Origin of the sequence: Streptomyces sp. NPDC052043, assembly GCF_044548235.1 — a bacterium.
GTDB lineage: Bacteria > Actinomycetota > Actinomycetes > Streptomycetales > Streptomycetaceae > Streptomyces.
In genome coordinates, this window is the sequence record NZ_JBIUBT010000016.1 from 131,293 (window position 1) to 185,923 (window position 54,631).

The 54,631-nt window shown below is 71.5% G+C and carries 49 protein-coding genes and 1 pseudogene; 21 read left to right on the forward strand and 29 right to left on the reverse strand.

Annotation, left to right across the window (positions count from 1 at the left end):
• Positions 1-146: 146 nt before the first annotated feature.
• From paaE to paaN, 10 genes are all read right to left on the reverse strand, one after another.
• A complete protein-coding gene (gene paaE / locus ACIHCX_RS32295) occupies positions 147-1,268 on the reverse strand; it encodes a 1,2-phenylacetyl-CoA epoxidase subunit PaaE (protein ID WP_400035819.1) in 1,122 nt (373 codons plus the stop codon).
• A complete protein-coding gene (gene paaD, locus ACIHCX_RS32300; RefSeq protein ID WP_400035821.1) occupies positions 1,268-1,780 on the reverse strand; it encodes a 1,2-phenylacetyl-CoA epoxidase subunit PaaD in 513 nt (170 codons plus the stop codon). Before paaD ends, paaE begins: the two co-directional genes overlap by 1 nt.
• A complete protein-coding gene (paaC, locus tag ACIHCX_RS32305) occupies positions 1,774-2,640 on the reverse strand; it encodes a 1,2-phenylacetyl-CoA epoxidase subunit PaaC (protein ID WP_400035823.1) in 867 nt (288 codons plus the stop codon). Before paaC ends, paaD begins: the two co-directional genes overlap by 7 nt.
• 13 nt (positions 2,641-2,653) lie before the next feature.
• Positions 2,654-2,956, reverse strand: a complete 303-nt coding sequence (gene paaB, locus ACIHCX_RS32310) for a 1,2-phenylacetyl-CoA epoxidase subunit PaaB (protein ID WP_225080350.1) — start codon at positions 2,954-2,956, stop codon at positions 2,654-2,656.
• Positions 2,953-3,966 (reverse strand): 1,2-phenylacetyl-CoA epoxidase subunit PaaA, encoded by a 1,014-nt coding sequence (gene paaA, locus ACIHCX_RS32315; RefSeq protein WP_400035826.1) that lies wholly within the window; start codon positions 3,964-3,966, stop codon positions 2,953-2,955. Before paaA ends, paaB begins: the two co-directional genes overlap by 4 nt.
• A gap of 106 nt (positions 3,967-4,072) precedes the next feature.
• Positions 4,073-4,948 carry an enoyl-CoA hydratase/isomerase family protein gene (locus tag ACIHCX_RS32320; protein WP_400035828.1) on the reverse strand — a complete coding sequence of 292 codons (876 nt, stop codon included), beginning with the start codon at positions 4,946-4,948 and terminating at the stop codon, positions 4,073-4,075.
• Positions 4,939-5,799, reverse strand: coding sequence for a 3-hydroxyacyl-CoA dehydrogenase family protein (locus ACIHCX_RS32325; protein ID WP_400035830.1), 861 nt, complete (start codon positions 5,797-5,799; stop codon positions 4,939-4,941). The genes ACIHCX_RS32320 and ACIHCX_RS32325 overlap by 10 nt, the downstream gene beginning before the upstream one ends.
• On the reverse strand, positions 5,796-6,548 hold the full coding sequence (locus tag ACIHCX_RS32330; RefSeq protein WP_400035832.1) for an enoyl-CoA hydratase/isomerase family protein: 753 nt from the start codon (positions 6,546-6,548) through the stop codon (positions 5,796-5,798). Before ACIHCX_RS32330 ends, ACIHCX_RS32325 begins: the two co-directional genes overlap by 4 nt.
• Positions 6,545-7,768 (reverse strand): thiolase family protein, encoded by a 1,224-nt coding sequence (locus tag ACIHCX_RS32335; protein WP_400035834.1) that lies wholly within the window; start codon positions 7,766-7,768, stop codon positions 6,545-6,547. Before ACIHCX_RS32335 ends, ACIHCX_RS32330 begins: the two co-directional genes overlap by 4 nt.
• Positions 7,761-9,473: a phenylacetic acid degradation protein PaaN gene (paaN, locus tag ACIHCX_RS32340; protein WP_400035836.1), complete on the reverse strand. Its 1,713-nt coding sequence runs from the start codon at positions 9,471-9,473 to the stop codon at positions 7,761-7,763. The genes ACIHCX_RS32335 and paaN overlap by 8 nt, the downstream gene beginning before the upstream one ends.
• A gap of 95 nt (positions 9,474-9,568) precedes the next feature.
• On the opposite strand from paaN, the gene paaI reads away from it, so the two are divergent.
• Positions 9,569-10,054, forward strand: a complete 486-nt coding sequence (gene paaI, locus ACIHCX_RS32345; RefSeq protein ID WP_400035838.1) for a hydroxyphenylacetyl-CoA thioesterase PaaI — start codon at positions 9,569-9,571, stop codon at positions 10,052-10,054.
• A complete protein-coding gene (paaK, locus tag ACIHCX_RS32350; RefSeq protein WP_400035840.1) occupies positions 10,051-11,397 on the forward strand; it encodes a phenylacetate--CoA ligase PaaK in 1,347 nt (448 codons plus the stop codon). Before paaI ends, paaK begins: the two co-directional genes overlap by 4 nt.
• Before the next feature lie 225 nt (positions 11,398-11,622).
• Here paaK and ACIHCX_RS32355 read toward each other — a convergent pair whose 3' ends face one another.
• The gene (locus ACIHCX_RS32355; protein WP_400035842.1) at positions 11,623-12,174 is read right to left on the reverse strand and encodes a CGNR zinc finger domain-containing protein; all 552 of its coding nucleotides are present in this window, start codon (positions 12,172-12,174) and stop codon (positions 11,623-11,625) included.
• Between the two features lie 77 nt (positions 12,175-12,251).
• Between ACIHCX_RS32355 and ACIHCX_RS32360 the strand changes: the two genes are divergently transcribed.
• Together ACIHCX_RS32360 and ACIHCX_RS32365 are read left to right on the forward strand one after the other, a co-directional pair.
• Complete coding sequence (locus ACIHCX_RS32360; RefSeq protein WP_400035844.1) at positions 12,252-13,451, forward strand: MFS transporter; 1,200 nt, start codon at positions 12,252-12,254, stop codon at positions 13,449-13,451.
• 123 nt (positions 13,452-13,574) lie between these two features.
• On the forward strand, positions 13,575-14,090 hold the full coding sequence (locus ACIHCX_RS32365; RefSeq protein WP_400035846.1) for a GNAT family N-acetyltransferase: 516 nt from the start codon (positions 13,575-13,577) through the stop codon (positions 14,088-14,090).
• A gap of 85 nt (positions 14,091-14,175) precedes the next feature.
• Here ACIHCX_RS32365 and dacB read toward each other — a convergent pair whose 3' ends face one another.
• Both dacB and ACIHCX_RS32375 read right to left on the reverse strand, forming a co-directional pair.
• Positions 14,176-15,762, reverse strand: coding sequence for a D-alanyl-D-alanine carboxypeptidase/D-alanyl-D-alanine-endopeptidase (gene dacB / locus ACIHCX_RS32370; protein WP_400035848.1), 1,587 nt, complete (start codon positions 15,760-15,762; stop codon positions 14,176-14,178).
• A gap of 63 nt (positions 15,763-15,825) precedes the next feature.
• The gene (locus ACIHCX_RS32375) at positions 15,826-16,023 is read right to left on the reverse strand and encodes an antitoxin (protein ID WP_400035850.1); all 198 of its coding nucleotides are present in this window, start codon (positions 16,021-16,023) and stop codon (positions 15,826-15,828) included.
• Positions 16,024-16,267: 244 nt separating this feature from the next.
• Between ACIHCX_RS32375 and ACIHCX_RS32380 the strand changes: the two genes are divergently transcribed.
• Positions 16,268-16,894, forward strand: a complete 627-nt coding sequence (locus ACIHCX_RS32380; protein ID WP_400035852.1) for a DoxX family protein — start codon at positions 16,268-16,270, stop codon at positions 16,892-16,894.
• A 108-nt stretch (positions 16,895-17,002) separates the two neighbouring features.
• Positions 17,003-17,887: a neutral zinc metallopeptidase gene (locus tag ACIHCX_RS32385; RefSeq protein WP_400035854.1), complete on the forward strand. Its 885-nt coding sequence runs from the start codon at positions 17,003-17,005 to the stop codon at positions 17,885-17,887.
• Positions 17,888-17,957: 70 nt separating this feature from the next.
• On the opposite strand, the gene ACIHCX_RS32390 is transcribed toward ACIHCX_RS32385, so the two are convergent.
• Entirely contained in the window at positions 17,958-19,304 is a 1,347-nt protein-coding gene (locus ACIHCX_RS32390; protein WP_400035856.1) for an alpha/beta hydrolase, read from the reverse strand.
• 462 nt (positions 19,305-19,766) lie between these two features.
• On the opposite strand from ACIHCX_RS32390, the gene ACIHCX_RS32395 reads away from it, so the two are divergent.
• The 3 genes from ACIHCX_RS32395 (at position 19,767) to ACIHCX_RS32405 (ending at position 23,221) form a co-directional block, all read left to right on the forward strand.
• A complete protein-coding gene (locus ACIHCX_RS32395) occupies positions 19,767-21,500 on the forward strand; it encodes a PHP domain-containing protein (RefSeq protein WP_400035858.1) in 1,734 nt (577 codons plus the stop codon).
• The gene (locus tag ACIHCX_RS32400; protein ID WP_400035860.1) at positions 21,497-22,132 is read left to right on the forward strand and encodes a hypothetical protein; all 636 of its coding nucleotides are present in this window, start codon (positions 21,497-21,499) and stop codon (positions 22,130-22,132) included. Before ACIHCX_RS32395 ends, ACIHCX_RS32400 begins: the two co-directional genes overlap by 4 nt.
• 132 nt (positions 22,133-22,264) lie before the next feature.
• Positions 22,265-23,221 (forward strand): LysR family transcriptional regulator, encoded by a 957-nt coding sequence (locus ACIHCX_RS32405; RefSeq protein WP_400035862.1) that lies wholly within the window; start codon positions 22,265-22,267, stop codon positions 23,219-23,221.
• 123 nt (positions 23,222-23,344) lie between these two features.
• Here the strand turns inward: ACIHCX_RS32405 and ACIHCX_RS32410 are convergent, their stop codons facing one another.
• The 3 genes from ACIHCX_RS32410 to ACIHCX_RS32420 form a co-directional block, all read right to left on the reverse strand.
• Positions 23,345-24,613: an MFS transporter gene (locus tag ACIHCX_RS32410; protein WP_400035864.1), complete on the reverse strand. Its 1,269-nt coding sequence runs from the start codon at positions 24,611-24,613 to the stop codon at positions 23,345-23,347.
• Entirely contained in the window at positions 24,610-25,230 is a 621-nt protein-coding gene (locus tag ACIHCX_RS32415; protein ID WP_400035924.1) for an isochorismatase family protein, read from the reverse strand. The genes ACIHCX_RS32410 and ACIHCX_RS32415 overlap by 4 nt, the downstream gene beginning before the upstream one ends.
• Before the next feature lie 159 nt (positions 25,231-25,389).
• On the reverse strand, positions 25,390-26,595 hold the full coding sequence (locus ACIHCX_RS32420; RefSeq protein WP_400035866.1) for a cytochrome P450: 1,206 nt from the start codon (positions 26,593-26,595) through the stop codon (positions 25,390-25,392).
• 380 nt (positions 26,596-26,975) lie between these two features.
• Between ACIHCX_RS32420 and ACIHCX_RS32425 the strand changes: the two genes are divergently transcribed.
• From ACIHCX_RS32425 to ACIHCX_RS32435, 3 genes are all read left to right on the forward strand, one after another.
• The gene (locus ACIHCX_RS32425; protein ID WP_400035869.1) at positions 26,976-27,692 is read left to right on the forward strand and encodes a GntR family transcriptional regulator; all 717 of its coding nucleotides are present in this window, start codon (positions 26,976-26,978) and stop codon (positions 27,690-27,692) included.
• Between the two features lie 62 nt (positions 27,693-27,754).
• Entirely contained in the window at positions 27,755-28,762 is a 1,008-nt protein-coding gene (locus ACIHCX_RS32430) for a 1-aminocyclopropane-1-carboxylate deaminase (protein WP_400035871.1), read from the forward strand.
• 246 nt (positions 28,763-29,008) lie between these two features.
• Positions 29,009-30,472 carry a dihydrolipoyl dehydrogenase family protein gene (locus ACIHCX_RS32435; RefSeq protein ID WP_400035873.1) on the forward strand — a complete coding sequence of 488 codons (1,464 nt, stop codon included), beginning with the start codon at positions 29,009-29,011 and terminating at the stop codon, positions 30,470-30,472.
• A 1-nt stretch (position 30,473) separates the two neighbouring features.
• On the opposite strand, the gene ACIHCX_RS32440 is transcribed toward ACIHCX_RS32435, so the two are convergent.
• From ACIHCX_RS32440 to oxc, 5 genes are all read right to left on the reverse strand, one after another.
• Positions 30,474-30,671 (reverse strand): hypothetical protein, encoded by a 198-nt coding sequence (locus ACIHCX_RS32440; RefSeq protein WP_400035875.1) that lies wholly within the window; start codon positions 30,669-30,671, stop codon positions 30,474-30,476.
• A gap of 100 nt (positions 30,672-30,771) precedes the next feature.
• Positions 30,772-31,899: a CapA family protein gene (locus ACIHCX_RS32445; protein WP_400035877.1), complete on the reverse strand. Its 1,128-nt coding sequence runs from the start codon at positions 31,897-31,899 to the stop codon at positions 30,772-30,774.
• A 128-nt stretch (positions 31,900-32,027) separates the two neighbouring features.
• On the reverse strand, positions 32,028-32,261 hold the full coding sequence (locus ACIHCX_RS32450) for a hypothetical protein (RefSeq protein ID WP_400035879.1): 234 nt from the start codon (positions 32,259-32,261) through the stop codon (positions 32,028-32,030).
• A gap of 382 nt (positions 32,262-32,643) precedes the next feature.
• Positions 32,644-33,546: an aminoglycoside phosphotransferase family protein gene (locus ACIHCX_RS32455; RefSeq protein ID WP_400035880.1), complete on the reverse strand. Its 903-nt coding sequence runs from the start codon at positions 33,544-33,546 to the stop codon at positions 32,644-32,646.
• Between the two features lie 150 nt (positions 33,547-33,696).
• Positions 33,697-35,433, reverse strand: coding sequence for an oxalyl-CoA decarboxylase (gene oxc, locus ACIHCX_RS32460; protein ID WP_400035882.1), 1,737 nt, complete (start codon positions 35,431-35,433; stop codon positions 33,697-33,699).
• Between the two features lie 283 nt (positions 35,434-35,716).
• On the opposite strand from oxc, the gene ACIHCX_RS32465 reads away from it, so the two are divergent.
• Entirely contained in the window at positions 35,717-36,085 is a 369-nt protein-coding gene (locus tag ACIHCX_RS32465; protein WP_400035884.1) for a hypothetical protein, read from the forward strand.
• Between the two features lie 52 nt (positions 36,086-36,137).
• Here ACIHCX_RS32465 and ACIHCX_RS32470 read toward each other — a convergent pair whose 3' ends face one another.
• The 3 genes and pseudogenes from ACIHCX_RS32470 to ACIHCX_RS32480 all read right to left on the reverse strand — a co-directional run.
• On the reverse strand, positions 36,138-38,000 hold the full coding sequence (locus tag ACIHCX_RS32470; RefSeq protein WP_400035886.1) for a hypothetical protein: 1,863 nt from the start codon (positions 37,998-38,000) through the stop codon (positions 36,138-36,140).
• Positions 37,985-38,791 (reverse strand): ABC transporter ATP-binding protein, encoded by an 807-nt coding sequence (locus ACIHCX_RS32475; protein ID WP_400035926.1) that lies wholly within the window; start codon positions 38,789-38,791, stop codon positions 37,985-37,987. Before ACIHCX_RS32475 ends, ACIHCX_RS32470 begins: the two co-directional genes overlap by 16 nt.
• A gap of 85 nt (positions 38,792-38,876) precedes the next feature.
• A pseudogene (locus tag ACIHCX_RS32480) lies at positions 38,877-39,215 on the reverse strand (winged helix-turn-helix transcriptional regulator); the annotation flags it as partial.
• Here ACIHCX_RS32480 and ACIHCX_RS32485 point away from each other — a divergent pair.
• Positions 39,117-40,751, forward strand: coding sequence for a DHA2 family efflux MFS transporter permease subunit (locus ACIHCX_RS32485; protein WP_400035888.1), 1,635 nt, complete (start codon positions 39,117-39,119; stop codon positions 40,749-40,751). The pseudogene ACIHCX_RS32480 and the gene ACIHCX_RS32485 overlap by 99 nt on opposite strands.
• Here ACIHCX_RS32485 and ACIHCX_RS32490 read toward each other — a convergent pair.
• Positions 40,722-41,300 (reverse strand): flavodoxin family protein, encoded by a 579-nt coding sequence (locus ACIHCX_RS32490; protein ID WP_400035891.1) that lies wholly within the window; start codon positions 41,298-41,300, stop codon positions 40,722-40,724. The genes ACIHCX_RS32485 and ACIHCX_RS32490 overlap by 30 nt on opposite strands.
• 247 nt (positions 41,301-41,547) lie before the next feature.
• On the opposite strand from ACIHCX_RS32490, the gene ACIHCX_RS32495 reads away from it, so the two are divergent.
• Positions 41,548-42,231 carry a GntR family transcriptional regulator gene (locus tag ACIHCX_RS32495; protein ID WP_400035893.1) on the forward strand — a complete coding sequence of 228 codons (684 nt, stop codon included), beginning with the start codon at positions 41,548-41,550 and terminating at the stop codon, positions 42,229-42,231.
• 154 nt (positions 42,232-42,385) lie between these two features.
• On the opposite strand, the gene ACIHCX_RS32500 is transcribed toward ACIHCX_RS32495, so the two are convergent.
• Both ACIHCX_RS32500 and frc read right to left on the reverse strand, forming a co-directional pair.
• The gene (locus ACIHCX_RS32500; protein WP_400035895.1) at positions 42,386-44,542 is read right to left on the reverse strand and encodes an acetate--CoA ligase family protein; all 2,157 of its coding nucleotides are present in this window, start codon (positions 44,540-44,542) and stop codon (positions 42,386-42,388) included.
• 3 nt (positions 44,543-44,545) lie between these two features.
• On the reverse strand, positions 44,546-45,775 hold the full coding sequence (gene frc / locus ACIHCX_RS32505; protein WP_400035897.1) for a formyl-CoA transferase: 1,230 nt from the start codon (positions 45,773-45,775) through the stop codon (positions 44,546-44,548).
• Positions 45,776-46,006: 231 nt separating this feature from the next.
• Here frc and ACIHCX_RS32510 point away from each other — a divergent pair, with 231 nt between their 5' ends.
• The 5 genes from ACIHCX_RS32510 (at position 46,007) to ACIHCX_RS32530 (ending at position 52,176) form a co-directional block, all read left to right on the forward strand.
• Entirely contained in the window at positions 46,007-46,759 is a 753-nt protein-coding gene (locus ACIHCX_RS32510) for an acyl-CoA dehydrogenase family protein (RefSeq protein WP_400035899.1), read from the forward strand.
• Positions 46,760-47,044: 285 nt separating this feature from the next.
• Complete coding sequence (locus ACIHCX_RS32515; RefSeq protein ID WP_400035901.1) at positions 47,045-47,515, forward strand: formate dehydrogenase subunit gamma; 471 nt, start codon at positions 47,045-47,047, stop codon at positions 47,513-47,515.
• Positions 47,512-49,125, forward strand: coding sequence for a formate dehydrogenase beta subunit (locus ACIHCX_RS32520; RefSeq protein ID WP_400035903.1), 1,614 nt, complete (start codon positions 47,512-47,514; stop codon positions 49,123-49,125). The genes ACIHCX_RS32515 and ACIHCX_RS32520 overlap by 4 nt, the downstream gene beginning before the upstream one ends.
• Entirely contained in the window at positions 49,122-51,938 is a 2,817-nt protein-coding gene (gene fdhF / locus ACIHCX_RS32525; protein WP_400035905.1) for a formate dehydrogenase subunit alpha, read from the forward strand. The genes ACIHCX_RS32520 and fdhF overlap by 4 nt, the downstream gene beginning before the upstream one ends.
• A 31-nt stretch (positions 51,939-51,969) precedes the next feature.
• Complete coding sequence (locus ACIHCX_RS32530) at positions 51,970-52,176, forward strand: formate dehydrogenase subunit delta (RefSeq protein WP_400035907.1); 207 nt, start codon at positions 51,970-51,972, stop codon at positions 52,174-52,176.
• A 108-nt stretch (positions 52,177-52,284) separates the two neighbouring features.
• Here the strand turns inward: ACIHCX_RS32530 and ACIHCX_RS32535 are convergent, their stop codons facing one another.
• The gene (locus ACIHCX_RS32535) at positions 52,285-53,301 is read right to left on the reverse strand and encodes a 2-dehydropantoate 2-reductase (protein ID WP_400035909.1); all 1,017 of its coding nucleotides are present in this window, start codon (positions 53,299-53,301) and stop codon (positions 52,285-52,287) included.
• Positions 53,302-53,498: 197 nt separating this feature from the next.
• Between ACIHCX_RS32535 and sucC the strand changes: the two genes are divergently transcribed.
• Positions 53,499-54,631, forward strand: a 1,133-nt coding sequence (sucC, locus tag ACIHCX_RS32540) for an ADP-forming succinate--CoA ligase subunit beta (RefSeq protein ID WP_400035911.1), incomplete at its 3' end; no start/stop codon positions are given.

Below are 54,631 nucleotides of genomic sequence, written 5' to 3' on the forward strand. Positions count from 1 at the left end.
CCAACCCCCCTCCTTCGGTGTCCCGGGAGTTCTGACGGGCGCCCTCCGGACGTGGCCGGCGCTGCGTGCGGGGGGCGCCGCCGGCCCCGCCCCCCCCACCGCCGCCGGGGGCGGGGCCGCACGCACCGGGCAGGCGGCTGCGCGCGTCAGCTGTCGAAGTCGACCGTCAGCGACTCGGACACGGGGAACGACTGGCAGGTCAGCACGTACCCGGCGTCCACCTCGGAGGGCTCCAGCGCGTAGTTGCGGCGCATGTCGGCCTCGCCGTCGGTGACCAGGGCGCGGCAGGTGCCGCACACGCCGCCCTTGCAGGCGAAGGGCAGGTCCGGACGCACCCGCGTCGCCCCGTCCAGGATCGTCGTCTCGCGGGAGAGCGGGGACGTGGTGGAGCGGCCGTCGAGCGTGATGGTGACCTGGCTGACCGGGCCGTCGCCGGTGGCGTCCTCCTCGTGGCGGACGGCGCGGATCGGCTCGTCGTCGGCGAAGAACAGTTCCTGGTGGACGCGGTCCGCCGGGACCCCGAGGTCCCCGAGCAGCTTCTGCGCGTCCCGGACCATGCCGTGCGGGCCGCACAGCCACCAGTGGTCCGCGCTCTTCACGTCGACGAGCCCGTCGATGAGCGCGGCCAGGCGCTCGGCGTCCAGACGCCCCGACAGGAGTTCGGCCTCGCGCGGCTCGCGGGACAGGACGTGCCCGAGCTGGAAGCGGGTGGGGTAGAGGTCCTTCAGGTCGGCGAGTTCGTCGGCGAACATCACCGTGTCGGTACGGCGGTTGCCGTAGAAGAGGGTGACCCGGGAGCGGGAGTCGGCGGCCAGGACGGACTCGGCGATGGACAGCATCGGGGTGATGCCGGAGCCGGCGGCGATCAGGACGTGGTGGCCCGGTTCGGCGAGGTCGGGGGTGAAGGCGCCGGTGGGGGCCATCACCTCGATAATGTCGCCGGGGCGGACCTCGTCGACCAGCCAGGAGGAGAACAGGCCGCCGGGCACCACCCGCACACCGATGCGCGGGCGGGCACCGACGGGGGAACAGATGGAGTACGACCGGCGCTCGTCGCGCCCGTCGACCTCGCGGCGCAGCGTGAGCGACTGGCCCGGACGGTAGGCGAACTCCTGCGCCAGCTCCTCGGGCACGTCGAAACTGACGGCGGCCGCGTCCGCGCACAGCGGCTGCACCGCGGCGACCCGCAGCGGGTGGAAGGCCGGACGGCGGCGCCGCCGCGCGGGGGCGGCGGACGCGTCGGTCTCCGTCGTGGTGGTCGGGGCCATCAGATCTCCTTGACGTACTCGAACGGCTCAAGACAGCTGCGGCAGCGCCACAGTGCCTTGCAGGAGGTGGCGGCGAAGCGGGACGTCTCCTCGGTGTCCGACGAACCGCAGCGGGGGCACGCCACCGTGCGCCGGGTGGGGGACAGCTCCAGCGGCACGGGGCCGCCGGCCCGCCGGGGCGCGCTGCCGGGCGGTGCGATGCCCGCCTCGGTGAGCTTGCGCCGGCCCTCCGCGGTGATCCAGTCCGTCGTCCACGGGGGGTCGAGGACCGTGCGGATCTCCACCTGCGTGAATCCGGCCGTACGCAGCCGCGCGGCCACGTCGGCGCGCATCTCCGCCATCGCGGGACAGCCGGAGTAGGTGGGGGTCAGCCCGGCCACGACCGTGCCGTCCGGCCGGAGCTCGACGGTGCGCAGCACGCCGAGGTCGGCCAGGGTGAGCATGGGCAGCTCCGGGTCCGGGACCTGCTCGGCCACGTGCCGCGCGCGCCGCTCGTCCAGTGCGCTCACCATGTCGCCTCCGGGTGCGCGCGGGCCAGGCTCTGCAGCTCCTCCAGCAGGGGGGCCAGATGCTCGGTGTGGTCGCCCTCCCTGCCCTGACCGGGCAGGGCCTCGGCCTCGGGCAGCTCAAGACCGGCGGCGTCGAGAACCTGCCGCAGTACCGCGGTCGTCTCCTCCCGCACGTCCGCCGGGTCGACGCCGAAGCCCGGCCGGGGCTCGAAGAGTTCGGCCGTGTACGGGCCGACGGCGGCCAGCGCCGCCCGCATCCGCCGGTGGGACTCCTCCGTGCCGTCACCCAGGCGCACCACCCAGTCCGCCGCGAACTGCCGGTGGTAGGCGAGCTCGTTGACGCCCTTGGCCGCGATCGCCCTCAGGACCGGGTCCTGCGTGGTGGCGGCGAGCCGCTGGAAGACGGCCAGGCGCCAGCAGGACAGGACCAGCAGCCGGGTGACGGAGAACGCGAAGTCGCCGTTGGGGAGTTCAGCGAGCCGAACGTTGCGGAAGTCCTCCGCGCCACGGAAGTAGGCGTAGGCGTCCTCTCCCCGGCCGCTGCCGTCGACCTGGCCGGCGCGCGCGTACAACAGCCGTGCCTGGCCGAGCAGGTCGAGGCCGATGTTGGCCAGGGCGACCTCCTCCTCCAGCTCCGGGGCCAGAGTGCACCACTCGGCCAGACGCTGCGCCCCGACCAGGGCGTCGTCCCCGAGGGCGAGGCAGTACGCGGCCAGCTCGGCGGGCTCGACCGTGTCCGGCACGGTGGTGTCGACGCCGTGCAGCGGGTCCTCGAATCCGGTGCCGAAGGCCCAGCGGGCGTCCGACTCCCCGTGGTCCGCGGCCAGGGACAGGTAGACGTGGTCGTCGGTGACGTCGCTCATGTCCGTCCTGCTCCTAGATGTGGGGGACATCGTCGGGGATGTCGTAGAACGTGGGGTGGCGGTAGACCTTGTCGGCGCTGGGTGCGAAGAACGGGTCCTTCTCGTCGCGGGTGGAGGCGGCTATGTGCTCCGAGCGCACCACCCAGATGCTCACGCCCTCGTTGCGCCGGGTGTACAGGTCGCGGGCGTGGCTGAGCGCCATGGCGTCGTCGGCGGCGTGCAGCGAGCCGACGTGTACGTGGTTCAGGCCGCGCTTGCCGCGGACGAACACCTCGTACAGCGGCCAGCTGTCCTTCGTACCCTCGGTGTTGCTCATGCCGCCGTTCCTTCCTCGTTGTTCCGGGCGTCGCGGGTGTCCCCGGACCGGGCGGCCTGCTTGGCCGCGTGCGCGGACGCCGCCTCACGCACCCAGGCGCCGTCCTCGTGCGCGGCCTTGCGCCGTGCCACGCGCTGCTCGTTGCACGGCCCGTCGCCGCTGATCACGCGCTTGAGCTCGGACCAGTCGGGGGTGCCGAAGTCGTGCCGGCCGCGCTCCTCGTTCCAGCGCAGCTCGGGGTCGGGCAGGGTGACGCCCAGCTTCTCGGCCTGCGGGACCGTCATGTCGACGAACCGCTGGCGCAGTTCGTCGTTGCTGTGCCGCTTGATCTTCCAGGCCATCGAGGCGGCGGAGTTGGGGGAGTCGCCGTCGGGCGGGCCGAACATCATCAGGGACGGCCACCACCAGCGGTTCACCGCGTCCTGCACCATCTCGCGCTGGGCGCCGGTGCCGCGCATCATCGTCATCAGCAGCTCGTAGCCCTGCCGCTGGTGGAACGACTCCTCCTTGCAGATCCGCACCATGGAGCGGGCGTAGGGGCCGTACGAGCTGCGGCACAGCGGCACCTGGTTGCAGATCGCCGCGCCGTCGACGAACCAGCCGATCACGCCGACGTCCGCGAAGGTCGGCGTCGGGTAGTTGAAGATCGACGAGTACTTCTGCCGGCCCTCGATGAGGCGGTCGGTGAGGTCCGCGCGGTCGGCGCCCAGGGTCTCGGCCGCCGAGTACAGGTACAGGCCGTGCCCGGCCTCGTCCTGGACCTTCGCGAAGAGGATGGCCTTGCGGCGCAGCGAGGGGGCCCTGGTGATCCACTCACCCTCGGGTTGCATCCCGATGATCTCCGAGTGGGCGTGCTGCGCGATCTGCCGGATCAGCGTCCTGCGGTAGCCCTCGGGCATCCAGTCCCGGGGCTCGATCCGCTGGTCCTTGGCGATCGTCGCGTCGAACTGCTCCTGGAGCCGTTGCTCCGCGCTGTCGCCGCTCGACACTGCGCCGTGTGACGTGGTCATCGATACCAGCTTCCCTACCGACCATTCGTTCGGGTAATAGTCTGTCGAATTTTTCCGGCCCCGGCAACCCCTGGATCCCGGTGACCCTTTACTCACTGGTCCCTGCTCAGCGGCCCTCGAAGGACGGCTTCTCCTTGGCGAGGAAGGACCGCACGGCGCCGCGGTGGTCGTCGGTGGCGCCCAGACGCTCCTGGGCCGCCGCCTCCCGCTCCAGGACCGCGCTCAGCCCCGCCCCGGCCGCCGCCTCCCGCAGCAACGCCTTGACCTCGCCGTACGCGGCGGTGGGCCCGGCCGCCAGCCGCCTGGCCAGCGCCAGAGCCTCGGCCGCCGCCTGCCCGTCGGGCACGACCCGGTGCACCAGCCCCGTCAGCTGGGCGTCCCCGGCGTCGAGGCGGTCGCCGAGCAGCATGAGGGCGGCGGCGCGCGACGGTCCGACCGCCTGGGCCAGCGACAGACTCAGACCGCTGTCGGCGGCCAGGCCGATCCCGGTGAACGCGGTCGAGAACCGCGCGCCCTGTGACGCCACCCGCACATCGGCGCACAGCGCGAGACCCAGTCCGGCCCCGACGCACGCGCCCTCGAGCGCCACGACCACCGGCTGGGGCAGTGCGTGCAGCGCCTCCACCAGCGGGTTGTACTCGGCGCGCACCACGGCGAACGCCGCCGCCGGGCCGTGTTCGAGGGCCTCGGCGTGCTCCTTGAGGTCCTGTCCGACGCAGAAGTTCCGGCCCTGGGCGGTCAGCAGCACCGCGCGGACCGGCTCGCCGTTCCCGTCACCGTCACCGTCACCGTCACCGTCACCAGCACTGGCACCGGCCACCCGGCGGACGGCGGCCAGCAGCCCGGACCGCAGCGCCGCGTCGAGCGCGTTGCCCGCGGCCGGCCTGCGCAGTTCGACGATCGCGACGCCGTCCTCGACGCGGTAGCCGACACTCTGCCCCGCCGCGTCGGGCGTGGCCGCTTCCGGCGGCGTCACTGCCATGTGTAGAACCCCTGTCCCGACTTGCGGCCCAGTTCGCCCCGGGCGACCTTGTCGCGCAGCAGCTGCGGCGGGGCGAACCGCTCCCCGAGCGTGGCGTGCAGGTACTCGGCGATGGCCAGGCGGACGTCGAGCCCGACCAGGTCGGTCAGGCGCAGCGGCCCCATCGGGTGCTTGTAGCCGAGGCTCATCGCGTCGTCGATCGCCTCCGGCTCCGCCACCCCCTCCTCGACCATGCGGATCGCCTCCAGGCCGAGCGCCAGGCCGAGACGGCTGCTGGCGAAGCCGGGGGAGTCCTTGACGACGACGTCCTTCTTGCCCAGCGCGTGGGTCCAGTCCAGGGCGGCCCGTACGACCTCGGGCGAGGTGTCCGGTGCCACGACGATCTCGACCAGTTCGGAGGCGGGCACGGGGTTGAAGAAGTGCATGCCCAGGAAGCGGCCCGGCGCCTTCAGCGCCGCCGCCAGTTCGGTGACCGACAGGGAGCTGGTGTTGGTGGCCAGCACGGTCGTGTCGTCCACCGCCGCCTCGGCCGCGGCGAGCAGCCCGGCCTTCAGCGCCGCGTTCTCGGGCACGGCCTCGACGACCAGCTCGGTGCCCGGAGCCAGCCCGTCCACGGACTCCACGGTCGTGACCCGGGCGAGCACCTGCTCGGCGGGCTCGGCCAGCCGGCCGCGCTCGGCGGCCCGCCGCAGCCCGGTGGCGACCCGGTCCACGGCCGCGGCCGCGGCCTGCGCGCCGCTCTCCACGACGGTCACCGACGAGCCGGCGGCCGCGAACGACTGCGCGATGCCGGCCCCCATTCGGCCGCCGCCGATCACACCGACGACGGCGGGCACGCTCGCACTGCTCATGCCTTGCTCCTCTTCTTCTCCAGAAAACGCGTCATGCGGTCCTGCTTGTCCTGACCCTCGAAGAGCACGGCCTGCGCCAGGTCGTCGGCGACCGGGTGCGCGCCCGGCGCGTCGACGACGAGCTTCGTCAGACGCAGCGCGGTGGCCGAGGACCGCGCCATGCGGTCCAGCAGCGCGTGCGCCTCGTCCAGCAGATCCTCCGCGGGCACGACGTCGATGACCAGACCCGCGGCCAGGGCCGCCCGCGCGTCCAGGTTCCGCCCGGCCAGCAGCACCTGCTTGGCGACCGACTCGCCGACCAGCTCCGGAAGCCGCCAGCACGCCCCGGCCGCCGCCAGGATGCCGAGCCCCGGCTCCGGATTGCCGAAGACGGCGTCGGGTCCCGCGATACGGATGTCGCAGGCGTAGGACAGCTCGGCCCCGCCGCCCAGCGCCCAGCCGTCGACGGCGGCCACGGTCGGCATGGGCAGCCTGCGCACCCGTTCGAACAGGCGGCTGTTGATCCCCTGAAGCGCCTCGTCCCGGCCCCGCCGCAGCAGCTCCGCGATGTCGGCGCCGCCCGCGAACACGTTGCCGTGGCCGGTGAGCAGCAGCAGCTTCGGATCGTCCTCCAGCAGGTCGCAGACCGCGTGCAGTTCACGGATCATGAGCCCGCTGATCGCGTTGCGCGCCTCGGGGCGGTGCAGGGTCACCACGACCCGGTCCGCACGCTCCTCGACGAGCAGCGTCTCGAAGGCGTCCGCGCTCATACCCGCTCCACCAGCATCGCCACGCCCTGGCCCACGCCCACGCACAGCGTCGCCAGGCCCCGGCGGGTGTCCTCGCGCTCCAGGCGGCCGAGCAGCGTGAGCAGGATGCGGGCGCCCGAGCAGCCCAGCGGGTGGCCGAGCGCGATGGCGCCGCCGTCCGCGTTGACCCTGTCCTCGTCGAGCTTGAGCCGGCGTACGACGGCCAGCGCCTGCGCGGCGAACGCCTCGTTGAGCTCGACGGCGTCCAGGTCTGCGGTCTGCCAGCCGGCGCGGTCCAGCGCCTTCTGCGTGGCGGGAACCGGGCCGAGGCCCATGAGGTGGGGCTGCACCCCGGCCGAGGCGGAGGTGACGACGCGGGCGCGCGGGGTGAGCCCGTACCGGTCGACGGCCGCCGCGCTCGCCACGACCAGGGCCGCCGCCCCGTCGGACAGCGGGGAGGCCGAGCCCGCGGTGACGATGCCGTCCGTGCGGAAGATGGTGCGCAGGGAGCCCAGCTTCTCCAGCGTCGTCGACGGGCGCGGTCCCTCGTCGCGCTCCACCAGGCCGTCCTTCACCGGGACCGGGACGATCTCGCGGTCGAAGTGCCCGGCCTCCTGCGCGGCGACGGCCCGCTGGTGGCTGCGCAGCGCGAAGGCGTCGGAGTCGGCGCGGGTGATGCCGTCGAGGGCGGCGACCTCCTCGGCCGTCTCGCCCATCGACAAGGTCGTTTTCACCGTGTCCGGACCCGCCCCGGCGGGCACCGCGCGGTCGGCGGCCGCGAAGCGCGGGTTGGTGAAGCGCCAGCCCAGGGACGTGTCGTGCACCTCGCCCGGCTTGGCCCACGGGGTGCCCGGCTTCGCCATGACCCACGGGGCCCGGGTCATCGACTCCACGCCGCCCGCCACGACCAGGTCGGCCTCACCGGACCGGATCGCCTGGGCCGCCGAGGCGACCGCGGTCAGGCCCGAGGCGCACAGCCGGTTGACGGTGTAGCCGGGCACGGTGTGCGGGAGCCCGGCGAGCAGCACGGCCATGCGCGCCACGTCGCGGTTGTCCTCACCGGCCTGGTTGGCGGCGCCCAGGATCACCTCGTCCACGGCCTCGGCCGGGATCGCGGCACGGCGGACGGCCTCACCGACCACCAGCGCCGCCAGGTCGTCGGGCCGTACGGAGGCCAGGGCGCCGCCGTAGCGGCCCTGCGGGGTGCGGGCCCCGTCGATCAGATAGACCTCGTCAGGCATGGGTGCTCTCCTCGGTGGCGACGGGGCGGCGCGACTGGAGCGTCGCGAAGCGGCCGGTGACGAACGCGGGGTCGGACAGGGTGGCGCTGGCCGCGGGGTTGGCGGCACTGCCGTGGAAGTCGCTGAACGCGGCGGACTGGTTGACGAAGACCTGGCCGGTGAGGTTCTCCGACAGGTGCACCCCGGCGTCCAGGGCCGCCGACTCGGCGGCGGCGAGGACCTCCTCGCTCGTGGAGTGCACGGCGGCGGTCAGTGCGCCGTGGGCGCGTACCGTCTCACGGAAGATCCGCAGGCTGTGCTCGGTGGAGTCAGTGGCGATGACGAACGAGACGGGCCCGAACCACTCGCGGGTGTACGTCTCCTCGTCCGCCTCCGCGTCCAGGCGCGCCACCAGCGGCGTACGGACGGTGGCCTTCGGGTGGTCGGGGTGCTCCACCGGCTGCGAGGCGTGCACCGTGGTGCCCACCGCTGCCGCCTTCTCCAGCCGGTCCAGCACGCCGTCGTTGACGATGGCGCCCAGCGTGCCGGCCGCTCGGGCCGGGTCGCCGAGCAGCTTGTCCAGCGCGGCCCCCAGATCGGCGGCGAACTCGTCGGCGCTCCTGACACCCTGGTCGGTGGCGATGCCGGCGCGGGGGATCAGCAGGTTCTGCGGGGTGGTGCACATCTGCCCGCTGTACAGGGACAGCGAGAACGCGAGGTTGCCCAGCAGCCCCCGGTAGTCGTCGGTGGAGTCCAGGACGACCGTGTTCAGACCCGCCTTCTCGGTGTACACGGCGGCCTGGCGGGCGTTGGTCTCCAGCCAGTCGCCGAACTCCGTGGAGCCGGTGAAGTCGATGAGGCGCACGTCCGGGTGGAGCGCGAGGAAGCCCGCGGTCCGCTCCCCGGGTTCCTCGGCGGCCAGGACCACGAGATCGGGGTGGAAGCCGGCCTCGCTCAGGACCTCGCGGGCGGTGCGCACGGTGAGCGCCAGCGGCAGCACGGCGCCCGGGTGCGGCTTGACGACCACGGGGTTGCCGGTGACCAGGCTGGCGAACAGGCCCGGATAGCCGTTCCAGGTGGGGAAGGTGTTGCAGGCGATCAGCAGTGAGACACCGCGTCCGACCGGTGTGAACTTCTTGTCCATCACCAGCGCCCCGCCCTTGCGCTGGGGCTTGGTCCAGCGCGCCGAGCGCGGGTGCCGCTTCTGCTCCGCCCAGGCGTAGGCGACGGCCTCCAGGCCGCGGTCCTGCGCGTGCGGGCCGCCCGCCTGGAACGCCATGACGAAGGCCTGTCCGGTGGTGTGCTGCACGGCGTGCGCGTTCTCGAAGCTCGCGGCGTTCAGCCGGGCCAGGATCTCGACGGCGACGCCGGCGCGTACATCGGGGTCCGCCTCGCGCCACGGGCCCGTGGCGGCCTTGGCGGCGGCCACCGCCTCCTCGGGCGCGACGCGGGGGTAGCTGATGTCGAGCGCAAAGCCGTAGGGGGAGGTCTCGGCGGCCCGCACGGTCCCCTCACCGGGGTGCCCGGGCAGCTCGAACGGCTTGCCCAGCTGGTCCCGGAAGGCGGCCTCACCGAGCTTCGGTGCCTCCTCGCCGTACACCGACTTGCTGGGCGACTCCGGGTACGGAGTCCAGTGGTCACGGCTCCCGGTGGCCGCGACCGCCGTCTCCAGCAGTTCTCGGTGGCGGGCGAAGAAGTCGACGGGCTCGGGAGTGGTGTGGGGCATGCGGTCCACCTCTTGACAGGCAGTGGTGATGCTTGATTACTTGGCTTTGCCGACGCTAACCGAATGTTCGGTCGGTACACAAGGTGGTGAAAAACGTGACGCAGGCCACGGACGTGGATCGCGGTCCGGTGGAGACGATGTTCGCCGCGGACCTGGCTTCCCGGAATCTCGGCATCGAACTGACGCACCACGGCGAGGGGATCGCCGAGGTGCGGATGACCGTGACGCCGGCGATGGTCAACGGGCACGGGATCGCCCACGGCGGCTTTCTCTTCCTGCTCGCCGACACGGCGTTCGCCTGCGCCTGCAACAGTCACGGCCCCGTGACGGTCGCGGCAGCGGCCGACATCGTCTTCGTCGCCCCCGCCCATGAGGGCGACGTCCTTGTGGCGACCGCCTGCGAGCGCACCCGGTACGGCCGCAGTGGGATCTACGACGTGAGCGTCCGGCGCATCGACGACAGCCCGCGCGAAGCGCGGTCCGCCGAGGACGGTGGCGGGAGTCGGGAGGGCGAGGTGATCGCGGAGTTCCGCGGGCGCAGCCGCAGCCTACGAAGCGAGAAGACGAAGGAGTCGCAATGAGCAGCGAAGTCACGGCCCCGGTGGGACAGGGGCCCCGGCTGGGACAGCCCCTTCCGGACGAGCTGCTGGACAGCGGCGAGCGCCTGACCCGCGACGAGCTCCGTGAGCTGCAGCTCAGCCGTCTGAAGGCGACGCTGCGGCACGCCTACGACAACGTCGAGCTGTACCGCAGGAAGTTCGACGAGGCCGGCGTGACGCCCGACGACTGCCGTTCCCTCGAGGACCTGGCCCGCTTCCCCTTCACGACCAAGGCCGACCTGCGCGACACCTACCCCTTCGGGATGTTCGCCGTCCCCATGTCCGAGGTCCGGCGCATCCACGCCTCCAGTGGCACCACCGGCCGCCCGACCGTGGTCGGCTACACCGACAACGACCTGTCGACCTGGGCCGACCTCATCGCCCGCTCCATCCGCGCGGCGGGTGGCCGGCGCGGCCACAAGGTCCACGTCTCCTACGGCTACGGCCTGTTCACCGGCGGCCTCGGCGCGCACTACGGAGCCGAGCGGGCCGGTTGCACCGTGATCCCCGCGTCCGGCGGCATGACCGCGCGCCAGGTGCAGATCATCCGGGACTTCGAGCCCGAGATCATCATGGTCACGCCCTCCTACATGCTGACCCTGCTCGACGAGTTCGAGCGGCAGGGCGTGGACCCGCGCACCAGTTCCCTGAAGGTCGGCATCTTCGGCGCCGAGCCCTGGACGGAGGCGATGCGCCGCGAGATCGAGGAGCGCATGGACATCCACGCCGTCGACATCTACGGCCTGTCGGAGGTCATGGGTCCGGGTGTGGCGCAGGAGTGCGTGGAGACCAAGGACGGACTGCACGTCTGGGAGGACCACTTCTGTCCCGAGGTCGTCGACCCGATCACCGGTGACGTGCTGCCCGACGGCGAGAGCGGCGAACTGGTCTTCACCTCGCTGACGAAGGAAGCCCTGCCGATCATCCGCTACCGCACGCGTGACCTCACCCGCCTGCTGCCCGGCACCGCACGCCCGGCCTTCCGCCGCATCGAGAAGATCACCGGCCGCAGCGACGACATGATCATCCTGCGGGGTGTGAACGTCTTCCCGAGCCAGATCGAGGAGGTCGTGCTGCGCGTGCCCGACGTCGCCCCGCACTTCCAGATCCAGCTGACCCAGCGTGGCCGCATGGACCACATGACGGTCCACATCGAGGCCCGCCCCGGCGTCGGCCCGGAGCAGCGCGAGACGGCCGCCAGGGCGATCACCAAGGGCGTGAAGGACTCGGTCGGCATCAGCGTCGAGGTGCGCGTGGTCGAGCCGGAGAGCCTGGAGCGCTCGGTGGGCAAGATCCGCCGGGTCCGTGATCTGCGCAAGGGGTGAGCACCGGCCCTGACCGCGGCGGGCCGGTCCTCACCGGTCGCGGCGTGACGGTCGAGGCGCCAGGTCCGGCCCGAGGCGGGCGCCCGCGGGTGTGCCCAGGACGGTGTCGTGCGGGGCGACGGTCCGGGCCAGTCCGAAGCCGGTGCCGCGGGCGGGCGTGCACAGCAGCAGTCCGTCAGTAGTCCGTTGCCCCCGCAATGCCGAACGTGCCGGTGCGGGGACCGCTCACGTGTCGTCGCTCGCGCGCCGTGCACGGAACGCCGCTGCCTTGACCCGGTTCTGGCAGGCCGTCGAGCAGAACTGGCGCCCGGCGTTGCGGGAGATGTCCACATAGACCCGGTCGCAGCGCGGTGCTGCGCAGACCCCGAGGCGCCCGGCACAGTCCCCGCCGAGGGCCATGGCGAGGCCGGTGGCGCAGCCGGCGCTCCAACCGACGGCATAGGAATCGTCGGCGCCGTGGAAGTGAACCTGCCACGGTTCTCCGGGAGCCCGGTCGAGTTGGGGGCGGGCGCCGGTCTCACGCAGCAGCGCGTTGAGGGTGGGGGCCGCATCGTCGAGGTTGTCGGCGGCCACGGCCTCGAACACGGTACGCAGGGCGCGGGCGGTGTCGGCCAAGCGGTCGGCCTCGCCGAGTTCCAGGTCCGTCCCGGCGGACAGCGCCACGCGAACCGCGCCGACCCGCTCGGCGCCCTCGGGGGCGACGTAGGGACGACCGCGCGCCTCGCCGTCGGTCAGTGCGTTGACGAGCGCCACCGAAGCGTCAAGCAGGGCCCTCATGTGACTGTCGAAAAGCACTTGACCAGTTACCTTTCCCTTGCCTACGGTACCCGTCACTGACATTACACACTTCACCAGTGACGGGAGGTGCCGTGCTGCGCCCGGAACCGCTGCCCCGCACCGTCCGCCTGCTGCTGCTCGCCCGGGTCGTGAACCAACTCGGGGCCTTTTCGCTTCCCTTCCTCACCGCGCTGATCTGCACCGATTATGGGGCGAGCCTGACCACCGCCGGGCTGGTCAGCGCCGTCTTCGGGCTCGCGACGATCCCCTCGCGACTGGCCGGGGGAGGGCTGGCCGACCGGATCGGCCCGCGTACGACCATCGTGCTCGGGCTCTGCGGATGCGCCGTGGCTCAGCTGGCGATCGCGGCCTCCTCGTCGCTCACCTGCGCGGTCGCCGGGGCGGTGCTGCTCGGGCTGGCCTTCGAGCTCTACGAGCCGCCGAGCCAGGCGATCATCGGCGGGTCCGTGCCCGAGCCGCAACGGGTGCGCGCGTTCAGCTTGTTCAGCGCCGCACTCGCGGCGGGCGGCATGGGCGCCGGACTGCTCGCCGCCCTGCTGGGGCGCTGGGACCTGCGCTGGCTCTTCGTCAGCGACGCCGCGAGCTGCCTGGCCTGTGCGCTGCTGATCGGTTTGGCCCTTCCCCGTGACCGTCCGGCTCCGCCCGCAGTGAAACAGGACGACACCGCCGTGCGACCGTTGCGGGACCGGAGGCTGCTGGGCGTTCTGGCCACCGGAACCGCCTACGCCCTGATCAATCAGCAGACCGTGATGACCCTGCCGCTCGCGCTTGCGCGGCAGGGCCTGCCCGCCGCCGACGCGGGGCTGTTGTTCACCGCCGCCGCGGCCACCACCGTGCTCGCCCAGCCGTTGATCCGGCTTCCCTGGACGAGCCGGCTCACGACGCCCGCCGCGCTCGCCCTCGCCCATCTCCTCCTGGCCGCAGGGCTGGCCGGCTACGCCCTCTCCCGCACCCTGCCGACGCTGCTCGCCTCGGCGGTTGTGTGGAGTCTCGGCGACCTCCTGGTCATGGGTCGCGTCTACGCGCTCGTCACCGACCTCGCGCCGCCCGGCGGAAGCGGCCGCTACCTGGCCGTCTTCGGTACCAGCTGGGGTGTCGCCGCGACGCTCGCTCCCCTCCTCGGTACCCAGCTGCTGGCCGGCGCGGGAACGACCACGCTGTGGTCCACGATGGCCGCGCTCTGCCTGCTGCTCGCCGCGCTCCACCTCCGGGTGACGCCGCAGTCACCCAGTTCCTGTCTCGTCCCGGCTCCCTGACAGAAACGCGGGAGATGATCAGCCAGATGCCGGCCGATCGGGCCAAACGGTGCTGGGAAGGCGTTTCGGCGTAGGTGAAAGTGGTTTGCCGACCTGGATGCCGCGTGGGTAGCGTCGCCGCCCGTGACCCCAACTCTGCGTACCGAGCGGCTGCTGCTGGAGCCGTACGTCTCTGAGGACGAAGAGGACTTCGTCGCTCTGTTCCAGGACACCAGGGTGTCGCAGTGGATGGGTGACGGCCCTGCTTCCGAAGCAGCGGACCGGGCCCTGTTCGGGCGGATCTTCACGAAGGTCTACGCCCGGGAACTGTTCGATGTCTGGGCTGTCCGTCGGGGCGGACGCCTGGTCGGGCATGCCGAGATCAAGCCGACCGACGTCGTCGCAGGCTACGAGATCATCTACGCTCTGGCCCCGGCGGCATGGGGGTTTGGCCTGGGGACCGAGGTGGCAGAGGCGATCGTCGCCCATGGCTTCGACACCCTCGGGCTGACCGAGGTTTACGCCACCGTGGCCGCACCGAACAAGGCCTCGCTGGCCCTGCTGGACAGAATCGGTTTCGAGCATGTCCGGGACATCACAGAGGACGACGGCAGCACCACCCGCGTGTTGGCTCGTCAGCTGACCGCGAGCGAGCCGTGATGAGCGACCCGGCGCGGCACGTGCTGAGCTCCGGCCCCGCTCGGCGCGGACTGCCCGGCAGTCCGCGCGAGCGCCCAGGGGTGTCTCAGCACTGCACCGGTTTGCGCCACGAGCACTCCAGGTCCCCGTTGCGCTCCGTGCTCCGGAGGGCCTTCGGCCGCACCGTCAGCGCCCGGTTCTCGTCGGACGAGGCGAGGGTGACCACGATGGCGTCCTCGATGCCCTCGACGGAGCCGACGAGATAGTTGTTGAGGACGACGCTGTAGACCAGTTCGCGTCCGCCCGCGTCGATGACGTATCCCGACAGGGCCGACACGCCCGTCAACGACCCCGTCTTGCCGCGTGCGTTGAGCGCGGCCGGCGTGCCGCACAGACGCGAGCGCAACGTACCGCCGACGAAGCGGTCCGGGTCACAGGCCACCGGGAGGGCCCGGTACCAGTCGGCGTACCAGGGCTCGGTGCGCACCGACAGGAGCAGCTTGGCGAGCTGGTCCGCGGGGACGCTGTCCATCCGGGACAGCCCGGAACCGTCGACCTGGCGCAGCGTGCCCGGGTCGACGCCGACGCGCTTCAGGTAGCCGCTGATGCCGGCGAGGCCGGCATCCCAGGTGCCGCGCCCGGATGTCTCGTAGCCGATCGCCTTGGTCAGTGCCTCGGCGTGCATGTTGTTGGACAGCTTCAGGAACGGGATCAGCAGCTCCTTGAGGGGCATGGACTCGTGTGTGGCGAGCCTGTGCGCGCCCCTGGGGGTCGCCTCGCCGAGCCGGGTCGCCCCGGTGACGCGCACACCGTGCGCGGCCAGCGCGTCGCGGAAGACGTCCGCGGCGTAGCCGGTGGGCTCCCAGACGCTGACCCACTCCTTGGCGGCGGCGCCGCCGACAGGCAGGGTGCCGCTGATGGTGACGGTGTTGGTGCCGTGCTGCCGCTCGACGGTGAGGTCGCTCGGGCCGCCCCGGTCGACGGTGGTCGCGCGCACGTCGAGGTGGACGTAGTGATTGGCCGGGGTGACGGTGGCCCGCGGCCGGTCGCCGGGCTTGTCTCCCGGCTCCACCTGCACGATGACCGTGCCGGTGTCGTAGTCGGTGTCGGGCGCGACGCTCAGTGCGGAGGTCTGCGCCGAGTAGTACGAGGATTCGTCGTCGGAGGCCCAGGAGCGGCCGAGCCGTTGGTCGTCGAAGCGGGTGTCGTCGGCGACCAGGCTCCCGGTGACGCGCCGCACCCCCGAGTCGGCGAGCGCGGCGGCGAGCCGGTCGTAGTCCTCGGCGAGCAGGGTCGGATCGCCGGTGCCGCGCAGATACAGGTCGCCGTTGAGCACAGAGCCGTGCCGGGCACCGGTCGACAGGACGTCGGTGGTGAAGCGGTGGCCGGGACCGAGCAGCGCCATGGCCGCGGCCGAGGTGAGCAACTTGGTGTTGGAGGCGGGCATGAGCCGCCCGCTCGGCAGATGCTGGTAAAGGACCGCGCCGGTCTTCGCGTCGGCGACGACGACGCTCGCGGCGCCGCCGTCCATGCGGGCGTCGCCGAGGATCGTGTCGATGGCCTCCGGCAGCCCGGTCCGGTCACCGTCCGCGCTCGCGGGCGAGCTCCAGCTGAACGTCGCCGCGGCCACGGCGGCGACGGCGGGCCAGATCCAGTGGCGCATACGGGTGGTGCGTCTCACGGGTCTCCTCATGCCACAGGAGCATCCCGGATCCCGGGCGACGGCAACAGACCCCCGCGGGTGCGGCCCGGGGGCTCAGTCCTTGTGCTTGCCCATTTTGCCCACGGCGTCCTGTGCCTTGTCGACGACGGTGTCGATCGTGCCGCTGTGCTTGCCGCCGGTCTTGCCGTCGATGAAGTCGCCCACCTTCTCCAGGCCGTCGGAGATCTTGTCACCGTGGGCTTCGGCGATGCCCTCGACCTTGCCCTTCAGGCTCTTCAGCTGGTCGAACATGCGCGTGCCACTCCTCTACGGGGCTGTAGTAGTCGGGCTCCATGATCTCATGACGCGGGCCCGGCACCTCGTCGTGAGGTACCGGGGCGACAGGGGCGCGGGACCAGATGCACGACCGCACCCGCTGCGGAAGGATCGGTACTGGGGTGAACACACGTGCTGCGCGCGCGGCTCACCCGACCGGTGCTCGGCGCGTCCGAGCTGGGGGTAACGCCCGTTCCGGCGTTCCTACTGGAGCACTCCCATGTTGACGAACCGCATTCTATTCCGTCCCTCCCGTGGCACGGAACCGGTGGGGCAGCAGGCCGCCGCGGTCACGGTGACCGTCGCCGACTGCGGTCTGCTGCTCATCAGGCTCACCTTCGGGCTGCTGATGGCCGGGCACGGCGCGCAGAAAGTGTTCGGGCTCTTCGGGGGGCGCGGCCTGACCGCGACGGGGCAGGGGTTCGCCGCTCTTGGCTACCGCCCGGGACGGCTGTTCGCCGCGATCGGCGGTCTGTCGGAGTTCCTGGGCGGCCTCGGTCTCGCCTGCGGGCTGCTGATCCCGCTCGCGGCCGCCGCCCTGATCGGAGTCATGATCAACGCGATGGCGACCGTCACCGGCGCCCACGGTCTGTGGGAGGCGGAGGGCGGTGTGGAGTACAACGTGTGCATCGCCGTCGTCGCCCTCGGGATCGCCGCCCTCGGCCCGGGCCGGCTGGCTGTCGACCGGTTCTTCCGATGGGGCTCGGGTGGCTGGAGGGAGGCGGCCGTCGCCCTGGGCCTGGGCGGCGCGGCCGCCGCGATCACGCTCAGTCTCTTACCCGCGGCGCCGGGACCGGCCGAAGACCCGCGCGGTTCGCGGAACCGGCGCGGGTCCTGGGCCGGCTGAGCGCCGTGGACCGACGACCGGTGGGGCGTCATCGCCCGCCCTGACACGACCAGTCCACGTCACCGGGCAGAATGGGGTGATCACCAACTCCCGGGAGACGAACGGCCCATGGAATTCCGCGATGACGTGGATCTTGATGCTTCTCAGGTCGAGGACATCGGCAGCAGCGGCGGGGGCCTTCCGGGAGGCGGGCTCACCATCGGCGGCGGCGTCATCGGCGTCGTCGTGGTGGTCGTCGCACTGCTCCTGGGCGTCAACCCGGCGGGGCTCCTGAGCGGCAGCGGCTCGAACGCCGCCACGCGGCAGCAGGGAGAGGACCTGGTCGCGAAGTGCCAGAAGGGCAGCGACGCCAACCAGTCGGAGAAATGCCGTGTGGTGGGCGTGGTCAACAGCATCCAGCGCTACTGGCAGGGCGCTCTCCCCGAGCACTACCAGCAGTCCTACACCAAGGCCGGAACCGACCTGGTCTCCGGCACGTGGAACACGGGGTGCGGCCGGGCCGGCTCCGCCATGGGCCCGTTCTACTGCCCGGCCGACCACCGCGTCTATCTCGACCTCGGTTTCTTCCGTGAACTGGAGGACAGGTTCGGCGCCAAGGGCGGCCCCTTCGCGCAGGCGTACGTCATCGGCCACGAGTACGGGCATCACGTACAGAACCTGCTGGGCACCATGAACCGCGTCGGCCGGGACCGCACGGGAGCCGACAGCGGCTCGGTCCGGCTGGAGCTCCAGGCCGACTGCTACGCCGGGGTCTGGACCGAGAACGCCGTCACCACCGGCTTCTTCGAGAAGCCGTTCACCGACTCCGACATCCGCGAAGCCCTCGGCGCCGCGGAGGCCGTCGGCGACGACCGCATCCAGGAACGCACCCAGGGCCGCGTCGACCCGGAGGGATGGACCCACGGCAGCTCGCAGCAGCGAGTCCACTGGTTCACCGTCGGGTACACCACGGGCTCCCCGGCCCAGTGCGACACCTTCTCCGGCGCCATCTGACGACGCGAAGGCGAAGGCCCCGGCCGGGTTTCCCCGCCCGGGGCCTTCGCCGTACGTACGGGCATCGCCGTCAGCGCCGGTCCAGCAGGAACGCGAACACCGCCTGGCGGCCCCTGTCGTCGGCCGCCCGGCTCTGCACCGAGTGCGCCGCACCCGGCACCACCACGACCTGGGCCCGCGGCGTCAGCCTCTTCTGGTCGTGGAGCCATTCCAGCGGGGTCGACAGGTCCCGGTCACCGCCGAGCAGCAGGACCGGCACGCCCGGCAGCCTGCGGTGCTCCGGCGGCAGCGGCGGCACCGGCGTGCGCGGCCAGTGCAGACAGCTCAGCATCGAACCGAGGCCGGTCGCCGTGGCGGAGTCGAAGGGGCCGTAGTCGGCCGGTGTCAGCTCCGCACCGGCCTTCCCCAGCGCCTCCCGGCGTCCGGCTGACGGAGCGTCCGCCCTGCCCCAGGGGTAACGCCCGTCCAGGCACAGCGTGGCGGCGTGCAGCCCCTGGCTGAGCTCCTCGGCGCTCGCCGCGCTTCCCTCCCGCACGCCCGCGATCAGGCCCCGCAGCGGTCCGGGGTCGCCGTTCGCCGCCGAGTGCAGCGCGTCGATCATCGCCGTGTAGTCCGGGTCCACGAACTCCCAGGTGGTCAGGGCGTCCATCACGTCGACGCCGTTGCCGTACCGGGTGACCACCTCGGCCAGGTCGGCCGCCGGGTCCGTGGTGCAGCCCGTCGCCCGGCAGGCCGCCGCCAGCACGCGCGGCGCGGCGCGCAGGGCGGCGCGGTCCATCGGGTCGTAACCGGTCTGCGGCACCACCGAGTCCAGGACCAGCCGGGCCACGTGCTGCGGATGGGCCAGGGCGTACCGTTCCGCGGTGTACGTGCCGTACGACACGCCGTCGAGCGTCATCGTGCGCACGCCCAGGGCCCGGCGCAGCAGGTCCAGGTCCGCGACCGTGTCACCGGTGCTGTAGAAGCGGCGGTTGGCGCCGACGGCGGCGGCGCAGTCCGTCACCGCCCGGGCCGTGGGCGGGGTCAGGTCGGACGAACCCATCTCCTGCTGCAACCGCGGGCACCGCAACGCGGCGTCGCCGGTGCCGCGTTGGTCGATCATGACGAGCCGGTAGTCCTTCAGGACCGGCGTCAGCTTCTCGCGCAGCTGCCCGACGAACGGCACGCCCGGCTGGCCCGGACCGCCGGTCAGGAAGAGCAGCACCCCCTTGGGAGCGTTGACGTTGTCCGCCATCGCGACCTTCAGGCCCAGCCGGCCCGGCACACCGCCGCTGTGGTCGAGCGGGACGGTCAGGGTGGCGCAGGTGAAACCCTTCAGCCCCGAGCAGGCCGCGGCGCCGGAAAGTCCCCCGTTCCGCCCGGCCGGCGCCGCGTCCGACCGGTCCTGTGCCGCGGACGTGCACGTCCCCGACAGCATCAGCAGGCTGACGGCGGCCAGTACGGCCGCACCCCGCCTCCCGGGTCTCCCGTTCCCGCGCCCGCCCGGGACTTTCCACATCCCCCGCCAACCCCTGATCCCCCGCCAACTCCGCATCCCCCGCACCCCCGTGTCGTCGGCCCGTGTCATTGGCATCTCCGCCGTGCCCCGTCTCCTCCGCATCCCCGTTTCCTCCCGCATCCCGGTGTCCGGCCTTCGGCGCTGCACCAGCCTGCGCCCAACAGCCCCGCCGGCGCGAGGTTCTGTGCGAGAAATCGGAGCGGGCGCCCGGCGACGGACACCGATCCGTGGGTCGCGCGCCCGGCGTCGCGCGACCGTGGTGGGGATGCCGCCTGTCGTATCCGGGGACGTCACCGGTCGTTCGCACCGTGTTGGTGGCGACGGCCCAGCATGGGCGCCGCTCGAACATGCTTTGAACGGACGGACGGCAGGAGTTCGGACATGGGCCACGGCCACAGTCATGCCCACGGGCATCACCACCACCACGACCACGGGCACGGCACGGACGGCGGATCTTTGCCTCCGGCGCTCGATCTCGAGGTCCCCGACGCGGAGTTGACGCCCGACCAGCTGTCCCGCCGGTCCATGCTGCGCCGTACCGGGCTGCTCGGCGCCGGACTGGCGGCGGGCAGTGTGCTCGCCGGTGCCGGACAGGCGGCCGCGTCCCAGTCCCAGGGCGACCAGGGCCAGAACCAGAACCAGCAGCCCTCGCAGTCCGCCCGCTCCGGGGGATACGTGTGGCTGTCCGGCGACCACCACATCCACACCCAGTACAGCTCCGACGGCAAGTACCGGGTCGTCGACCACGTGCGCCAGGCCAACGCGCACGGCCTGGACTGGATGGTCATCACCGACCACGGCAGCGAACAGCACGCCAAGATCGGTGTGGAGAAGGTCAACCCCGACATCGTCGCCGCCCGGGGGAAGATCACCGACACGCTGGTCTTCCAGGGCCTGGAGTGGAACATCCCGGCCGCCGAGCACGGCACCGTCTTCGTCCACCCCGGCTTGAACGAGGTGGCCGTGCTGAAGGAGTTCGAGAACTCCTTCGACGGGGTGGTGAAGAACGCCACCGCGAACAACTCCGCCAACGAGGCGCTCGCCATCGCGGGCGTCGACTTCCTCGCCGATCAGGTCAAGCGCCGCAAGGTCAAGGACGCCCTGTTCCTGGCCAACCACCCGGCCCGCAAGGGCATCGACTCCCCGCACGAGATCCGCGCCTGGCGCGACGCGCAGCCGACGATCGCCGTCGGCATGGAGGGCGCCCCCGGCCACCAGGCCGCGGGCCTGCCCGCGCCGGGCGGCCCCGGCTCGGGCCGGGGTTACTACGACGGCAGCCCCGGCGCCGACTCCTTCTCCGGCTACCCGCTGGAGAGCTACCGCACCTGGGGCGGCTTCGACTGGATGACCGCGACCGTGGGCGGTCTGTGGGACAGCCTGCTGGCCGAGGGCAAGCCCTGGTGGATCACCGCCAACTCCGACTCCCACAGCGTCTACGCCGACTCCTCCGTGCGCGGGCCGGGCAGCGACTTCGACGCCAACGGCCGCTACGACGACCCCGTCCACGGCGGCGCGCTGAACCTGGGCGACGGCGACTTCTGGCCCGGCCAGTACTCCCGCACGCACGTCGGTGCCGCCTCCTTCTCCTACCAGGCGGTCATGGACGGCATCCGCGCCGGCCGTGTCTGGGTCGACCACGGCGGGCTGATCAGCGGCCTCGACGCGCAACTGCGTTCCGGCGGCAAGTCCGTCACCCTCGGCGACGCACTGCACGTCCGCCGCGGCAGCCAGGTCGACCTGGTCGTCGAGATCAGCCTCGCGGGCGGCCCGAACTGGGCGCAGTTCGTGCCGAAGCTGGCCCGGGTCGACGTGATCCAGGGCGACGTCACCGGTCGCGTCTCCGACAAGGACGCGTTCATCACCCCGGACACCAAGGTCGTCAAGTCCTTCGAGGTGAACAAGTCCACCGGTTCGGTGCGGCTGACGTACTCCCTCGGCCGTGTGGACAAGCCGGTGTACGTGCGGCTGCGCGGCACCGACGGCAACCGCACGGCGGTCGGCCTGCGCGGTGCCGCCGTGGACCCGGTCGGACCGGCGATGGACGTGCTCGGCGACGCCGACCCGTGGAAGGACCTGTGGTTCTACTCCAACCCGATGTGGGTCCTGCCCGCATGACCGGTGCAACGGGCCGGCCCGGCGTTCCCACCGTGATCGGTGTGGACGCCGGGTCGGCGGACCTGCGCGGCGCCGACCACCTCGCCCAGGACCTGGTGGCGCTGCTCGGCCTGCCGGACGCCACCGTCGCCTGCACGCACCCGGTCCGCGGCGGCGAACGACCGCACCTGGCCGTCTCCCTGGCACTGCCGGACGCGGACACCGCTTCGTCGGTGTGGCACCGGCTCGTCACCCTCCTCGCGGCCGAGGACCGGCCACCGTCCGGCGCCGCCCTCGGCGCCCTGCGGCACGGCCCGGCCTCCTATGCGGACGGCGCCGCCTTGGCGGCGGCCGAGCAGCACACCCGCGAACAGGGACGTGCCGTCGTCTACCCCGGCGTGGGGCACCTCGTCGGCACGGTCCCGCTGCGCTTCCTCCTCCAGCACTCCGCGATCGACCGGGTCACCGTCGTCGGCGCTCCGCCCGGCCCCGGCAACGGCCCGGATCCGGACACCCCGGTGACGACGCGCGACCATGTGCGCCCCCTGTGGCAGGACGGACAGCTCGTGCTGCCGCTCGTGCCCGCCGCGGGCGGCCTCCTCGCCCCCTTCGAGGTGCCCGACCCCACGCCCTGCTGCGCCGATCACGGCTGACGGCGGGCCCGGCCGGCGGCACGCGCCGGAAGAAGTCCTTCCGCCTCGCGGTCCCGCCAGGTCACAACGGGTCCGCGGGGCAGTAGGGTCCAATCCGTCGAGCCCCGTGTCGTGGTCGAAGGAGGGGCAACCGTGGATCTCGAGGCGCTTCGTTCCTTCCTGGCCGTGGCCAAGCACCGCAGTATCTCCAAGGCGGCCGCCGACTCGTACGTCTCGCAGCCGGCGATGAGCCAGCGGCTGCGGCGGCTGGAGGACAGCCTCGGTTTCGCGTTGTTCGAACGGGGGTGGAAGGGCGCGGTGCTGACTCCGCAGGGCGCCTACTTCCTGCCGTACGCCGCCCAGCTCATCCGGGACCTGTCCAACGCCTCCGCGGTCCTGGGGAAGAAGGACCCGTCCCGGCCGCGGAGCTTCGCCGAGGTGGCCGGCCATCCGCACAAGGTCGTGTTCGGAGTGGACAACTGGCTGTCGGAGCGGTCCGTGCGGGCCGTGGTGAGCAGCGCGCTGGACATGTACGGGGCGGACGAGTTCCGGGTGACCAGCCGGCCGGCCACGACGGTGATCGACCTGCTGGAACTCAACCAGCTGGACGCCGGGCTCTTCTACTCCACGGAAGCGGACCACCCCTTCCACACCGAGGTCGTCGGCATCGAGGACATGGCGCTCGTCCATCCGCCGGGGACGGTTCTGGAGGAGGTCAGCGCCCCCGCCGTGAAGGAGCTGCTGTCCCGCTACCGGTTCGTGCTGTTCGACAATCCGGTGCTGACCCACCATGCGAGGATCACGACCACGCTGATCGAGACGTACGAGATCTCCCGCTTCCATGTGGTGGACGACTACCGGACCATGCACGCGCTGATCCGCCTGGGGGAGTGCATCACCGTGGTCCCGGCCGGAGTCGTCCTCGGCGACCGGGGGCAGCGGGCGACGGACCTTCCCTCGGCCCGGCTGCCCGGACTGCTTCCCCGGATCAACGTCACGGTGGGAATCAGCGACGCGGGCCGGGACCACGGGGTGACCGGGGCGTTCGCGGCGTCCGTCGCGCGGTTCCTCGAGGAGGACCCGCCCGGCGCCCCGGACGAGAGGACCTAGTGCCGCGACGGGGCAAACGTTGCCTGTCGCGGCACTAGCTGCCCGGGACCGGATGACACGCGCCGTCGCGCGGGCCGTCCGTTTCCCGGGCAGGTCCTCGGCTCGTGCCGGGGCGGGTGCCGGTCAGCCGGCCGCGGCCGTCGTGACGGGGGCGGCCTCGTGGCCGGTGCGGCCGGTCTTCTTCGGCGCCGTCTCCTGGAGGAAGGAGGCGGCCACCACGCACAGGATCAGTCCGCCGAGTGCCAGGTAGAGCACGGTGTGGATGCCGTGGTGCTGGGCCAGGTAACCGGCGACGGACGGGGCCACGCCGCCGCCGAAGATCTCCGCGACACCCATGACGGTGCCGGCCGCGGCCGCCATCAGACCGGCGGGGACGGACTCCACGGTCACGGTTCCGGCGAGCAGGGCCAGGCATCCGTTGGCTCCGAAGGCGACGAAGAAGAGCAGCAGGAACAGCAGCGGCACGACCGGCCCCTGGAGGATGAAGCCGACCAGCATGCACATCGCCATCAGCAGCGCGACGACGACCACGGGCTTGCGGCCGAACCGGTCGGACAGCCCCGGGATGACCAGCTGGCCCGCGAACGCGCCGAACCCGATGCCGGAGGCGATGACGCCCATCTGGCTGGTTCCGATGCCCTGGTGGTCGACCAGATAGCTCGGCACCATGGCGCTCAGCACGAAGATGCACGTCATCGCGCCGCACAGGGCGAGGATCGCCAGCCGGATGTTCCGGTAGCGGAAGAGGTCCAGCCAGCGGGTCTGGTCCTGGGAGACGGGGGAGACGGCGGATTCGAAGGCCGGCAGCTGGTGGGGTTCGCGAATGGTCCGGAGGATGAACCAGGCCAGGACCAGTCCGGGGAGCAGCATGAGACCGAAGACCCAGTGCCAACTGGGCAGGATCCGCAGCAACTGGGTGGCGATGATCGGGCCCAGGCCGACACCGAACAGGGCGAAGGTGCTCTGCTGCATGCCCATGTTCAGCCCGCGGCGCTCCGGCCGGGACGCCTCTGCCGTGGCGGCCACCGCGGTCGGGGTGAAGGCGCCCTCGGTGACGCCCATGACGATCCGCACCAGCAGAAGGCTGACGAGTCCGCCGACGAGCCCGGTCAGCAGGGAGCAGACCGAGAAGAACACGATCGAGCCGACCAGGATCCTGCGCCGGCCCAGCCGGTCGGAGAGGCCGCCTATCAGAAGGGAGGAACATCCCCAGGCCAGACCGAGAACACCGATGATGTTGCCCAGGTCCTGGTAGTCGAGCCCGAGTTCCTTCATCATCGAGGGGAAAAGCGGGCTGATGATCCAGCGGTCCAGGCCGACGAGACCGAATCCGAGGGAGAGCAGCACGACCGCCGAGCGTTCGTAGCGGACGTCGTATTCTTTGGGCTTCATGCCGCTCTCCCCTCGCGGTTCGCGCGGATTTCCGCGACCAGTTCCGCGGTGGTGAGCACACGGCCGAAGAACGTTCCGATCGTCTTCTCCGTGGCCGCCTGCGCCTCCTCGCTGAGCGCCCCGGTGGCGTCGCCCACGAAGGCCACCTTGAAGTCCCGCATGTAGGCACCGCGCGCGGTGGAGTCGCAGCAGACCTCGGTGAGGGTGCCGATGATGATCACGGTGTCCACCTCACGCAGGCCGGAGATGCTGGTCAGCACGTTCTCCAGCCGCGTGTTGTGGAAGGCGTCGTAGCGGTGCTTGACCACGACGACGTCGTCGGCCTCCGGCTTCAGGTCGTCGACGACCTGCGCACCGAAACTTCCCTCGCGCATGCCCGCGCTCAGCAGCGCCGGGTTGTAGGTGGATTCCAGCGGAGACACATTGAATGTGTCCAGCAGAATGTGCTGGGTGTAGACGACCGGAATACCGGCGGTCCGGCACTCGGCGACGACCTCCTGCATCCGGGGTATCCGGTGGCGTGCCATCGGCACTTCCATCGGATACCCCTCGAGAACAAAGTCGTTCTGCATGTCGATCACGAGCAGAGCCGTCTTCTGCGGATTCACGCGCCACATCGCGTTCAACGGATGAACTCCTCTTGCGTTTCGCATACGGAAGGCCGGAGAGCATGGCCCGGAGATTGGGCACAGAGCCTAACCGTGAAACGCACCCTGCCAGTTATAGGAATTCTTTATACCGTCGCCTGTCCGCGTCGCCCTGCCCGGCGGGCGTCCCTACCAGGCCACCGGCAGCTCCAGGGGGAACCGCCGGATCGTCTTCGCGTCCCAGCGCACCTCCTCCGGCGGCACCGCGAGCCGCAGCCCGGGGAAGCGCTCCATGAGCCGCCCGACGGCCACTTCGAGCTCTGCCATGGCCAACGGCATGGCGATGCACCGGTGCCCGCCCCAGCCGAACGTCATATGGGGGCAGTTCGGCCGGTCGACGTCGATGTCGTGCGGGTCCGTGTAGCGCTCCGGGTCGCGGTTGGCCGTCAGGTACGACACGTGGACGTAGTCGCCCGCCCGGATCAGCACACCGCCCAGCTCCACGTCCTCGAGAGCCACCCGGGGGATGCCCACCCCCTTGCGGAAGGGGATGTGGCGGAGCAACTCGTGCAGCACGTCGCTCAGGGCCTCGGGCCGGCTCCTGAGCCGTTCAGCCAGCTCGGGCCGGGTCAGGAGGAGATACACGATGTCGCTGATCTCGCAGGTCGCCGTGTCCTGGCCGCTGAGCGCCAGCATGAGCGTCATGACCGCCAGTTCCCGGTCGTCCAGCTGCTCCTTGCCGTCCCGCGCCGCGGCCATCGCGCTGATGATGTCGTCGCCGGGCGACTTGCGCCGCTGTGCGACGAGTTCGCCGAAGTAGGCCGTCAGCTCCGCCTTGGCGCGCGCCGCGTCCTCCTTGGTGTCCGCGCCGACCACGAGCAGTTGGTGCACCGCCTTCTGGATCCGCGGCCATTCCCCCCGCTCGATGCCGAGGAGGTCCAGGACGGTGTGCTGCGGGAGCGGGTCGGACAGGTGCCGGATCAGGTCCGCCGGCGGGCCCTCCTTCTCCATGCCGTCCAGCAGATCGTCGGCGAGCCGGACGATCCGGGGCCGCATGTTCTCCACCTGCTGCTGGGTGAAGGCCTGTGAGGCCAGATGGCGTACGCGGCTGCTGTACGGCGGGTCCATCACGTTGATCGACTCGGGCGACACGATGGGCTCGGGCGTCATCCGGGGGTAGTCGCGGCCGATGATGCCCGCCCTGCTGAACCGGTGGTCGGTGGTCACCTGCTTGACCGCGTCGAAGCCGGTGACCAGCCAGGCGTCCGCGTCGCCGTAGCTCAGCCGGATCCGGGTGGGGGTGTCGTGACGCATCAGCTCCGCGAGGGAGGGGTCGAACTCCAGGGCTTCACTGAAGTCGAACGGGCAGATGGCCGTCTCGTTGTCCGTGGTCATCAGTCGGTTCCTTTGGGGCACGGGGTACGGCGTCGGTGGTGTCCACGGCCCGGCGAAGGCGCCCGGCGAGCGGTGGGAGAACGACGGAGGCGGCGGCACCCGGTCCCCGAGGTGCGCGCGGCCCTCCGGGACGGCGGACGGAGCGCGCGCCGGCCGGCACCCCGGTGAGTGCGGGCGCCGGGGCCGCCGCGGACCCCTGTCGTTTGCCTCCGTGCTGATGATGGAAACACGCGAGCCGGTGCGGACCGGTGACCCGCTCCGCCAGTCCAGCCAGGTGGGCTAACAAGCCCGCACACGACGGTGGCGCCGGCCGGCCGCGGAAGGAGCCCGTGGGTCCACACTCTTGACAGCCCTCAGTCATGCAGCGTGCAATATATTGCATGCCAGTGCCGCAGAGCCGCGGGCTCGTCTCCAGGTCACTTCTCCGCGACAACGCCTACCGGGCCATCCGGGACGCCATCGTCGACGGCACGCTCGCACCGGGGGAGCGCCTCAACGACAGTGACCTGGTGGAGTGGCTGGGCGTCAGCCGCACCCCGGTGCGGGAGGCCCTGACGCGTCTGGAGCAGGCCGGCCTGGTGCGGACGAAGCCCGGCCGCTACACCATGGTCAGTCCCCTGGACGTCCGGGCGGCGCGGGCGGCCCAGTCGGTGACGGCGGCCATGCACGAACTCGCCGTCCGCGAGGCGATGCCCGACCTGTCCGCCGCCGAGCTGGACGCCATGCGTGAGGCCAACGCGCGCTTCGCCGACGCCCTGCGCCGGGGCGACGTCGACGCGGCGATCGACGCCGACGACGCCTTCCACGGCGTCGCCGTCACCGCCTGCGCCAACCCGGCCGTCCGCACCGTCCTGGAGCAGTTCACCCCGGTGCTGCGGCGGGTGGAGAGGCTGCGTTTCTCCTCACTGAGCGGCCGCGGCTCGGTCGCCCAGCACGACCGGATCATCGCGCTGTGCGAGGCCGGGGACGTCGAGGGGGCCGTGGCCGCCACCCGCGCCAACTGGCAGACGCTGCTGCCGCTGCTCGACACGGCGCTCGCCGGCTTTGACGCCGACGAGCCGGACGGCGGACCCGGCGGCGACGCCTCCCCACGCTGACCCCTGCAGAACCCAGGCAGAACCCACATCCCACGACGGACGCACCCCGCAAGGAGCCCCGGATGTCCCTCGAGTCCTTCGAGCGCCACCCCCTGCTGTTCGGCCCCAGCCCCGTCCACCCGCTGGACCGGCTCAGTGACCATCTCGGCGGTGCCCGCATCTGGGCCAAGCGGGAGGACTGCAACAGCGGGCTGGCCTTCGGCGGCAACAAGACCCGCAAGCTCGAGTACCTGATCCCCGACGCGCTCCGCAAGGGCGCGGACACCCTGGTCAGCATCGGCGGCGTCCAGTCCAACCACACCCGGCAGGTGGCCGCGGTCGCCGCGAAGGTGGGTCTGAAGGCCGTCCTGGTCCAGGAGAGCTGGGTGGACTGGCCGGACGCGGTCAACGACAAGGTCGGCAACATTCTGCTGTCCAGGCTCATGGGCGCCGACGTGCGCCTGGTCCAGGCGGAGTTCGGCATCGGGTTCAAGGACAGCTGGCACCAGGCCCTGGAGGACGTCCGCGCCGCGGGCGGCACTCCGTACGCCATCCCCGCCGGAGGGTCCGACCACCCCCTGGGCGGGCTCGGCTTCGCCGACTGGGCCTACGAGGTCCAGCGGCAGGAACGCGAACTCGGGGTCTTCTTCGACACGATCGTGGTGTGCAGCGTCACCGGCAGCACGCACGCGGGCATGATCGCCGGCTTCGCGGGACAGGACCGGCCCCGCCGTGTGCTGGGCATCGACGCCTCGGCCAGGATCGACGAGACGCGTGCCCAGGTGGCGAAGATCGCCCGCAACACCGCCGAACTCATCGGCGTCGGCCGGGAGGTGCGCGACGACGAGATCACCGTCCTGGAGGGCTGGGCCGGCGACCTCTACGGCATCCCCGTCCAGTCCACCCTGGACGCCATCCGCCTCACCGGACGCCTCGAAGGGATGATCATCGACCCCGTCTACGAGGGCAAGTCCATGGCCGGACTCATCGACCTCGTCCGCCGCGGGGACATCCCCGAGGACTCCACCGTCCTCTACGCCCACCTGGGCGGCCAGCCCGCCCTCAACGCCTACAGCGGCGCCTTCCACTGACCCCACCCGACCCGCGCCCGTTCTCCAGCTCCCCGGCGCCGCCCCTCCGTCGCACCCGCACCCGGGGCGGCGGCGGGGCGGCAGCCGTGCGCGACCCGGGGGCCGGGGAGGTGGTCGGAGGCCCGGCCGGGGCGGGGGAGGAGGGTGCGGCCAAAGGGGGGACTTACGGCGGCTCGTCGTGAGGCGCAGGGCGCAGGTGGGATGTACGACAGGGGCCGCGTCCGCATGATCACCAGCGAGGTACCGATGACCGAAACACGCGTGAACCGGGGAAGCGCCACGTACGACGTGATCGTGCTGGGCGCCGGTCCGGTCGGCCAGAACGTCGCCGACCGCGCCCGCGCCGCCGGCCTCACCGTGGCCGTCGTGGAGCGGGAACTCGTCGGCGGTGAATGCTCCTACTGGGCGTGCGTCCCCAGCAAGGCGCTGCTGCGGCCGGTCCTCGCCGTCGCCGACACCCGCCGTGTGGACGGCGCCCGGCAGGCCGTCACCGGCCGGCTCGACACCGCCCGGGTCTTCGCCCGCCGCGACCACTACGTCGCCGACTGGGACGACAGCGGACAGGCCGAGGGGGTCAAGTCCATCGGCGCGGACCTCTTCCGCGGGCACGGCCGGCTCGACGGTCCCCGGCGGGTCACCGTCACCCGGGACGACGGCGCGCGGCAGACCCTCACCGCCCGGCACGCGGTCGCCCTCGCCACCGGCAGCCGGGCGGCGCTGCCCGACATCCCCGGCATCGACGCGGCACGGCCCTGGACGAACCGGACCGGGACCGACTCCAGCACCGTGCCGGCCCGGCTCGCCATCGTCGGCGGCGGGGGAGTCGGCGTGGAGATGGCCACCCTCTGGCAGGGCCTCGGCTCCCGGGTCACCCTGCTCGCCCGCCGTCGCCTCGTCCCCCGGATGGAACCCTTCGCGGGCGAGCTGATCGAACGCGGGCTCACCCGGGCGGGCGCGGACGTACGGATCGGCACGCAGGTCACCGCGGTGCGCCGCCCCGATCCCACCGGGCCGGTCACCCTCACCCTCGACGACGGCGGCGAACTGGAGGCCGACGACGTCATGTTCGCCACCGGCCGCCGTCCCGCCACCGACGACATCGGCCTGGACACCGTCGGCCTCACCCCCGGCTCCTGGCTGGAGGTGGACACCACCTGCCTCGTCCGCGGTGTCGACGGCGCATGGCTCTACGCCCTGGGCGACGTCAACCACCGCGCCCTGCTCACCCACCAGGGCAAGTACCAGGCCCGTACCGCGGGCGACGCCATCGGCGCCCGCGCCGCCGGCCGTCCGCTCGACGACGCCGAGTGGGGCGACCACGCCACCACCGCCGACCGGCACGCCGTTCCCCAGGTCTTCTTCACCGACCCCGAAGCGGCCTCCGTCGGTCTGACCGCCGAACAGGCGGCCGCCGCCGGACACCGCGTCAGCACCGTCGACCTCGACTTCGACGCGGCTCAGGGCGCCGACCTCTACGCCGACGACTACGAGGGCCACGCCCGGCTGGTGGTCGACCTCGACCGCGACGTCCTCCTGGGAGTCACCTTCGTCGGCCCCGGGGTCGGCGAACTGCTGCACTCGGCGACCGTCGCGGTCGCCGGCGAGGTACCGCTCAAGCGGCTCAGGCACGCCGTCGCCTGCTTTCCGACCGTCAGCGAGATCTGGCTCTTCCTCCTCGCCCTCGCCGCCCGGCAGAAGGAGCACGGCTGAGTCAGCCGGAGGAACGTTCGGGGGGCGCGGTCGCGGCCGCCTCGCAGGCCGGGCACAGGACGTGGGCGTCACGCCCGTAGCGGTGGGTCAGTCCGTGGCAGCGGGGACAGTAGCCGACCTCTTCGGGTCGACAGCCGAGCAGGAGCGCCGCCGCGGTCCGGTCCGTCGACGGGTCGATGCGCCGGGGCATCTCGTCCATGGGTCCGACGGTACGTCCGGTGCCCGGCCGAGGCAGGCCGGCGCGGACGCGGGTCGATCACCTGCGGTGGGGCGCGCAGTGCGTCCGGGGCGCCGCACGCTCACGGCTGCTGCGCGGTCGTCGTCGCCCGTGCCACCCGGAGCGTGCCGTCCGGCTCCGGGGTGACGGCCACGCCCGAGCTGATCCGGCCGAGTGCCGCCCGCAGCCATGCGCGGTCCTCCTCGGGGGCGGGCTCCAGCCGCATCCGCCGGGCCCGCAGGATCGCCATGCGCAGGTCCGCGAGCCGTCCCGTGCCCGCCGTCAGTGAGGGGAAGTAGGCGATCCGCAGGTCGTCGCGGTACTGCTCGTAGCCGCAGATGCCCTCGTAGTCGTCGATGAAGTCGCCGCAGCCGTAGAGGATCAGCCGGTCGCGGTACACCTCGACGGGACGGGGGTGGTGCGAGGAGTGCCCGTGGACGACGTCGACACCGCCGTCGACCAGCGCGCGGGCGAAGCGGATCTGCTCGCGGGGGACGTGGTAGCCCCAGTTGGACCCCCAGTGCACGGAGACGACCACGATGTCGCCCGCAGACCGTACCCGCCGTACGCGCCCGACGACCGCCGCGGCCGCCTCCGCCGTTGCCGCGGGGACGTACGCGACACCGGCTCGGTCCGCCGTCGCCGCCCAGCTCGGCGGTATGCCACTGCACGTCATCCCGAGGGAGAACACCAGCACTCGGACGCCGTCCGCGACCGGGCGCACGGCGGGCGCGTACGCCGCCTGCGCGTCCCGGCCGGCGCCCGCGGCCGGCAGTCCCGCACCGGTCAGGGAGTCCAGTGTCTCCAGCAGCCCCGCGCGGCCGAAGTCCAGCGTGTGGTTGTTGGCCAGGACGCAGACGTCGGGCCGGGCCACCACGAGGGCGGGCAGGTTGGCCGGGTGCATCCGGTAGTGGATGTCCTTGTCCGGTGCGAACGTGTCGCTGCGGGTCACGGACGTCTCCAGATTCAGGATCCGTACGTCCGGGGCGGCGGCCGCCAGCACGGCGAGGGCCTCGCCCCACGGCCACTCAGGTGGAACCGGGGCGGGAATCGGGCCGCACGCCGCCTCCGCCAGTTCGACGTAGGACCGGGCGTCGTGGACCCAGGGCTCCCGCAGGGCCGGATCGCCGGGGCACGGGAGGATCTGGTCGACGCCGCGGCCGAGCATCACGTCGCCGCACAGGAACAGCGTGACCACGCCGTCGCGCATACCCCCACAGTAGTGGCCGGGCGGCACGCGACCGCCCGGACCCGAAGCGGGCGTGACGCCCGGGGCCGCGCGCGCCCCGGGCAGGCCCGAGGAGCACGCCGCCGGCCGGCCCGCCCCCCGCCGGGCGGTCAGGCGTGGTCGACGAGTTGCGCGACTCCACGCACGCGTGCGCAGTTGGCGCAGCAGAAGAAGCGCCCGTCGGCCTGAAGGCCGTGGCCGAGGATGCGGCAGTCGCAGTTGTCGCAGGTCGGGGCGATTCGCTGGGCCGCGCACTCGAGGCTGTCGAAGATGTGGACGGCGCCTTGCGCGCGTACCTCGAACGCCAACTCGTAGTCGTTGTTGCAGACCTCGCACACTGCCATGAGCCTTCACTCCTCGCTGTGCCGGACCGGTGCCTCGGCGTCGGATCGGGTCGCGGGTCCCGAAGACCGGGTCGCGTGTCCCGAGCCGTATTCCACCAACGGCACCGGCCGGACCGGCCGACGCGGCACAACCACCCCGACGGACCCACACCCTGTGCCTAGTGCCGCGACAGGCAACGTTTGCCCCGTCGCGACGCCCGGCACGCTCCCCCAAGCTCTTCGAGCAGGGGGGACCCCCACTCGCCGCACCGGCCGAAAGCCCGAGTACATCCAGTACGAGGACTTCCGGCCGGCACTCCCCCAAGCTCTTCGAGCAGGGGGGACCCCCAGAGCACGCACCGGACGCCGCTCCTTGACGGGGCAAACGTTGCCCGCCGCGGTACTAGCGCGAACCGCTTCTCAGCACGCGGTCGAGCGCTGCCCGGCCGGCGGGTCCCCATGTGGGTTTGCCGCCGGGAAGGCCCCGGTCTCCGCTCTGGCCCATCAGCATGAGGAACAGGCTCTTCAGAGCGGCCAGCCCGCGGGCGCGCCGGATCGTCGCCTCGTCCGCACGCCCGTACGCGTCGAAGAAGCGCGAGGCGGCGCCCGCGGGAAGGACGACCCAGGCGGCAGCGAGGTCCCACGCCGGATCGCCGGCGAACACGTCACCGAAGTCGATCACGCCCGAGAGCGTCCCGTCCGAGACGACGACGTTGGCGGGATGGAGGTCGCCGTGCACCCAGACCGGCGGGCCCTGCCACTCGGGCGCGGCGACGGCGTCGTCCCACACGGCCCGGACCTCGTCGGCGAGGTCGTCGGGAACAGCGGCGTCGAGGAAGTGGTCGAAGCCGTCCGTGCACTTCTTGGGATGGTCGCCGCGGTCCTCGCTGATCGGCGCGTCTTCGGGCGCCTCCACGTGGAGTGCCTTGAGGAAGCCCGCCAGTGTGGCGGCCGCGTGGTCGCCGCGGCTGATGGAGGACTGGTCCAGTGGCTCGCCGGGGACCCACGTCATGATGGTCCAGGGCTTCGGGAAGCGCGCGGACGGTTCACCTGTCCGGACGGGGGTCGGGACGGGAAGCGGCAGGCGCGGGGCGAGGACGGGCAGCCATCGGCGCTCCTTGCGCTGGAGGTCCGGGGCTCGTGCTGTGCGCGGCATGCGCACGGCCAACTCGTCCCCGAGGCGCCACTGCTGGTTGTCCCACCCGCCCGCCACCTCGCGGATGGCCAGCCCCGCCAGGTCCGGATGCTGCTCCTGCAACAGGTCATGGACCAGGTCTGCGGTGATCTCGATCTCGGCGTCGGTCATGCGAAGCCACGGTACTGGCGCAGGCGCAGGCGCGGGCGCCGATTCCGGCTCCGCTCGTGATCCGGCTGGTGGTCGCGAAACAGTCGGGCCGAGGATCCCCCTGCCGACCCGCCGGGGTGCGGGTCGGCACCGGGGTGCGGCGGCGTTCTTTCAGGGGCGCTGGACGGTGATGCCCTTGGGGTTGAGGTGGGCGATGTTGCCGCTCTCGGTCCCGTCCGAGGGGTCGATCACGCAGTCGATGAGCGCCGGCGCGCCCGAGGCCAGGGCCTCCCGCAGGGCGGTGGCGACCTCGTCGGGTGTCGTCGCCTGGTAGCCCTTGCCGCCGAACGCCTGGATCATGAGGTCGTGGCGGGCCTTGAGGGCGGTGGGCGCCGGGTCCGCGGAGGTGGAGGCCTCGTCGCCGCGGTAGACGCCGCTGTTGTTGAGGACGACGGTGACGACGGGCAGGTGGTAGCGGCAGACGGCCTCGATCTCCATGCCGCTGAACCCGAAGGCGCTGTCGCCCTCGATGGCGACCACGGGGTCTCCGGTCTCGACGGCGGCGGCGATGGCGTAGCCCATGCCGATGCCCATGACACCCCAGGTACCGCTGTCCAGCCGGTGGCGCGGTGTCCGCATGCCGATCGTGTTCCGCGCCAGGTCGAGCGCGTTGGCACCCTCGTTGACGACGTATGCCCGGGGGTGCTCGCCGAGGACGTCGCGGATCGCCTGGAGCGCGCCGAGGAACTTCATCGGGTGCGCGGTCTTCGCGGCCTCCAGGCGCTTGGCCATCTTGGCCGCGTTCTGCGCGGAGCGTGCCGCGAGTTCCTCCCGCCACTCCTGCGCGGCCGGGATCCGGCCGGGCTTGCTCCGCTCGACCAGGGCCTCCATCACCGAGGCGACGTCGCCGACGAGCGGGGCCGCGATGGGCTGGTTGCTGTCCATTTCCGTGGCCGCGATGTCCACCTGGATGAACGTGGCGGACGGGTCCCACTGCGGTGCCTCGCCGTGACCGAGCAGCCAGTTCAGGCGCGCGCCGACGAGCATCACGACGTCCGCCCGGCGCAGGGCCAGTGAGCGGGCGGTGGCCGCCGACTGCGGATGGTCGTCGGGCAGCAGGCCCTTGGCCATCGACATGGGCAGATAGGGCACGCCGGTCGTCTCGACGAACTCCCGGATCTGGTCGTCCGCCTGCGCGTACGCCGCGCCCTTGCCGAGGACGACCAGGGGCCGCTCCGCGCCCGCGAGCAGCTCGATCGCGCGGTCCACAGCGGCGGGTTCGGGCAGTTGGCGTGGTGCGGGGTCGACGACCTCCCACAGCGACGCGGCACCCTGCTCCTTGTCGATGACCTCTCCGAGCACCGCGGCCGGGATGTCCAGATAGACCCCTCCGGGGCGTCCGGAGACCGCGGTGCGGATCGCGCGCGCCACCCCGCGGCCGATGTCCTCGGCCCGGTGGACCCGGTAGGCCGCCTTGACGAAGGGTTTCGCCGCCGCCAGCTGGTCCATCTCCTCGTAGTCGCCCCGCTGGAGGTCCACGAGGTGCCGCTCGCTGGACCCGGAGATCTGGACCATGGGGAAGCAGTTCGTGGTGGCGTTGGCGAGGGCCACGAGTCCGTTGAGGAAGCCAGGCGCGGAGACCGTCAGGCAGATGCCCGGCCTCTTCGTGAGGAACCCGGCCGCCGCCGCCGCGTGTCCGGCGTCGCTCTCGTGGCGGAAGCCGATGTAGCGCATGCCCGATGCCTGTGCGACGCGCGCCAGGTCGGTGATCGGGATGCCGACGACGCCGTAGATGTTCTTGACGCCGTTGCGCCTGAGCGCCTCGACGACCAGGTGGATCCCGTCGGTGAGAGCGGCCGGATCGTCAGCGTCCCCCAGCCCTGTTTCCGGCACGGAAGCGTTGGTCATGATCGGGATCCTCCCTGAACGTCACGAATGGCTTCGGGAATACTGTATTCAGTATCCCCGAGTCGAGAGGCACTGGCAAGGATTCGCGGGGTGGGGCGTTCCCGCCCCGCGTCCTTCGGGGGCCGTCGTGTGATCGCGCGCCGTGGCCGACCGGGCGTCAAGTGCGGCGTGTCGCCGCCGCATTGTCAGTGACATGCTGGAAAATGCCGCGGGAAAGAGAGATCAACATCGCCCGAGCTGGGTAAGTGATCTTCAGTCCCAGCCTCGAGGAAGGCCACCGCTGATGCAGTCCATACCCGGCCCGGCCCACGCCGTCGTCCTGCACCACCACAGCCGTGCCGGTGCCGCCCCCCTCAGCCCCACGGGTGCTGACCTTCTGCGCATCATCTCCGACCCGGGCACGCTGGTGTTCCTCACCGTGCACGTGGGCGGACGTCGCAGGTACAGCTACTGGCAGCCGTTCGACCCCCGCACCGGCCGGGGAAGCTGCTACGTCGCGCTGCCCACCGACCTGTGCGACATGCTGCACTCCAGCGGACGGATCACGCTCGGCGAGCCCCTCGTCGACTCCACCAGGACCACCTACCGCGTCGGCCCCGCGGACACCCCGGCCGCACCGCGCCGCCCACTGCGGAGCGCCCTCGCGGCATGACGGAAGGGGCCGGCGGCACGGCCTGCCGGCCCCTTCGACCGTGCATCTCCGATCAGGGCTTTCCTGGGCCGGGTCGGGTGCGGGCCGCGCGGAGTTCGGTGAGCACGATCAGCGCGGACACCGCGAAGGACAGGGCTCCGATCCCGTACATCAGGAAGATCACCGGCCACTGCCACTCGGGGCGCAGGTGCAGGGCCAGGAACCACAGGGCGGCCACGTTCCCCGAGAGCTTCATCAGCGTGGGCACCAGCGCCTGAGGGAACAGTGCGATGCAGCCCACGAGGAAGCTGCTCCACAGCAGCTGCCGGCGGTGCCTGGGCATCGACTTGACGAACGATGCGCCCTGCCCCGCCTTGGCCTGCTGCCTTTTGCCCCGCTGCATCAGGTACAGCAGTTCAGGGCCGCGCTTGACCAGGCTCTCGTGCGCCGCCCGGCCCAGCACCAGGTACGCCACGAAACCGGTGGTGACGCCCACCGGTATCCCCGCCCACACCAGCGACGGGTTGTCGAGCACCTTGCCCGCCGCCACCACGGCCAGCGCGGGCGCCGCCGTGGCCAGCGTCTGGAACAGCATCACGAACGCCTGGCCGGCGACGTCCGAGTGGTCCATCGGCGTGTTCTTGGCAGCCCGCGGATCCGCACCGGGTGCCAGCTGGTCGAGTCCGACGAGCGGCACCAGGCCCGCCCCGCCGCCCAGGACCGCGAACGTCGCGGTCAGCGCCCACGGAGTCAGGTCGGGTTGGCCGGCCACGGCGATGCCCACCGCCGTGAGCACCAGGGTCATCGGTGTGAACAGAGCCAGCCACGCCAGCTGCCGGCCCCGCACATCGGCCCGCTCACTGCCCGGCATGAGCAGTGTCAGCCACATCGCGGTGCCGTCCTGGCCGTACAGGTTCGCGGACGTCGCCGCACCCATCAGGGCCGTGACCGTGCCCAGGAACGGCAGGAACACGGTCGAGTCGAACACCAGGGGCACCAGGCAGTTCAGCACCGCGAAGACGGGCGGCACGATCAGGCCCTGGAGTCGCTGCGGGTCCCGCGTCCAGGTGCGCAGCTCCTTCAGGTACACGGCGCCCGTCGCGCTCGTCGCCGCCCAGCCGCGCGGCGCCGCACGGTCCGGCGCGGAGCCGCGCACCGTGGGCCGGGCCCATCGGACCGGGCCGAGCGAGCGGTTCCAGATCAGCCACAGCAGCACCAGGAGCAGGACCAGACCGGTGGACGCCACTGCCGTCATCGTCCAGTCCGATCGGGCCGACGCCTCCACCGCGACGACGCCCCAGCCGGACGGCAGGGCCCGGACCACGGTGGAGAAACCGCTGGAGAACCCGGTCACGAGGACGGAGTCGAGGGCGATGAACACGATCCAGCCGGACGAACTCACCACGAGCATCGCCGCGCTGAGCACCGCGCTGATGGCCGCCCCCGTACGCGAGCGGGACAGTGCACCGAACAGGCGCCCCATCAGCCGGGACAGCAGCACCACCACCGCGAGTTGAAGCAGCACGCAGGGCACCGCGACCAGGGCCGGCACGGTACCCAGCCGGACGCCGAACACAAGCAGCGCGGCGAACGCGACCAGTGAGACGACGGTGGTGACCGCGACGAACGCGGAGCCGAGCAGGCCGATCGCCAGTCTGCGGCGTGGGATGGGCTGCAACGCGAACTGCTCGGCACGCAGTACCGGTTGTCCCGTGAAGGCGGGGCCCAGCATCCAGCCGAGCATCCAGATACCGAACACAACGGCCAGCAGGTCCCGGACTGTTCCCGGCTCCTGGGCATGAACCGTCGCCATGGCGACGGTGCCTCCGGCCAGGATCATGCCGACCACCGCGCCACCGAAGACCCAACTGGCCCGGGGCCCGGTGAGGTTCCGCCCTGTGACGGCGAGCTTCATCTGGATCAGTGCGACAGCCACGACAGCCCTTCCCCGCCGCCGGACGCGTGGCCGACGAGCTCGACGAAGGTCTCCTCCAGGGTCCTGTCGCCGCGGACCCGCGCCACCGGGCCCTCGACCACGACCTCCCCCTTGGCCATGATTGCGACGGTGTCGCAGAGCTGCTCGACCAGGGCCATCACATGACTGGACAGCAGGACCGAACCGCCGGACGCCACGAAGCGGTTGAGGATCCGCTTGATCATTGCGGCGGAGACGGGGTCGACCGCCTCGAACGGCTCGTCGAGAACGAGCAGCTTCGGGCCGTGCAGCAGAGCGGTGGCCAGCCCTATCTTCTTGCGCATGCCGGTGGAGTAGTCGATGACGAGGGTCCGCTCCACGTCACCGTTCAGCTCGAACAGGGTGAGCAGCTCGTCGACCCGCGCGGCGACCGTCTCCTTGTCGAGCCCTCGCAGCCGTCCCAGGTAGGTGAGCAGTTCGCGGCCGGTGAGCTGCTCGGGCAGTGCCAGACCGTCCGGGAGCACGCCCATCAGCTCCTTGGCCCGCTCGGGCTCCGCCCATACGTCGACGCCGAAGACCCGGGCGCGGCCCTCGTCCGGGCGGAGCAGCCCGACCGCCATCGACAAGCTGGTGGTCTTGCCCGCGCCGTTGGGGCCGACCAGCCCGTAGAACGAGCCCGGTGCCACCGTCAGACGAACCTGCTTGACCGCCGTGTATTCACCGAACTCCTTGTGCAGTCCGTCGAGTTCGAATGCCGGCTGCCGGCCGTTGGCGACAAGTGGCGGGGCACCCTTCGCCGGCCCGGTCCCCAGAGTCAAGAGCTCGTCTCCCCGTCCATGGACGCACCTCGCTGCTTGATGGCCTCATGCGGAGGTATCCAGCGCGCTGTCGATCAGATCAGGTCGAAGGTATCGGTCCCCGCGGCGGCTTCGATGCCTCACCGCCAACCGTGCGCGAACTCGCTATGGGCGACTGACCGGCCCGCGTCGCCGCCGCTGCCGTGGCGTCGTAGGCGGCTCGAGCCTGGGCGATGGCGCCGCGATGCCGCTCGGCCCATTCCACGAGGCCGGTGAGTGAGGAGGACAGCTCACGCGCCATGGAAGTGAGGCTGTACTCGACCTTCGGCGGCACGGTGGGATGAACCGTCCTCGTCAACAGGCCGTCACGTTCAAGTCTGCGCAGGTTCAAGGTGAGCATCCGTCGGCTGATGCCTTCGACGGAGCGTTCCAGCTCGGTGCTCCAAAGGGAGGTTCGAACATGCCTCTGCCCAACGCACGGGCGAGTACATCGCCATGGCTGACCGTCGCCCTGCTCTGCGTCGGCCAGATGATGATCGTCCTGGACCAGAACATCGTGAACGTGGCCTTGCCCGCGGTGCAGCGTGACCTCGGACTCTCCTCCGAGGACCTCGTCTGGGTGGTCAACGCCTACGTCATCCCGTTCGGCGGACTCCTGCTGCTGGCCGGACGGCTCGGTGACCTGGTCGGACGGAAGGCCGTGTTCCTCGTGGGAATCGCGCTCGTCAGCGCATCCTCGGTGCTGTGCGGTGTCGGGGCCGGCGACACTGTGTTGATTGCGTCCCGCTTCCTCCAGGGAATCGGTGGAGCGGTTGCCTCCGCCTGCATCCTCGGCATGGTCGCGATCGTGTTCTCCGATCGTCGCGAGCAGGCACGGGCCATCGGCGCCTACAGCTTCGCCTCCGCGGGCGGCGGCGCGGTGGGGCCACTGCTCGGCGGCGTCCTCACCGATCTGCTCAGCTGGCACTGGATCTTCTTCATCAACGCACCGATCGGCGTCGCCCTCGTTCTGGTCGGCCTGCGAGCGCTCCCCGAAGACCGCGGTGAGGGGATGGGCAAGGGCACCGACTTCCTGGGAGCCCTGCTGGTCACGGTCGGCATGATGCTCTTGGTGTACACCATCGTGGATGCGGAGCGGGTCGGCTGGGGAGCGGCCCGGACTCTGCTGCTCGGTCCTCTGTCCCTCTTGTTGCTGATCGGGTTCGTCGTCCGCCAGGCCACGGCCGCCAAGCCGCTGCTGCCGCTGAGGATCTTCCGCTCGCGGAGTCTGGCGGTGGCAAACATCGTTCAGTTCCTGCTGATCGCCGGCATGTTCGGCCTCTTGTTCTTCGGCACGCTCTACCTGCAGCGTGTGCTGAGGTACGGTCCGCTGCAGGCCGGTATCGGGTTCGTGCCCATCGCCGTGGTGATCGCGGCGGTGTCCCTCGGCCTCTCCACCCGACTCGTCATCAGGTTCGGCCGGCGCGCGATGCTTCTCCTGGGGCTCACCCTCATCGTGGGAGCGTTCGTCATGTTGTCGTTCTCGCGCGTCAACGGCGTCCACCTGGTGGACTTCCTCCCAGCCGGCCTTGTCATGGGGCTGGGCTTCGGCCTGGCAGCGCCGGCCGTCATGGGGCTCGGCATGTCCGCGGTTACCCCGGCCGAGTCCGGTATCGCCTCCGGACTGTTCAACACCACTCAGCAGATCGGGGGCGCGATCGGTCTGACCGTGCTGAGCGCCTTCGTCAGCGCACGTACGAACAGCCTCACCGCCGCAGGGAAGACCGAGGCTGAATCGCTGGTCGGCGGCTACCACGTGGCTTTCCTGGCCGCCGCCGGATTCGCGCTGACCGCCTTGATCATTGGCGCGGGCCTGCTCAAGGCCAAGCCCTCCGCAGGAGTGGGGCAGCAAAGCGTGGCATCTGGGGCGGTCCGTCACGGTCCGCACCCAAGGCGGGTGGATCTGTCACGCTTCAAAGGGGAAGCGAGCGAGTGACGCTTCCTGGGCGAAGAACGTCTTGGCGCGCATGGCCGCTCGCTCGTCGGCGCTTACTTGCCCTGGCCGGGAGCCGTTGCCCAGCAGAACGCCGCCGAAGTGCATGCCCATGTAAGCGGCGGTGTGGTGCAGCGTGTGGACCAGTGGCTGGGCGACCACCTCTTCACGGTGTGCCATCGCTGTCACGCCCCACAGGGTGCGTCCGCGCATCGTCGTCCTGAAGTCCGGGTCCGGGGTGGTCAGCCACTTCGACCAGTAGTCGAAGTAGCGTTTGGCGTACGACGACATCGAGTACCAGTACAACGGGGAGGCGATCACGATGTCGGTGGCGGCGAGTGTTGCCTGCCGCAGCAGCTCCTCGTTCTCCTGCTGCGGCCAGGGCGCGTCGGAGTGCCGGGCGTCAACGTAGTCGGCCAAGGGCAGTTGGGCCAGCTCCAGCCAGCGCTGTTCGGTGTCGCTCGGCAGCTGCTCCGCCGCGGCCCGGGCCAGTGACTCGGTGTTGCCGTCCGGTCGGGCGCCGGCGAGGAGGAAGAGGAACGAACGGGTCACGTGAACTCCAGTCGTCGCAGTCGATGCCGCCACGCCCAACCTCACCCGGCTCCGTGATATTTCCGCCGGCGCCGCGGCGGACCGTCCGTTCCGGTGGCCCGGAGACCGGCGCGCAGGGGACGCCGGGTGATGTGAACTGGGTCACAGTCCGTGTGTGTCCTGGGAGTGGTGGTGCGTCGGTAGACTGTAGACGAAAGTCAATCTCACTCCCAGGCTCGGTCGGGCCGCTGATCAGGGGATGGAAGCCATGCTGTCCGCGGGTTTGCCGAGCGGAACCGTGCCGAAGTTGGAGCGGCCGGGGCCGCTGCGTGAGCGGGTCTACGAGGCCCTCCTCGAACTCATCATCACCAGAGTGCTCAAGCCCGGTCAGCACCTGGTCGAGACCGAGCTCGCCGGGCAGCTCGGGGTCTCCCGCCAGCCCGTGCGCGAGGCGCTCCAGCGGCTCAACACCGAGGGATGGGTCGATTTGCGCCCGGCCCAGGGCGCGTTCGTGCACGAGCCCACCGAGGACGAGGCCGACCAACTGCTCGTCGTACGCGGCCTGCTGGAGGCCGAGGCGGCGCGGCTGGCGGCGGCCGGTGCCGGAGGCGAGGCGCCGGCGCGGCTGCGCGCGCTGTGCGAGGAGGGCGAGCGGGCCCTGGGGGCCGACGACATCGACGCGGTGGTCGCCGCCAACGCGGCCTTCCACGCGTACGTCATGGAACTCGCGGCGAACTCCGTGCTCGCCGAACTGTCCGCGCAGGTGGACCGCCGGATGCGCTGGTTCTACACGCCGATCGCGCGGACCCGCGGCGAGCACTCCTGGCGCGAGCACCGCGAGTTGATCGACGCGATCGAGGCGGGTGACGAGCAGCGCGCGCAGCAGTTGATGCGGGCGCACACGGAGCAGACCCGCGTCACCTACCACGAGCACGCCGGCTCCGAGGAGTGACACCGGGCGGTGCGGGCATGAGCTGAGAGCCGCATCGCCCGGCGGCAACGGTCAGGGGGCGCCACCGTGAAGGGGGCGCCCCCTGACCGTAGAAAGCCCCGTCGAAGGCCCGTCGAGAGACCGTCGGGTCAACCCGCGGACCGCCGCCGTGCGATCACCCGTCGGCCGGAAGCAGTCCGGCGGCCCTGGCCCAGCGGTACTTGGCGCCCAGAGCGGCCACCGGCTGTTCGGTGGTGTAGGGGTAGGCCACGACGCCGTGTTCGAAGAGGTGGGCGCTGGCCGCCTCCACTTCGGTGTCCCCGGCGAGTGAGGCCACCACCGGCTTGTGGATCCCCTTGGCCCGTGCCTCGGCGACCACGCGCGCGGTCAGTTCGGCGAAGACCATCGGCGGCGTGACGATGGTGTGCCAGTAACCGAGGATCAGGGCGTGCACCCGCGGGTCCTCCAGGCCGAGGCGGATCGTCGCCTCGTAGGTGGAGGGCGGCTCGCCGCCGGTGATGTCGATCGGGTTCCCGGCCGCGCCGAACGGCGGGATGTAGCGCATGAACGCCTCGTCGAGGTCGTCCGGGATCTCCATCAGCTTCAGCCCGTTGTCCACGCAGGCGTCGGAGAGCAGCACGCCGGAGCCGCCGGCGCCGGTGATGATGACGACGTTCTCCCCCTGGGGGGTGGGCAGGACGGGCAGCGCCCGCGCGTACTCGAGCATCTCGTTCAGGCCCGGCGCGCGGATGACGCCGGCCTGCCGCAGGATGTCGTCGTAGACGGCGTCGTCGCCCGCCAGGGCCCCGGTGTGGGAGCCGGCGGCCTTCGCCCCGGCCGAGGTGCGCCCGGCCTTGAGCACCACGATCGGCTTCTTCGGCACGGTCTCGCGGGCGGCCTCGACGAACGCCCTGCCGTCCTTGAGGTCCTCCAGGTGCATCGCGATGCACTTGGTGTTCGGGTCCTCGCCGAAGTAGGTGAGCAGGTCGTCCTCGTCGATGTCCGACTTGTTGCCGAGACCCACGATCGCGGAGACACCGGTCTTGGTGGTGCGGGCGAAGCCGAGGATCGCCATGCCGATGCCGCCGGACTGGGAGGTCAGCGCGACCGGGCCCTTGACGTCGTACGGCGTGCAGAACGTGGCGCACAGGTCCTGCCACGGCGAGTAGTAGCCGTAGATGTTCGGTCCCAGCAGCCGTACGCCGTGCTCCCGGGCGATGGCGACGATCCGCTCCTGGAGTTCGTGCTCGCCGGTCTCGGCGAACCCGGACGGGATCAGGACGGCGTTGGGGATTCCCTTGGCGCCGACCTCCTCCAGCGCGGCGGGCACGAACTTCGCCGGGATCGCGAAGACGGCCACGTCCACCTCGCCCGGGATGTCCAGGACGGAGGCGTGGGCCTTGCGGCCCGCGATCTCGTCGGCCTTCGGGTTGACCGGGTGGATGTCGCCCGCGAACCCCCCGTCGATGAGGTTGCGCATCACCGAGTTGCCGATCTTGCCGGCCTCGGCGGACGCGCCGATCACCGCCACCGAGCGTGGCTGCATCAGCCGTGTCATCGCCGTCAGGATCTCCTCACGGCTGTAACTGGGCCGCGGGGCCGGCGCGTTCTCGGCGAGGATCACGCGGATGTCGGCCGCGAGCGCGCCCTCGGGCGTGGCGATCACCGGGTTGAGGTCCACCTCGGCGATCTCCGGGAAATCCGTGACCAGTTGGGAGACCCTGCGGATCTGCTCGGCCAGCGCCCCGCGGTCCACCGCGGCCGCGCCGCGCACGCCGCGCAGGATCTCGGCCGCCCCGATCGAGTCCAGCATGGAGGCGGCCTCGTCCTCGGCGACCGGCGCCAGCCGGAAGGTGACGTCCTTGAGCACCTCGACCAGCACCCCGCCCAGGCCGAAGGCGACGACCTTGCCGAAGGTGGGGTCGGTGACCGCCCCGATGATGACCTCCTGGCCCGGCGGCAGCATCTGCTGCACCTGCACACCGGTGATCCGGGCCTTCGGGTCGTACGCCTTGGCGTTGCCGACGATCCGCTCGAACGCCGCACGCACCTCCTGCGCCGTGTGCAGACCGACGACCACCCCGCCGGCGTCGGTCTTGTGGAGGATGTCGGGGGAGACGATCTTCAGAACGACCGGCCCGTCGAAGGTGCCGGCGTGGGCCACCGCCTCGTCCGCGTCGTGAGCCAGGGCCTCGCCGGGGGTGGCGATGCCGTACGCGTCGGCGATCCGCTTGCCCTCGGGCGCGGTCAGGGCGCTGCGGCCCTCGGCGCGCACGGCGGCGAGCACCTTCGCCACGGTGTCGCGGTCGGCTGAGGCATGGTTCAGGGGCATCGCTCAGATCACTCCGTTCGTCTTGAGGAGCTTCAGTTCCTCGTCGTCGAGGCCCAGTTCGCCGGCGTAGACCTCTTGGTTGTGCTCGCCGAGCAGCGGGGAGCTGGTGATGGTGACGGGGGAGTCGGACAGTTTCAGCGGCGAGCCGACCGTCTTGAAGGTGCCGCGCTCGGGGTGCTCGACCGGGACGATCATCTCGTTGGCGGCGAGCGACTCGTCCTCGATGATCTCCTTGGTGGACAGGATCGGGCCGCACGGGATGCCGTGGCTGTTGAGGGCCTCCAGCACCTCCCACTTGGGCAGGGTGCTGCTCCACTCCTCGATCAGCTGGAACATCTTGTCCAGCTTCGGCAGCCGGGCCTCGGGGCCGGCCCACTCGGGGTCCTCGGCCAGCTCGGGGCGGTTGATCAGCTCGGTGAGGGGCTTCCAGCCGGGCGGCTGCACCACGATGTACACGTAGTCGTTGGGGCCGCCCGGCGCGCACTTGACCGCCCAGCCGGGCTGGCCGCCGCCGGAGGCGTTCCCCGAGCGCGGCACGTCCTCGCCGAAGTCCTCGTTCGGGTACTCGGCGAGCGGGCCGTGCGCCAGGCGCTGCTGGTCGCGCAGTTTCACCCGGCAGAGGTTGAGCACCGCGTGCTGCATGGCCACGTTGACCCGCTGGCCCCGCCCGGTGCGTTCGCGCTGGAGGAGCGCCGCGAGGATGCCGGCCACCAGGTGGACCCCGGTCCCCGAGTCGCCGATCTGCGCGCCGGTGGCCGTCGGCGGCCCGTCCTCGAAGCCCGTGGTCGCCATCGAGCCGCCCATGGCCTGGGCGACGACCTCGTACGCCTTGAAGGTGGTGTACGGGCCCTCGCCGAACCCCTTGATGGAGGCGTAGACGATCCGCGGGTTGATCTCCTGGATGCGGTCCCAGGTGAAGCCCATCCGGTCCACGGCGCCCGGTCCGAAGTTCTCGACCATGACGTCGGAGCGGCGGATCAGCTCGGTGAGGAGTTCCTTGCCGCGGTCGGTCTTGGTGTTGAGGGTGATGCTCCGCTTGTTGCAGTTGAGCATCGTGAAGTAGAGGGAGTCGGCGTCGGGGAGGTCCCGCAGCTGCCTGCGGGTGATGTCGCCGGTCGGCGCCTCCAGCTTGACGACGTCCGCACCGAGCCAGGCGAGCAACTGGGTGGCGGAGGGGCCTGACTGGACGTGTGTCATGTCGAGGACGCGCACGCCCTCAAGAGCCCTGGTCATGGGGATCACCTCACTTGTACACGGATGGGTGCGTCTGGCCGTGCAGACATCTCCTGCATACAGGCAACGAATACTGTATGCAATCATCGGCCGATCAGGTGGCGCCTGTCCAGTCACCTGCGTGTGATTTCGCTCGGGCCGCGGATTCGCGCACTCGGGGGTGGTCGCCACCTCCGACGGAGAGCATACTGTATGCAATCTGCGTTGGAAGTGACTTCAAGGGGCCGCCCCATGTCGTACCGCACCGCTCTTACCCGCGTCATGAGCAGCGTCGTCGAGCCCGGGGCCGAACGGGTCCGCACGCACGGCGCGTTCCCCCGGGCCTCGGTCGCCGCGCTGGGGCACTGCGGACTGCTGGCGCTCACCGTCTCCGCCGATCTCGGCGGCCAGGGTCTCGGCCTGGCGGAGGCTGCCGAGGTGGTGGCCGAGGTGTCCCGGGCCTGCCCGGCCACCGGTGCCGTGCTCAGGTCCCACTACGCGGCCGTCGCGGTCATCGAGGCCCACGGCATCCACTGGGTGCGCCGGAGGATCGCCACCGGGCACCACCTGAGCACCCTCGCCCTGGCGGAGGCCGTCGAGTCCGGTGGGCGCGGCACGCCTCCCGGCCCGCCCTCGACGGCGACGCGCACGGGGGACGTGGTGGCGCTGCGCGCCCGCAAGCGCCACGTGGTCGCGGCGGGGGAGGCCGACAGCTACGTGTGGTCCTCGCGTCCGGCCGACGGGCGCGGCGGGCTGACCCTCTGGCTGGTGCCGGCCGACGCCCCCGGGCTGTTCGTGCCCGCACGGCCGGACGGGGAGGGCCCGCGCGGCAGCGCCTCGTCCACCGTCCGCGCCGACCCCGTCCTGGTGCCGGCGGGCGCGATGCTCGGGCCGAGCGGCGGCGGGATCAACACCGTGCTGGACGCGGTGCTGCCGTGGCTGGCCGCACTGCCGGCCCCGGGTGCGGCGGTCGCCCGGCCGGTTGGGGTCGAGGTGCACGCATAGCCACCGACTCGGGGTGTCCGGCGCTGTCTCGTGGGGTCTGGAACGGAACGCCCCATGATCCTGAACACTGTATACAAACTGCAAGTAGGTGATTATGCTGCGGAGTTGTCCGTGCACCGACCGGGTCGGCGGAAGCGGCTGTGCCGCTGGTCACCGCCTCTGCGCATCCGCAGACGAGGGGCAAGGGTTCATGTGTTCGCGAAACCAAACTCGTACGACAGCGGCCAGAGCCTCGCGCTCGACTTCCGCGCACACCGGTGACTGGGGGCGATCATGACCACAAGCGTGAGTGACGTACCAGTGCGCGCCGCGGTCGGCGCGATCGTGGCCGCCCACCGAGGCCAACGCGGCGCGCTGCTGCCGATCCTGCACGCCATCCAGGCGGAACTCGGCCATGTGCCGCGGGAGTGCGTCGCACAGCTCGCCGACGAACTCAACCTGTCCCGGGCGGACGTGCACGGGGTGGTCTCCTTCTACCACGACTTCCGCCGCGAACCGGCGGGCCGCACCACCGTGCGCATCTGCCGTGCCGAAGCCTGCCAGGCCCTCGGCGCGGACGCCCTGGTGGCCTGCGCCCGCGACCGGGTCGGCCTCGCACCGGGCGAGACGGCGGCCGACGGTTCGGTCACCGTGGAACAGGTCTTCTGCCTCGGCAACTGCGCGCTGGGGCCGTCGATCCAGGTGAACGAGGAGACGCACGGACGAGTGAGTGTGGACCGCCTGCGCTCCCTCCTCGACGAGGCGGTGTCGACATGACGACGGCAGCCAACTCTCCCGTGACGGTGTACGTACCCCGCGACTCGGCGGCGCGGTCCGTGGGAGCCGACGCGGTCGCCGACGCGCTCCGACGCGCCGCCGCCGGCCAGGACCGGCCGGTCGCCGTGGTGCGCAACGGCTCGCGCGGCATGCTCTGGCTGGAGCCGTTCGTCGAGGTGGCGACGCCCGCCGGCCGCGTCGGCTACGGACCGGTGGCCCCCTCGGACGTGGCGGGCCTCCTCGCCGCGGGCCTCCTCGACGGCGGGGACCATCCGCTGCGGCGCGGCGTCGTGGACGAACTGCCGTGGCTGGCCCGGCAGAAACGGGTCACCTTCGCCAGGATCGGGATCACCGACCCCCTGTCCACCGAGGACTACCTGCGGCACGGCGGTCTCGCCGGTCTCCGGTGCGCGCTGGGGATGCCGCGCGACGACGTGATCGCCGAGGTCACCGAGTCCGGCCTGCGCGGCCGGGGCGGCGCGGGATTCCCGGCCGGCGTCAAGTGGAAGACCGTCTCCGAGTGCTCCGACGAGCTGAAGTTCGTGTGCTGCAACGCCGACGAGGGCGACAGCGGCACCTTCGCGGACCGCATGGTCATGGAGGGCGACCCGTTCATGCTGATCGAGGGCATGACGATCGCCGCGCACGCGGTCGGGGCACGCGAGGGCTACGTCTACATCCGCTCGGAATACCCCGACGCCGTCGCCGCGATGCGCGCCGCGATCGAGATCGCGCGCGGGAACAACTGGCTCGGCGAGCGGATCCTCGGCTCCGACCTCACCTTCGACCTGCACGTCCGGGTCGGCGCCGGCGCGTACATCTGCGGCGAGGAGACCTCCATGCTGGAGAGCCTGGAGGGCAAGCGGGGCATGGTCCGCTCCAAGCCGCCCATCCCTGCGGTGGAGGGACTCTTCGGCAGGCCGACCGTGGTCAACAACGTCCTCACCCTCGCCACCGTGCCGGTTATCCTGGCGCGCGGCGCGCGGGCGTACCAGGAACTCGGCGTGGAGCGCTCCCGCGGCACCCAGGTCTTCCAGCTCGGCGGCAACATCGCCCGCGGGGGCATCGTGGAGACGGCGTTCGGCGTCACCCTGCGCGAGCTGGTCGAGGACTACGGCGGCGGCACGCTCTCCGGACGCCCCGTGCGCACGGTCCAGGTCGGCGGACCGCTGGGCGCCTATCTGCCGCCCTCCCTGTTCGACCTGCCGATGGACTACGAGGCGTTCGCCGCCGCCGGCGCGATGCTCGGCCACGGCGGCGTCGTGGTCTTCGACGACACCGTCGACATGGCCGCGCAGGCCCGCTTCGCGATGGAGTTCTGCGCCGCGGAGTCGTGCGGCAAGTGCACGCCCTGCCGCGTCGGTTCGGTACGGGGGGTCGAGGTGATCGACCGGATCGTGGCGGGCGAGGACCGCGACGGCAACCTCGCCCTGCTCGAGGACCTCTGCGAGCTGATGACCGACGGATCGCTGTGCGCCATGGGCGGGTTGACGCCGATGCCGGTGCGCAGCGCCCTCACCCACTTCACTGACGACTTCCTGGCCCGCGACGCACACGCGCCGGCGCCCACCGCACGGACGAACGGCGCGAGGACGGAGGACACGGCATGAGCCTTCTCAAGGAACCCGACTTCGGAACCCCCGAAAAGCCCGGGGAGCCGACCGTGTCGGTGGAAGTGGACGGACTGCCCGTGACCGTCCCCGAGGGCACGTCGGTGATGCGGGCGGCGGCGCTCGCCGGCATCGACATACCCAAGCTGTGCGCCACCGACAGCCTCGACGCCTTCGGATCGTGCCGGCTGTGCGTCGTGGAGATCGACGGCCGCAGGGGCACCCCGGCGTCCTGCACCACACCGGTCGCCGACGGCATGCGGGTGCGCACCCAGACGCCCAAGGTGGAGAAGCTGCGCCAGGGCGTCATGGAGCTGTACATCTCCGACCACCCGCTGGACTGCCTGACCTGCCCGGCCAACGGCGACTGCGAGTTGCAGGACATGGCCGGCGTCGTCGGGCTGCGCCAGGTCCGGTACGGGTACGAGGGCGAGAACCACCTGGACGCCGAGGCCGACCGGAGCAACCCGTACTTCGACTTCGACCCGTCCAAGTGCATCGTCTGCTCCCGCTGCGTGCGGGCCTGCGGCGAGGTGCAGGGCACCTTCGCGCTGACCATCGAGGGCCGCGGGTTCGACTCCAAGGTCTCACCCGGCGCGGGCGAGCTGTTCATGGACTCCGAATGCGTCTCGTGCGGCGCCTGCGTCCAGGCCTGCCCCACGTCGACGCTCCAGGAACGGTCGGTCGTCGAACTCGGCATGCCGACCCGCTCGGTGGTCACGACCTGCGCGTACTGCGGCGTCGGCTGCTCCTTCAAGGCCGAGCTGCGCGGCGACGAACTGGTCCGGATGGTGCCCTACAAGGACGGCGGGGCGAACGAGGGCCACTCCTGCGTCAAGGGCCGTTTCGCCTTCGGCTACGCGACCCACCCCGACCGCGTCCTCAAGCCCATGGTCCGGGAGAGGATCACCGACCCGTGGCGCGAGGTCGAGTGGGACGAGGCCATCCGCACGGTCGCCCGGAAGATGCGCTCCCTCCAGGAGCGCCACGGCTCCGGCGCCATCGGCGCCATCACCTCCTCGCGCTGCACCAACGAGGAGGTGTACGTCGTCCAGAAGATGGTGCGCGCGGCCTTCGGCAACAACAACGTCGACACCTGCGCCCGGGTCTGCCACTCCCCGACGGGATACGGGCTGAAGCAGACCTTCGGCGAGTCGGCCGGCACACAGGACTTCCGCTCGGTTGCCGAGGCCGACGTGATCGTGGTCATCGGCGCCAACCCCACCGACGGCCACCCGGTCTTCGCCTCGCGGATGAAGCGCCGGCTGCGCGAGGGCGCCCAACTCGTCGTGATCGATCCGCGCCGCATCGACCTGGTGCGCTCCCCGCACATCGAGGCGGCGCACCACCTCCAGCTCACCCCGAGCACCAACGTCGCCGTCATCAACGCCATGGCGCACGTGGTGGTCACCGAGGACCTGGTCGACAAGTCCTTCGTGGCGGACCGCTGCGAAGGGTTCGACGAGTGGGCGGAGTTCGTCTCCCGCCCGGAGAACAGCCCGGAGGCCACCGAGCCCGTCACCGGTGTGCCGGCCGAGGAGCTGAGGGCCGCCACCCGGCTGTACGCGCGGGCGCCCAACGGGGCCATCTACTACGGGCTCGGCGTCACGGAACACAGCCAGGGTTCCACCATGGTCATGGGGATGGCGAACCTCGCGATGGCGTGCGGAAACATCGGCCGCGACGGTGTCGGCGTCAACCCGCTGCGCGGGCAGAACAACGTGCAGGGCTCGTGCGACATGGGTTCGTTCCCGCACGAGTTCACCGGCTACCGCCATGTCTCCGACGACGCGGTCCGCACCGTCTTCGAGGACCTGTGGGGCCGCACGATCCTCGCGGAGCCCGGACTGCGGATCCCCAACATGTTCGACGCGGCGATCGACGGCTCCTTCCGCGGCCTGTTCGTGCACGGCGAGGACATCGCCCAGTCCGACCCGAACCTCAAGCACGTCACCGCCGCGCTCGAGGCCATGGAACTGGTCGTGGTGCAGGACCTCTTCCTCAACGAGACGGCCAAGTTCGCCCATGTCTTCCTGCCGGGCGCCTCCTTCCTGGAGAAGGACGGCACGTTCACCAACGCCGAACGCCGGGTCAACCGGGTGCGCGCGGTGATGAAGCCGAAGACCGGCAAGCACGAGTGGCAGATCGTCTGCGAGATCGCCGCCGCCATGGGCTACCCCATGGAGTACGACCACCCGGGCCAGATCATGGACGAGATTGCCCAGGTCACCCCCACGTTCCGCGGGATCTCCTACGCCTCCCTGGACAAGCTCGGCAGCATCCAGTGGCCGTGCAACGAGGAGGCACCGGAGGGCACGCCCACCATGCACGTGGACGAATTTGTCCGCGGCAAGGGGAAGTTCGTGGTCACCACCTATCTGCCGACCAACGAGCGGACCACCTCGCGCTTCCCGCTCGTCCTGACCACGGGGCGCATCCTGAGCCAGTACAACGTCGGGGCGCAGACCCGCCGAACCGGCAATGTGGTGTGGCACCCCGAGGACCTGCTGGAACTGCACCCGCACGACGCCGAGGTGCGCGGCATCGGCGACGGCGACATGGTGACGCTGGCCAGCCGTGTCGGGCGGACGACCCTGCGGGCCCGGGTGTCCGACCGGATGCCGCCGGGGGTCGTGTACACCACCTTCCACCATCCCGTGACCGGCGCCAACGTGGTGACCACGGAGAACTCGGACTGGGCGACCAACTGCCCGGAGTACAAGGTGACCGCCGTGCAGGTCGGGCTCGCCCACCCGCTCGCCGGGCACGCCGCCGACCGGCTCCCGGACGACCGGCACGCGGTGGTGGACTGAGATGGCGGGCGCCGTGCCACCGGAACAGCGGATGGCGAACGACATCGCCGCGGCCTTCGGGCACCTGCCGGACGAGCAGGCCGCCGAGGCGGTCGCGGGACACATCCAGCGATTCTGGGACCCGAGGATGCGCGCGCGGCTGGCCGAGTTCGTCGACGGGGGAGCGGAGGGCCTGTCCCCCGTGATCGTCGCCGCGCTGAAGCCGGCCGGCCGACGGGAGGAGACCACCGGCGACTGACCGGTCCGTCGCACACACCACCGCCTCATCTCCCCGCGTGGCGACGGGGAGATGAGGCGGTGGTCCGTGTGCGGTGCCGCGGGCCGGAGCTGGTGGCGGCGACCTGGCTCAGGCGGGTACGGCTCCCGGCGCGGCGCCGTTCCGTGCGGTGCCGCCCTGTGAACCGCACTGCGCCAGCAGGTCGGTGGCCGCGTGGACGGCGCGCAGCGTGGGCGCCTCGGCGCCGGTGATGTCGGCGAGCTCCACCACCGCCGTCACGATGGCGTCCAGTTCGAGCGGCTTGCCGGCCTCCAGGTCCTGGAGCATCGAGGTCTTGTGGTGCCCGACCCCCTCCGCGCCACGCAGCCGCTTCTCGATCGATATGTCCGGCGTACTGCCGACCCGGGCCGCGATGTCGAGGGTCTCCTCCATCAACTGGACGACCAGGCGCCGGGTGTGGGTGTGCCGACAGATCTCGACCATGGTCGCCCTGGTGAGCGCGCTGAGCGGGTTGAACACGACGTTGCCCATCAGCTTGATCCAGATGTCGTCGCGCAGGTTCGGTTCGACCGGGGCCTTCAGCCCGCCGGCGATCAGCGCCTCGCTCAACGCCGTGCACCGTTCGGAGACTTGGCCCCCGGGCTCGCCGAGCGAGAAGCGGGTGCCCTCCAGATGCCGGATCACTCCGGGGGACTCGACGACGGTGGCCGGATAGACGACGCAGCCGATGGCCCGCTCCGGCGGCAGGACGGCACTGGTGGCGCCGCCCGGGTCGACCGCCTCCACCCGCCGGCCCTGGTAGGGCCCGGCGAGCTGGTGGAAATACCACCACGGGATGCCGTTCTGGCCGGCCACGACGGCGGTGTGGTCGGCGAGCAGCGGCTTGATGAGCGGCCCGCACGACGGGTAGGAGTGGGCCTTCAGACCGAGGAAGACGTAGTCGACCGGGCCGATCTCGGCCGGGTCGTCCGTGGCGTGCGGCCGGGCGACGAAGTCACCGCGGGGGCTCAGCACCCGGACTCCGCCGGCCCGCATGGCCCGCAGATGGTCATTGCGGGCGACCAGATGCACCTCGGCGCCGCCCCGGTGCAGAGCCGCCCCGACGTACGCACCGATCGCACCGGCTCCGAGGACCGCGATCTTCACGATGGACCCCTCTCAGTGGGAGGCTGGATACTGTATGCAATATCGCCGAGCGGTGTCCAGGGTCCGAGGGGAGTCGTGGAGGCCGTGGCGGCGTGGGGGCGGGAGTCTCACACACAGCTATTGCATACAGTATTCAGTGGACTTTATGCTCGCACTGCCGCCGACGCTTCCGTGAGCGGCTTTGGGAGGCCACGTCAATGGACCTGTTCGAGTACCAAGCACGAGATCTCTTCGCCAGGCACGGTGTGCCGGTGCCGGCCGCCGAGGTCGTCGACACGCCCGAGGACGCACGTGCGGCGGCCGGGCGGCTGGGCGGCCGGGCGGTCGTCAAGGCCCAGGTGAAGGTCGGCGGCCGCGGCAAGGCCGGCGGCGTCAAGCCGGCCGCCACCCCGGACGAGGCCGTCGCCCGCGCGGCGGACATCCTCGGCATGGACATCAAGGGGCACACGGTCCGCAAGGTCATGCTGGCCCCCACGGCCGACATCCGGGACGAGTACTACGTCTCGTTCCTCCTCGACCGCACCCAGCGCACCTTCCTGGCCATGGCCTCCGTCGAGGGCGGCATGGACATCGAGGAGGTCGCCGCGACCAAGCCCGAGGCCCTGGCGAAGGTCCCGGTGGACGTGAACGAGGGCGTGACGGAGGAGAAAGCCCGCGAGATCGTCGAGAAGGCCGCCTTCCCCGACGACGTCGCCGACCGGGTGGCCGAGGTCCTGCGGTTGCTGTGGCGGGCCTTCGTCGCCTCCGACGCGCTCCTGATTGAGGTCAACCCGCTGGTCAGGTCCGGCGAAGGCGAGATCGTCGCGATTGACGGGAAGGTGTCGCTGGACGACAACGCGGAGTTCCGTCACCCCGAGTTCGAGGAGCTCCACGACAGGGCCGCGGCCAACCCGCTGGAGGCCGCTGCCAAGGAGAAGAACCTCAACTACGTCAAGCTGGACGGCGAGGTCGGCATCATCGGCAACGGCGCGGGTCTGGTCATGTCGACCCTGGACGTCGTCGCCTACGCCGGTGAGGCCCACAAGAGTGTCAAGCCGGCCAACTTCCTCGACATCGGTGGCGGCGCGTCCGCCGAGGTGATGGCGAACGGCCTGGAGATCATCCTGGGCGACCCGGACGTGAAGTCCGTGTTCGTCAACGTGTTCGGCGGCATCACCGCGTGCGACGCGGTCGCCAACGGCATCGTGCAGGCGCTGGAACTGCTCGAGTCCAAGGGCGAGGAGGTCACCAAGCCGCTGGTGGTGCGCCTGGACGGCAACAACGCCGAGCTGGGTCGCCAGATCCTGGACGACCGCAACCACCCGCTGGTGCAGCGTGTGGACACCATGGA

Coding starts and splice junctions, on each gene's coding strand:
- paaE (WP_400035819.1), bottom strand. CDS start 1,268: ATGGCCCCGACCACCACGACGGAGACCGACGCGTCCGCCGCCCCCGCG.
- paaD (WP_400035821.1), bottom strand. CDS start 1,780: ATGGTGAGCGCACTGGACGAGCGGCGCGCGCGGCACGTGGCCGAGCAG.
- paaC (WP_400035823.1), bottom strand. CDS start 2,640: ATGAGCGACGTCACCGACGACCACGTCTACCTGTCCCTGGCCGCGGAC.
- paaB (WP_225080350.1), bottom strand. CDS start 2,956: ATGAGCAACACCGAGGGTACGAAGGACAGCTGGCCGCTGTACGAGGTG.
- paaA (WP_400035826.1), bottom strand. CDS start 3,966: ATGACCACGTCACACGGCGCAGTGTCGAGCGGCGACAGCGCGGAGCAA.
- ACIHCX_RS32320 (WP_400035828.1), bottom strand. CDS start 4,948: ATGGCAGTGACGCCGCCGGAAGCGGCCACGCCCGACGCGGCGGGGCAG.
- ACIHCX_RS32325 (WP_400035830.1), bottom strand. CDS start 5,799: ATGAGCAGTGCGAGCGTGCCCGCCGTCGTCGGTGTGATCGGCGGCGGC.
- ACIHCX_RS32330 (WP_400035832.1), bottom strand. CDS start 6,548: ATGAGCGCGGACGCCTTCGAGACGCTGCTCGTCGAGGAGCGTGCGGAC.
- ACIHCX_RS32335 (WP_400035834.1), bottom strand. CDS start 7,768: ATGCCTGACGAGGTCTATCTGATCGACGGGGCCCGCACCCCGCAGGGC.
- paaN (WP_400035836.1), bottom strand. CDS start 9,473: ATGCCCCACACCACTCCCGAGCCCGTCGACTTCTTCGCCCGCCACCGA.
- paaK (WP_400035840.1), top strand. CDS start 10,051: ATGAGCAGCGAAGTCACGGCCCCGGTGGGACAGGGGCCCCGGCTGGGA.
- ACIHCX_RS32355 (WP_400035842.1), bottom strand. CDS start 12,174: ATGAGGGCCCTGCTTGACGCTTCGGTGGCGCTCGTCAACGCACTGACC.
- dacB (WP_400035848.1), bottom strand. CDS start 15,762: ATGAGGAGACCCGTGAGACGCACCACCCGTATGCGCCACTGGATCTGG.
- ACIHCX_RS32375 (WP_400035850.1), bottom strand. CDS start 16,023: ATGTTCGACCAGCTGAAGAGCCTGAAGGGCAAGGTCGAGGGCATCGCC.
- ACIHCX_RS32380 (WP_400035852.1), top strand. CDS start 16,268: ATGTTGACGAACCGCATTCTATTCCGTCCCTCCCGTGGCACGGAACCG.
- ACIHCX_RS32385 (WP_400035854.1), top strand. CDS start 17,003: ATGGAATTCCGCGATGACGTGGATCTTGATGCTTCTCAGGTCGAGGAC.
- ACIHCX_RS32390 (WP_400035856.1), bottom strand. CDS start 19,304: ATGCTGTCGGGGACGTGCACGTCCGCGGCACAGGACCGGTCGGACGCG.
- ACIHCX_RS32395 (WP_400035858.1), top strand. CDS start 19,767: ATGGGCCACGGCCACAGTCATGCCCACGGGCATCACCACCACCACGAC.
- ACIHCX_RS32400 (WP_400035860.1), top strand. CDS start 21,497: ATGACCGGTGCAACGGGCCGGCCCGGCGTTCCCACCGTGATCGGTGTG.
- ACIHCX_RS32410 (WP_400035864.1), bottom strand. CDS start 24,613: ATGAAGCCCAAAGAATACGACGTCCGCTACGAACGCTCGGCGGTCGTG.
- ACIHCX_RS32415 (WP_400035924.1), bottom strand. CDS start 25,230: ATGTGGCGCGTGAATCCGCAGAAGACGGCTCTGCTCGTGATCGACATG.
- ACIHCX_RS32420 (WP_400035866.1), bottom strand. CDS start 26,595: ATGACCACGGACAACGAGACGGCCATCTGCCCGTTCGACTTCAGTGAA.
- ACIHCX_RS32425 (WP_400035869.1), top strand. CDS start 26,976: ATGCCAGTGCCGCAGAGCCGCGGGCTCGTCTCCAGGTCACTTCTCCGC.
- ACIHCX_RS32430 (WP_400035871.1), top strand. CDS start 27,755: ATGTCCCTCGAGTCCTTCGAGCGCCACCCCCTGCTGTTCGGCCCCAGC.
- ACIHCX_RS32435 (WP_400035873.1), top strand. CDS start 29,009: ATGACCGAAACACGCGTGAACCGGGGAAGCGCCACGTACGACGTGATC.
- ACIHCX_RS32440 (WP_400035875.1), bottom strand. CDS start 30,671: ATGGACGAGATGCCCCGGCGCATCGACCCGTCGACGGACCGGACCGCG.
- ACIHCX_RS32445 (WP_400035877.1), bottom strand. CDS start 31,899: ATGCGCGACGGCGTGGTCACGCTGTTCCTGTGCGGCGACGTGATGCTC.
- ACIHCX_RS32450 (WP_400035879.1), bottom strand. CDS start 32,261: ATGGCAGTGTGCGAGGTCTGCAACAACGACTACGAGTTGGCGTTCGAG.
- ACIHCX_RS32455 (WP_400035880.1), bottom strand. CDS start 33,546: ATGACCGACGCCGAGATCGAGATCACCGCAGACCTGGTCCATGACCTG.
- oxc (WP_400035882.1), bottom strand. CDS start 35,433: ATGACCAACGCTTCCGTGCCGGAAACAGGGCTGGGGGACGCTGACGAT.
- ACIHCX_RS32465 (WP_400035884.1), top strand. CDS start 35,717: ATGCAGTCCATACCCGGCCCGGCCCACGCCGTCGTCCTGCACCACCAC.
- ACIHCX_RS32485 (WP_400035888.1), top strand. CDS start 39,117: ATGAACCGTCCTCGTCAACAGGCCGTCACGTTCAAGTCTGCGCAGGTT.
- ACIHCX_RS32495 (WP_400035893.1), top strand. CDS start 41,548: ATGCTGTCCGCGGGTTTGCCGAGCGGAACCGTGCCGAAGTTGGAGCGG.
- ACIHCX_RS32500 (WP_400035895.1), bottom strand. CDS start 44,542: ATGCCCCTGAACCATGCCTCAGCCGACCGCGACACCGTGGCGAAGGTG.
- frc (WP_400035897.1), bottom strand. CDS start 45,775: ATGACCAGGGCTCTTGAGGGCGTGCGCGTCCTCGACATGACACACGTC.
- ACIHCX_RS32510 (WP_400035899.1), top strand. CDS start 46,007: ATGTCGTACCGCACCGCTCTTACCCGCGTCATGAGCAGCGTCGTCGAG.
- ACIHCX_RS32520 (WP_400035903.1), top strand. CDS start 47,512: ATGACGACGGCAGCCAACTCTCCCGTGACGGTGTACGTACCCCGCGAC.
- fdhF (WP_400035905.1), top strand. CDS start 49,122: ATGAGCCTTCTCAAGGAACCCGACTTCGGAACCCCCGAAAAGCCCGGG.
- ACIHCX_RS32530 (WP_400035907.1), top strand. CDS start 51,970: ATGGCGAACGACATCGCCGCGGCCTTCGGGCACCTGCCGGACGAGCAG.